Origin of the sequence: Lentzea tibetensis (assembly GCF_007845675.1) — a bacterium.
Taxonomy (GTDB): domain Bacteria; phylum Actinomycetota; class Actinomycetes; order Mycobacteriales; family Pseudonocardiaceae; genus Lentzea; species Lentzea tibetensis.
This window is the reverse complement of sequence record NZ_VOBR01000040.1, coordinates 1-57,671: the sequence shown is the minus strand read 5'-3', so window position 1 is coordinate 57,671 and position 57,671 is coordinate 1. Positions and strand designations below refer to the sequence as shown.

Below are 57,671 nucleotides of genomic sequence, written 5' to 3'. Positions count from 1 at the left end.
AGCCGACGACGCCTGCGCCCACACCGCGGCGGGGCCGCCAAGGCTGTCCGAGGCTCGTGGCGGCAACGATGGTCAGGATCGCGCCGATCAGTTGGTTGGCGGCGAGCGGCAGCAGGCCGGCGTCAGCCGAGATCTGGGCGAGTGCGATGAAGAGGACCCCGAAGCCGACGCCCGCGATGGCACCGTCGACGAGCGCTCCCCGCGCCCGCGCCGGGCGATCCGACGTGGTCTCGCGCGAGACCAACCAGATCCCCGGAAGTGCGGCGAGCACGCCGACCCACACCAGCCAACCAGGACGCTCACCGAGGACCACACCTACCAGCACGGGCAGGACCGCGGCCCCGACCGCCGAGATCGGCGCCACGAGACCCATCCGCCCGCGGGCGAGCCCGCGGAACAGGAAGATGCTGCCGGTCGCCGAGCCGACTCCCGCCAAGAGTGCCCAGCTGAAGTCCGATGTGGCCGGGCTACCCGGCAGCATCAGCCCGGCCACGAGCATGACGAGCGCGCCAGTGGCCTGCCCGACCAGAACGACCTGCCACGAGGAGTACCGACGCGAGCCGACACCGCCGATGAAGTCCGCTGCGCCGTACGCGAAAGCCGACGAGAGCGCCAGCAGGATTCCGATGTTCACGGCATCGAGCCTGGGGCTGATGCGGTCCAGTCTGAAGGTCCACTCGCGGACCTGTGGAGCGGACCATTTGGTGTACTGATGGCATGACGGTGGAATGGGCGCGCGGTGGCCCCGACCTCCTGGTGACGCTGGACCGCGGCGCTGGTCCGCTCGGGATTCAGATCCAGGACCAGTTGCGGGCGGCGATCCGCGATCAACGGCTCGGCGCCGGGGAGCGCTTGCCGTCGACTCGACGCCTGGCCGAGCGGCTCGGCGTCTCCCGCGGCACGGTCGTCGACGTCTACGAGCAGCTGCTGGCCGAGGGGTACGTCGAGTCCGCGGTCGGCTCCGGGACACGGGTGGCGACCCTGCCGGTTGGTGGGCCGGTCCGGCAGGCGACCGGCGTCGCTGCGCCCTCGTACTCGGCCTCGCCGTCCCGACCGGTCGAGGCCGACTTCGAGTACGGCATCCCCGATCTCGGCTCGGTGCCGTTGAGCGACTGGAGTTGGGCGGTGTCGGAGGCGACGCGGACCCTGCCGACCGCCGAGTTGGGCGACGAGGACCCGGCCGGTTGGCGGCGCCTGCGAGAGGTTGTCACCGCCTACCACCGTCGCGTTCGGTCGGGCTGCGCGGTCGCCGAGGACGCCGTCGTCGTTTCGGGTTTCCGGCAGGGACTGGCTTTCGCCCTCGCGACGCTGGCACAGCACGGCCTCCAGCGCATCGCGCTGGAGGATCCCGGACCCCGCGAGCACGACGTCATCGCCCGCCGCGCCGGCCTGGACCCCGTGCCGGTCCCCGTTGACGACCACGGCCTCGACGTGGACCGCCTGCGCGAAACCAGGGCACGGGCGGTGTTGTTGACACCGGCCCACCAATGTCCCACCGGTGTCGCGCTCGGCCCGTCGCGGCGACGCGACCTGGTTGCCTGGGCGGACGAGGTCGACGGGGTGATCCTCGAGGACGACTACGACGCCGAATTCCGATACGACCGTCAGCCGGTCGGGTCGCTGCAGGGCCTCGATCCTGCCCGCGTGATCGCTCTGGGATCGGTCAGCAAGACGCTCGCACCCGCGATCCGGCTGGGTTGGGTGCTCGCACCACCGCGCTTCGTGGCGGGGATCATCGAGGAGAAACGGCTCAGCAGTCGCGGCGCCCCAGGGCTGGACCAGGAAGCACTGGCGTTGCTCATGGAGTCGGGCCGGTTCGATCGCCACTTGCGGCGCGTGCGGGAGATCTACCGCGCACGCCGGGACGTGCTGGCGGCCGAGGCCGAGCTCGCCTTCGGGGCGGGCCGGTTGCACGGGCTGGCGGCCGGCTGCCACGCGCTGCTGCGCCTCCCCGACGGGACATCCGAGAGCGCCGTCGTGGCGACCGCGGCGACCATGGGCGTCCGAGTCAACGGACTCGCCCACTACCGGTTCGCGCCCGCAGGTGCGGAAACCGAGCCGCGCCCGCCCGCTCTCGTACTCGGCTTCGGCAACGTCAGCGAGCTCCAGATCCGCCGCGGCATCCGCACACTCGCCAAAGCCGTCCGACAGACGCTCCAGACGCCTTAGCTGCCCCCAGTTGAGGCAGACCATGCGCGTTCCCTGTCGTCCTGAATTGGTCGGGCGAGGTTGATGGACAGGGCGAGTACGTTCGAAGGCACCGCCGCGCTGGGTTCCCCCGCACAGCTACCTGACACAGGCCGAGATTCCATGTGGGGCGGGATGAGCGTGAGACAGTTCGGTGTCAGACTCGCAGCCGCTACTCTCTTGATCACTTCACTGGCCGCACCGCCGTCGGCGTTGGCGGCCAGCGGGATCGACGAATCCGACGGGTCCGCGCAGTCGGTGATCGTGGTGATGCGCGACCAGCACGACGAGGTTCCGGCGACACCCTCAGGTGCTCCCCGGCGCAAGGCGTTGCTCGAGGCCGATCAGCAGCCGGTGCTGGAGATCGCTCGCCGGGCGGGCGCGCAGAACCTCCAGAAATTCAGTGTGGTCAACGGTTTCGCCGCGTCGATGACACCGGTGGCACAGGAGCGGCTGGCCGCTGATCCACGGGTGTTGGCCGTGGTGCCGGACCGCGTGATCACCCGGCCCGGAACAGTCGAGCCGCGCACCCGTGGCGCCGCGGCTCCGGACCAGCGGGTGTGTCCCGCCAATCCGGCCCGGCCGTTGCTGGAGCCGGAGGCGCTGCAGCTCACGCACACCGCGTTCGAGGACCGCACGGTCCCGCAGGCGCAGAACCTCGCTACCGGCAAGGGCGTCAAGGTCGCGTTCCTGGCCGACGGCCTGGACATCGACAACCCCGATCTCGTGCGGCCGGACGGCAGCCGGGTCGTGGTGGACTACCAGGACTTCACCGGCGATGGCGTCGACGCCCCCACCGACGGCCGCGAGGCGTTCGGCGACGCCGGCGCGGTCGCCGCACAGGGCCGCCAGACCTACGACCTGGCCGACTTCGCGCATCCGGCCTCGCCGCTGCCGAAGGGCTGCACGATCCGCATCCGCGGGATCGCGCCCGGTGCGTCGCTGGTCGCGCTGAAGGTGAGCTCGGCCCAGGGCGCCACGACGTCGCAGATCGTGCAGGGCATCGAGTACGCGATCACCGTCGCCAGGGTCGACGTGATCAACGAGTCGCTGGGCAGCCACCCGGTGCCGGACAACCAGAACGACCCCATCGCACTGGCCAACCGCGCCGCGGTGGCCGCGGGCATCACAGTGGCCGCGGCCAGTGGCGACGCCGGCATCAACGGCACGGTCGGCGCACCGGCTGGCGACCCGCGGGTCATCAGTGTCGGCGCGTCGACCAGTCTGCGCACCGACGCGCAGCTGCAGCGCAACCTGCCCGGTTTCCGCGGCGGCTGGGTCAGCGACAACGTCTCGGCCATCAGCTCCGGCGGCATCACCGAACGCGCCGAGGTGATCGACCTCATGGCACCGGGTGACACCGGATGGGCGTTGTGCTCCCCCAACGTCGAGATGTTCGCCGGCTGCACCGACCGCGAGGACGAGCCGTCCCCGATCCAGGTGTTCGGTGGCACCAGCCAGTCCGCTCCGTTCGCCGCGGCCGCGGCCGCACTGGTGATCGAGGCGTACGCGGCGACGCACCGCGGGGCGAAGCCGGGTCCCGCGCTGATCAAGCAAATCCTCACCAGCACGGCCACCGACCAGAACGACCCGGCCGACCGGCAGGGCGCGGGCCTGCTCAACACGCTGCGCGCCGTGCTCGCTGCTCAGTCCATTCAGGACGGTCATGGCACGCCGCAGCCTCATGGCGACAACCTCCTGGTCGACCGCACCCAGCTCTCCGTCACCGCCCCGCAGGGCACCCAGGGCACCGTGCCCCTGCGCGTGACCAACCTCGGCGCGAACACCCAGACCGTGGCGGCACGCAACCGCGTGCTCAACCGCACCGTCTCCGACGAACGCGGTACCGTGACGCTGGACGCGCGTGCACCCGGCACGCCGACCTGGACCGACGGGTTCGGCGTGCGGCGTGCCTTCGTCACCAGAACGTTCACCGTGCCGCGCGGCGCCGCACACCTGGACGCGTCGATCGCCTTCGCGCCACCCGAACCGCGGTCGGTCACGCTGCGCCTGCTCGACCCCGACGGCCGGATCGTCGGCGACTCGTCGCCACAGGGTCCGACCGGGTTCGATCACGTCGACGCGCACAACCCCGCACCGGGCAGGTGGACGGCGATCTTCGACGCCATCGCGGCCGCCGACGGCTTCCGCGGCCCCGTCGACTTCGGGTTCCGCACCTCGGCCTACGGCACCATCGGCATGGTCACCCCGACCGCGCTCACCCTGCGACCGGGTGAGAGCGGCACGTTCCACGTCACGGCCGACCTTCCGGACCGGGCGGGCGACCTCAGCGCCGCGGTGCAACTGGACTCGGCCCAGCGACGGCTAGCTGTCCCGTTGACGCTGCGCGGCTTGATCACCACCAGCGACGGCAATGGCACCTTCAGCGGCACCCTCACCGGCGGCAACGGCAGGGAGGAAGGCCCGGCGCAAGCCACCCGCTACCGGTTCGACGTGCCGCCGGGACTGCGTGACTTCGGCATCAACGTCAAGTTGAGCGGCGATCCGAACCAGCAGGTGTTCGGCTTCCTGGAGAGCCCGGACGGCCAACTGCTCAGCCAGCAGAGCAACGTGACCGCCATCGACCCCGAGGGCAACCCGATCTTCATCCGCGAACTGCAGGAGTTCCGCCGCGATCCCGCACCCGGCAGGTGGACGTTCACCGTGTGGGTCTTCAACCCGGTGGCCGGCACGGCGATCAGCCAGAACTTCACCGGCACACTCCGGTTCAACCTCGTCGAGGCGTCCGCGACCGGCCTGCCGACCAGTCCGGGCACGGTGCTGCCCGCTGGTCAGCCCAGGCTCGCGCGGGTGACCGTGCGCAACACCGGTATCGCACCACAGCCGTTCTTCGTCGACGCCCGCTCAACCACCACCGGCGATCTGCGGCTGGTCACCGAGGACGACGAGACCGATGTGCCGATCCCGCAGGACGACGCGCTCGACTACCAGGTGCCGCCGCTGACCACCCGGCTCACCGCCACGGCGGCCAGCACCAGACCCGCGCACGTCGGGTTGTTCAGCATCACCGGCCAACCCGAGGTCCTCGGGAGGCCGAACGCCCAGAACCTCGCCACCGCAACGGTGACGGCCGTCGAGGTGCAGCCGGGACCGTGGTCGGCAGCGACCAGCCTGATCGGGCCGTTCCCGCCGGGCGGCGCCCCACCCGCCACCTCGGACTTCCGGGCCGTGGCGCGCACCCAGCTGTTCGACGACGCGGTGACGTCGTCCACCGGCAACGTGTGGCTGGCGGCGGTCCGGCCGGACCCGCCGAAGTTCACACCGCTGGTACTCGATCCCGGTGAGACCGGCACCATCGCGGTGACGATCACACCACGTGGCCCCAGGGGAACTGTCGTCTCCGGCGTGCTGTACCTCGACGACTTCAACGAGTTCTCCCAGACCGGCGACGAACTGAAAGCACTCCCCTACACCTACACCATCGGCTGATCCGGAACTGGTGGGCACGTTGGTTGCGAGCGTGCCCGCCTCATCCGCTCGGCCCGTTAGGACGCCATCCGCTCGAGCAGCGCCTGCCGCAGGCCGGTGACCGACAGGGTGGCCAGCACCCGGTTCGCCGTGCCCTCGCCCCCGGCCAGCAGTCCCAGCAGAAGATTCTCCGTACCAACACAACTGTGCTTTCGGGACACCGACTCGCGCAGACCCCGCTCGAGAACCTCCTTGACCCTCGGGGTGAAGGGCAAGCGCGGGACCATCACCCGGCCCGGCCCGAAGGACTCGTCCGCGCGCCGGCGGACTTCTGTTCGCGGGCCGCGGCCACCTTCACGCCCCACTCGTCGAGCACCGCGCCGGCCATGCCGTCCCGAACGTTGATCAAGCCGAGCAGGAGGTGCTCGGTGCCGATCCAACGGTGTCCGAGCGCGATCGCCTCGTCCTGCGCCGAGGAGATGGCATGCCTCGCCGGATCGGTGAGCCTCTCGAACAGTTCGGTCTTCTTCGCCTTGCGCTTGAACACCTCACCCCTCCTTGCCCTGCGTCTTGCGTCTGCGGGCGTGCTTCTCGTGCACCGTCTGGCGACTGACCCGCAGCGCCGTCGCGATCTCCTGCCACGACCAATTCCGGTCACGCGCGTTGTCCACGTGCAACCGTTCGAGCTCCTCCAGCAGCTGCCGCAACGCGACCACCGCCCGCAGACCCACCGCGGGATCCTCGTCAGTGATCTGTCCCGCCAGCACGGCCGGGGTGTCTTCAACGTCCACCCTGTCAGGATGTCCTGACAAGGTGACGTTGTCAAGAAACCCTGACAGGCCTCGCCATTCGAGTGAACGTGGCGGTGCGGGCCCGCAGTTCAGGTAGGCGGCGTCGAGTTCGTCGTCGGTGAGGTAGGAACCGCCTCCCGCGTGCGCGGCGATCCGGGTGTGGCGCAGCAGCCCGCGAGAGTTGCGAACGCCGCCAAGGCCACCGCCGCACGCACGCATCCGAGTCGCATCACCCATGATCACTACTACAACGAGGATGTGTCGCGGACCGGTTTCGTTGTGTCGCAACGCAAAGCGCCACCGAATGGCGCAGAGCGAGGCCGGCGGGCACCAGGCTGCCCCGCAGACCTCGCGCGGTCCTACGCCCGTGGCTGCTGGTTCCCCTGCGGGTCCCCGTGGCACTGGACACATCCCAACACCAGCCATGCCGACGGAGCTGACGCGAGCCCGACGCTGTCGGTCGAGTGGGAGAGGCCCACCACAGCGACGAGACGAACGCCGATGATCGACAGCCAGCGGAGGACGCTTCGGTTCATGCCTGGATCCGACATGGTGACCCCCATCATCGAAGGAGCCCGATCGTGTCACGCGGGCGTCCCGTTTGGCAGGAAAGCCGGCCAGGTAGTTGGCTCTGTGATCGGCAGATCTACCGGGCAGTCGGCAATCGAGCGCGACACCTCCACAGCCGCGCAGGGCGGTTCCGGCGGCGACGGCGACGGCTCGAACACCGCCGTCAGCGGCAACTCCGGGAACTCGGGAAACTCCGGGTCCACATCACGAGCCTGCACCAAAAGTTCCCAAGAAGTTGGGAACATCCTCCGGCGACGCGCGTAGTGTTCCAGGAAGTGCCCCGGACCCCGGCGTGACGTTGCCGACCGAGGGGTTGTTCCCATGGCACATCTCAACCCGAGTCCCATGACCGCACCTGAAACGGGGATCGCGGAGCCTCACGAGACAACGGTCGCCGCCATCCTGCGCGGTGTCCGGCTGGGCCTGTTCACCGCGGCTGACGCCGACCTGATGATCGACCGGGTTCGCGCGCTCGCAACCAGGTTGCCGCCCTTGATCGGGGACAGCTACCCGTCCGCGGGCAACGGGCACGCAGCGACACCCCTTCCCATGAGTCCTGATAGGACAGTGTCATGACGGCGTCCAGCAGCACGCACCCGCTGGCACGACCTGGTCCCGAACCGAAGCCGACGCCCACTCACGCCCGGTTGATGCGCAACCAGATCCTGGTCAAAGCCTTCGTGCTCATCCTGTTCGCGGCAGTACCACTCGCCTGGGGCTGGGGGCAGAGCTGGACGGACATCGCCCTGGCCGCTGGTTCGTACGTGGTGTTCTGCCTCGGGGTGACGGTCGGCTACCACCAATCCGTCCCCCATCGCGCGGGCGCCGCCAACGACCGAACAGGGCGCAACGTTGCCCCGCCCGAGGAGCAAGACCCATGACCACCGTCCTCCAGCACTTGTCAACCGACCGGATCCCAGGCGCAACCGCCGTCCGGCCGGCACTCCACCCCTGTGCGGAGCTGGTGACCGTCACAGCGCGCCCAGTCCTACCTGGAGCGATCGTGCTGGCGGTGCGCGGGGAGGTGGACTCGTCCACAAGCCAGCAACTGCAGGACGGTCTCCTCGCCCACTTGCGCCCCACCGGCCCGCCACTGGTCATCGATCTCACCGACGTGACGTTCCTGGGCGCGGCCGGCCTCACCGTCCTGGTCAACGTCAGCGAGGCAGCGGTAGCGGCGCGGGTCGGACTGTGCGTGGTCGCGTGCGCACGCTCTGTGCTGCTGCCGCTGAGGATCACCGGCTTGGACGAACTGTTCGACATCCACCCCGACATCACCCACGCCCTGCTCCGGCTGGGCGACGGCCCGGACGGATAACACCCCATGCGCAATCCCAGGGTCACCGAGATCCTTTCGGCGATCGCAAGGCCCAGCGCACCGCCCTCGTCATGACCGGCGTGGCGGTACCTCGCTCGACCGCGAACGGCTCCTCCGGCGAGGAGCACCCGCGGCTGCCCGCGGACACCAGCAGCGTCATCAACAACGTCGTCTACGTGGACGGGGAGTCCATCGCGTCCCCGGCCACCCTGGCCGACACCTTCCAACTGCTCGAGCGGCAGCCCGGCAGCATGGCCTGGATCGGTCTGTACCGGCCGGCCGAGGCGCAGCTGATGTCCGCGGCCATCCAGCTCGGGCTGCACGGGCTGGCGGTGGAGGACGCAATCACCGCCCGCCAGCGCCCGAAACTGGAACGCTACGGCGACACCCTGTTCGTGGTGCTGCGCTCGGCCAGCTACCGCGACGACACCGAACGGGTCGACTTCGGTGAGCTGCACCTGTTCGTGGGCCCCAACTTCGTGCTCACGGTGCGGCACAGCGCCACACCGGACCTGACCGCCGTGCGCCACCGGCTGGAGGCCCAGCCGCACCTGCTGCGGCTGGGCCCCGAAGCGGTGCTGTACGCCGTGCTGGACGCGGTCGTCGACGGCTGCACACCGGTGGTGTCCGGCCTGCACAACGACATCGAAGAGATCGAGACCCAGGTGTTCAGCCGCGACCCGAACGCCTCCCGGCGGATCTACGAGCTGTCCCGCGAGGTGATGGAGTTCCAGCGCGCCACCCGCCCGCTGCTCGCGATGCTCGACAGCCTGTCGGCCGGCTTCGCCAAGTACGGCATCGACGAGGAACTGCAGCGCCACCTGCGGGACGTGGCCGACCACGCCACCGTCGCGGTGGAGCAGGCCGACAGCTTCCGCGGCATGCTCGCCGACATCCTCACCGTCAACACCACCCTGGTCACCCAGGCGCAGAACGAGGAGATGCAACGCCTGGCCAAGGCCAGCAACGCGCAGAACGAGCAGATCAAGAGGATCTCCTCGTGGGCGGCGATCCTGTTCGCCCCCACCTTGATCGGCACCATCTACGGGATGAACTTCCACCACATGCCCGAGCTGAGCTGGCTGTGGGGCTACCCGTTCGCGCTGCTGCTCATGGCACTGGTCTGCACCGGCCTGTACCTGGTGTTCAGACGCCGGGGCTGGCTCTGACACCGGCTCGCGCAGTTCCGGCTTCCCTCGATTTCACCTGCCCAGCCCTCGGCCTCGGCACGAACCGGACGCCAGGTTCGCGACGGGTGGCGACGACACCGGGAATCGGCTATCGGATCGCCTGATCTGACGCGGAACGCAGAACGGCGGCCGTGGACGTGAACCACGGCCGCCGCGAGCCCTGCTGTCTGTGTTGCACCTACTTCAGGTCGTAGGCCCGAATGATCGTCTGTTCCACCGATCCGGCGACGTCACCGGTCTTCGCCTTGAACGACACCGACTTGGCGTCCTTCGGGTGGTGCAGCGTGACCGACCACCTGCCCGCGGTCCGAAACGCCTTCGTCTGCTGCCAGGTCACGCCGTCGTCGTAGGACACCTGGATCTCCGGAGTCCTGACGTCGGTGACGTACCCCGGCGTGCCGTTGCGCTGCACGCTGACGGGGATGGTGAGCGGACGACCCGCAGCCGCGCTGTTGTGCTCGTCGAGCTTCGGAGCGAACCTCAGTGCCAGCAACGGGATCGTCGCATTGGTGCGTTCCGACGTGAACGTCCAGGTCGTGTCCAGTTTCGAGGTCAGCGAGTTCTCCCGGCTGCCGGTGACGTGGAACCGGTAGGTGTCCCTGGCGTCAGGCACTTCGACGGCGGCGTACCCCGGCTTGCGACTCTCCGAGATCACCTGGTCGCCCCGGTAGAGCACCGACCTGGTCTCCTGGCCGACGACGCCGTTTCCGATGGAGTCGCCGTTCTGGCTGAACATCGGCACGCCCAGGAACAGCAAGGTGTCCGAGCGGTCCGCGTTCAGGCTGTCCATCGGGAACGACGGGCCGAACACCGCGGTGTTCCAACGTTCGGCGACGTGCTGGCCTCGTTTGAACGTGCGCGGCCGCGAGTTCTGGACGCCCAGGAGCTTCCACGACTCCACCGGGTCGAACTCGTCGAGCGTCGTTCTCCACGGCACGCCCGGCGTGTAGTACTCCCGCAACCGCAGCGGAGCCGGTCCGAAGGCACCGCCATTGCGCCGGACAAGCGACCCCGGCACACGGACGTGCGTCACCGAGTCGACACGAGCGAGTTCGGAGTCGAGCACCTTGCGCCGCAGGTTGCGGGGCACCTTGCCCTTCTCCGCCATGCGCAGGTTGTACTGGAACGGGCTGCCGTTGAAGGTGCCGCCCGCGTCCCTGCGGGCCTTCAGCACCTCCGCGGACCACTCGAACTCCGGCGCCGAGGTCGTCGACGGGTGCATGCACAGATCGGCGAAACCGGGCAAGCCGAAACCACTGCCGAAGCTGCCCCAGCTCGCCTTCGTGGTGAACTGGACCTCGGCCCCGCCATCGCTCGCGTCCTGCCGTTCGACGGCGAGGTCCGGCACGGTGCCGGTGCGGTGGTCCAGCAGGAACTCCTGCGGACCCTTCACCTCGACGTTCGGCTCGATCAGCCAGGAGATCCCGGACGACGCCGGGAAAGAGGCCATCTCCAGGAGGTAGCGCCCCTTCGGCAGCGTCCTCGTGATCGTGCCGGACTCGTCGTAGCCGTCCTGGTCGCGGCTGCTGAACTCGCTTCCCTCGTCGAGGTTCACGAGCCGGTACTGGTAGCGCGGCGTCGGCTTGCCGTCTCCATCGACGAACGAGAGCTTCACCGGGTAGCTCTCGATCTGCCTCTCGACGGTGAGCGGAATCCTGGTGCCGTCAGAAGACTTCACGACCGCGGTGTAGAAGCCGTCCGGCACGTTCACGCGCGTGTCCGCGGTGACAACAGCTTCGGCCGTGCCGCCCGCGGGCACGGTGAGCTTCGCCGGTGACACGCTGAACACGCCCGCGCCCGGCTTCTGCTCGTCGATCTTCAGATCCAGCGTCACCGGTTCGCTGCCGCTGTTGCGGTAGGTGACCTTGCGGATGATCGGCTCGTCGTCGCCGTGCGGCCACGCCGCCCGGCCGAGGCTCAGGCTGCCCGCGTTCGCCGAGACGGCGGCGGCCACGGCCTTCGCGACGTCCACGCGTCCCGCACCCTGCTCGTAGAAGGTGTTGGCAGCGTTGGGCTTGGCGGAGTTCATCAACGCCGCCTTGATGTCCTGCCCCGTCCACGCCGGGTGCTGCGCGGCCAGGATCGCGGCCGCGCCCGCGACGTGCGGTGTCGCCATCGACGTGCCGTCCATGGCGACGTGGTTCTCGTCGACCGGGGTGCCGATGGTGCCGTTGCGCGCCTTGGCCGCCACGATTCCGACGCCGGGTGCGGTGATGTCCGGCTTGATCGCGTTGTCCTTGAACCGCGGGCCGCGGCTGGAGAAGTTCGCGAGCGAGTCGTCGCGCAGCACCGCTCCTACGGTCAGGGCGGCATCGGCGGCCGCCGGCGAGGCCACCTGGCCGCCGGAGTTGCCGGCCGAGACCACGAACAGGGCGCCCGTCTGCGCTGAAATCCGGTTCAGCGCCAACGACAACGGGTCGTCGCCGGAGCTCGGCCGGCCACCGCCGAGGCTCATGTTGACGACCTTCGCCTTGGTGGCGGCCCACTCCATCCCGGCGATGATCCAGGACTCCTGGCCGCCTTGCGGGCCCAGCACTTTGCCGCTGACGAGCTTCGCGTCGGGCGCGATGCCCTGGTACCTGCCGGCACCGGTGATCGTGGACGCTACGTGCGTGCCGTGCCCGCTCAGATCGTCCGCGGTCGTGGTGTCGGTGAAGTTCTGCGCTTCGACGACCGCGCCCGCGAGGTCCGGGTGGGTGGCGTCGATGCCGGTGTCGAGCACCGCGACCGTCACCCCCGCACCGGTGAGGCCCTTCTCCCAGGCGCTCGGTGCGCCGATCTGGGCGGCGCTGCGGTCCAGCGTCGCCGTGACCTTGCCGTCGAGCCAGACCTTCGTCGTGCCCATCCCCCTGACCTGCGTCCAGAACTCGCCGTTCTTCGGTGCCTTCGCCGCGCGGGCACCGATGCTCGCCAGCGACGGCCCACTCGCCACGCCGAGGTCGCTCTGGACGATCAGCGGAATCGTGTCGCGACTGGTGTCGTCGTAGCCGGACCTGGCGAGCAGCGACACGTTGAACAGCCGCTCGTCGAGTGCCCCGGACGCGACCTGCTGCTCGGCATCCGCGGGCACGACGTGCAGGTCGCCGCCCACTTCGGTGTACCGGTGAAAACCCATGCGCTCACGGCCTGTGCCGGGCCTGGTCCGCACCTCGCCACCGACCACCGAGACCTGGTCGCCGGTGATCAACGTGACCGCGGTCGTGAGACCGTCGGCCCGAACCTCGTTCCGCTCCCCCGTCGCCGTGGCGGGCACGGCTGCTGTGGACATGACCGCGGCAGCCGCCAGCCCGGCGGCGAACATTCGTTTGTTCAACGCGAATCCCCCGTGTTGTGCGCCCCGATGCGGAGCGCTTCCCCTGCATCGAGGACGCCACCGGGGAGTGGAGGTTGCGCCTGGTTCTCAGGAACCTTTCAGCTTCAGTCGATCCGGTGGGCGTCCTCGCCGCCATTCCGTCTCCTCGACGAATCGGCTCGCCGGTGCATACACCGCGTCCGCACGGGTACTGCCTGGATACGTTCCCGCACCGAGGAGGATGCAGTGGCTGCTCGCAAGCCAGGCAAGCTCGTGAAGGCAGCGCTGGAGAAGGCGGTGGACAAGGTCACCGAACTGGTGAACCCGCCGATCCCCGGCGCCCCGGCCAGTGAACCGCCGTCTCTCGACGAGCCGACCGACCCGCGCGGGCCGCTGCCGCCGAAACCGGACCAGACCGGGCCGGAGACGGTGTCGCCGACCGGCGCTCCCACCGGCGCCCCGCAGGTGGCCAACGGGCAGCAGGGCGACTTCCTCACCACGTCGGCCGGCGCGCGGCTGTACGACACGGACCACTCGCTGAAGGCCGGGGAGCGCGGTCCGACGCTGTTGCAGGACCACCACCTGCGCGAGAAGGTCATGCACTTCGACCACGAGCGCATTCCGGAGCGAGTTGTGCACGCACGCGGGTACGGCGCACACGGCGTGTTCGTGGGCTACGGCACGGCGGCGAACGTCTGCATGTCGGCTTTTCTGGGTGACGGCGTCGAGACGCCGGTATTCGTGCGGTTCTCGACCGTTCTGGGCTCGCGAGGATCAGCGGACACCGTTCGCGACACCCGCGGGTTCGCGACGAAGTTCTACACCCAGGAGGGCAACTTCGACCTGGTCGGCAACAACATCCCGGTCTTCTTCATCCAGGACGGGATCAAGTTCCCGGACGTCATCCACGCGGGCAAGCCGCACCCGGACCGGGAGATCCCGCAGGCGCAGAGCGCGCACGACACCTTCTGGGACTTCGTGTCCACCCACACCGAAGCCACCCACCACGTCATGTGGAACATGTCCGACCGCGGGATCCCCCGGTCCTACCGCACGATGGAGGGCTTCGGCGTCCACACGTTCCGCCTGGTCAACGCCGAGGGAGAGACCGCACTCGCGAAGTTCCACTGGAAGCCGAAGCTCGGCGTCCACTCACTGGTGTGGGAGGAGGCGCAGATGATCAGCGGTATCGACCCCGACTTCCACCGGCGCGACCTGGCCGACGCCATCGAGTCCGGCGCGTACCCGCAGTGGGAGCTCGGCCTGCAGGTCCTTCCCGACACGCCTCGGCAGACGTTCGAGGGCATCGACCTGCTCGACCCGACGAAGATCGTGCCGGAGGAGCTCGCGCCGGTGCAGCCGGTCGGGATCCTCACGCTCAACCGCAACCCGCTGAACTACTTCGCGGAGACCGAGCAGGTCGCGTTCCACCTCGGAAACCTGGTGCCCGGCATCGACGTCACCGACGACCCGCTGCTGCAGTCGCGGCTGTTCTCCTACCTGGACACCCAGCTGACGAGGCTGGCGGGACCGAACTTCAACCAGATCCCGATCAACCGCCCGCACGCGCCGGTCAACGACATGCTCCGCGACGGGTTCCACCAGCACGCGGTGCACGCCGGCGTCGCCCCCTACCGGCCGAACAGCCTCGACGGCGGCAACCCGTTCGAGGCAGGAGTCGAGGAACGGCCGTTCGTCGAGGTGGCGCAGCCGTTGCCGAAGGCCGTGAAGATCCGGCAGTCGCCCACGTCGTTCGCGGACCACTACACCCAGCCGAGGCTGTTCTGGCTGAGTCTGTCGCCGATCGAGAAGGAGCACGTCGTGCGCGCCTTCACCTTCGAGCTCGGCAAGTGCTACGAGCAGACCATCAAGGAACGCGAACTGCTGGTGCTGGCCAACGTCGACCCGACGCTGTGCGCCGAGGTGGCCAAGGGACTCGGACTGCCGGTGCCGGCCCCCACCACGCGGCCGAAGAAGGTCACGCCGAGTCCTGTCCTGTCGCAGATCGGGCAGACGTGGCCGACCGACGGGCGCGTCATCGGGATCGTGGTCGATCCGGCCGATCTCGATGGCGTGCGCACGGTCCGCGAGGTCGTCCTGGCCGGCGGGATGGTGCCGCTGCTGATCGCCCCGACGGGCGGGCCGCTCACCGCGGACGGCGGACTGGTCGCGCAGCGCACGTTCCTCACGGCGCGGTCGGTCGAGTTCGACGCCCTGTTGCTCGCGGGCAGCCCACCGCCCGGTGCGGACGCGGCGCCTGCCAGGGACGCGAAGGCCGGTGCGCCGGGTGACACCGTCGACCCGCGCGTCATCCTGATGATCCAGGAGTGCTTCCGCCACGCCAAGGCCATCGGCGCCTGGGGCAACGGACGCACCGCCATCGAGGTCGCCGGGTACGCCGCAGAGCCGGGAATCGTGATCGACGACGACCCGTCGGACGTGCTCAAGGCAGTGACGATGCTGCTCGAAGCACACCGGGTGTGGGAACGCTTCCCCGCGACGATCTCCTGAGGAGTCCGGTCGTGACCGACGCGCTCACCGAGGAGGAGCTCGCGTTCCTCGGCTCGATGTTCGACCTCGCCCGCGCCGGCGACACGGATCAGCTGATCGAGGCCGTCGACGCGGGGATACCGGTGAACCTCACCAACGGGTCAGGCGACTCGCTGCTCATCCTGGCCGCCTACCACGACCACCCGGAGACGGTCCGGGCGTTGCTGGAGCGAGGCGCGGACACAGGGCGAGTCAACGACCGGGGACAGACAGCGCTCGGGGCAGCGGTCTTCCGCCGCTCCGAGCGCATCGTCGGCCTGTTGCTGAACGCGGGAGCGGACCCAGCTCTCGGGCCGCGGTCCGCGCTCGACGTGGCCCGCTTCTTCGACTTGCCGGAGATGCTGGCGCTGCTGACCCCGAGCGCTACCGAGGTTCCTCACGGCGGGTCTGGGTCTCGCGGCGTACTTGGTGGGTCTGCTCCGTGATCGCCCCGATCCGGTCGGCCGGGCCGGCACGGCAGGCAGAGGTCTGACGCGGCTCGACCGGGGTCCGCCCTGTCGACGTCGCCATGTCGTACCGCCACTGCGGCCGCGGTGGCAGCGCGGCCAGGAGCAGGCTGATCCAGGCCTGCCGGGCGAGTTCGGCGACGGCGCGCGGGCGCGTGCCGCATGCTGGTTCCCGTGGAGCTCAGCACCGAACAACTCTCGTCGCTGCGTGACCTCGTCCGCACCGGAGTGCTCGACGAGGACCAGGAACGCGCCGTCGTGGCCGCGCTGCACCGGCCCGCTGCCGCCACCAGACCGGAACGCCTGATCGAGGTCATCGGGTACGTCGGCGGAGGACTGCTGCTCGGCGGTGCCGCGCTGCTCGTCTCGACGTCGTGGGACGACCTCAGCCGGGGCAGCCGGATCGGGCTGCTGACCGCGGCGACACTGGTGCTGCTCGTCGGCGGGCTGCTGATCGCGGGCGGGCCCACCGCGGTGCGCGTCATCTCCGGTGTGCGGCGGCGCATCGTCGGGACGCTGTTCGCGCTGGCGTCCGGCACGACCGCGTTCCTCGGCGGGGCGACGGTCGACCGCGACGAGCTGTTCGTCGGCAGTCTCGCCGGGCTCGTCGTCGCGGCGGCCACCTACCTGCTGCTGCCCACCGCACCGGGACTGCTGGCGACCGGGTTGTTCAGCGCGCTGGTCGTCGGCGACGCGGCGGGCGAGCAGGCGGACGGGACGTCGCTCACCGTCGGGCTCGCCCTCTTCGTGCTCGGCACGGCGTGGATCGGGATCACGCTGTCCGGACTCGTCCCGCAGCGGCAGCTGGGCCTCGCTGTCGGGGCGACCATCGCGCTCATCGGCGCTCAGCTGCCCATCACGGACAACGACACCGCGGCGTGGGCGTACGGGCTCACGGCCATCGCGGCCGTCGGCAGCTTCGCCACCTACCTGCGGGAACACTCGCTCGTGCTGCTCGTCGCCGGAGTGGTCGCCACGACGCTCGTCGTGCCGGAGGCGGTGTGGGACTGGACGGACGGGACGGTCAGCGGTGGCGGCCTGGTGCTCGTCGCCGGCGTCGTGCTGCTCGCCGCCAGCGGGCTCGGCATGCGGCTGCGGAAAGCCGAGAACTGAACCCGTTGGGCTGACCGGCCGTACGCCTGGGTATGCCGGGTAAGCGCACGACCAGGACGACAGCCGCCGCCGTCGCCATCGCCGCGACGGCCCTGATGCCGTCGCAGGCCTCAGCGCAGCCGAGCTCTGATGCGCTGAACACCTACAACGACCTCTCCCGCCAGGCCGAGAAGCTCCACGAGGACCACCTCAAGGCGCAGGAGGACCTCAAGGCCAAGCAGGGCGACCTCGACAAGGCCAACGCGGACCTGCAGAGAGCCGGGCAGGTCGCGGACAAGGCGAAGGCCGACGAGGACCTGTTCCGCGGCCGCGTCGACCTGCTGACCGAGGCGTCCTTCGAGGGCGCCCGGTTCACGCAGCTGTCCGCGCTGCTGGTGAGCGAGTCGCAGCAGGACTTCCTCAACCGGATGTCCGCGATGTCGATGATCGCCCAGGACAACAGCGAGGCGATGGGCAAGCTGTCCGCCGCGCTGGACGCCGCCCGCAAGGCGCAGGCGTTCGCGCAGGACGCCCAGAAGCGCGCGGGCGAGGCCACCGACGGTGCCGCCAAGCTGGTCAACGACATCGCGGCCAAGAAGTCCGCGATGGACCAGCAGGTCAGCGCCGCGCGCAACCAGTACCAGTCGCTGACCTCGCCGCAGAAGGCGCAGCTGGCCAACCCCGGCGACACCTCGCCCGTCCAGGTCCCGGCGGGCGCCGCCGGTGCGGCGCTGGAGTTCGCGCTCGCGCAACGCGGTGACACCTACGTGTTCGGCGCCAACGGCCCCGACGCGTGGGACTGCTCCAGCCTCATGCAGAAGGCCTACGCCGCGGCCGGGGTGTCGATCCCGCGCGTGACCTACGACCAGGCGAAGCTCGGCCGCGCGGTAACCCGTGCGCAGGTCGCCCCCGGTGACCTGATCATCTACTACTCGGGCCAGTCGCACGTGGCGATGGCCGTGGACAACGTCCGCGCCGTCCACGCGTCGACCGAGGGCGTGCCGGTGCTGATCGCCAACATCGACTCCATCGGACCGATCAGCGTGATCCGCCGCGTGGTGGGGTGATCGACGATGACATCGGTCACGTGGTCACGCACGCATCACGTTTTCGCGCCGACCACGCCTGACCAGCGAGGGCCCCGCTTCCGGCCCCCAGACCGCCGTCGTACCATCCGTGACCAACACATCTGATCAGCTGCCGGACGGTGAACGCGGAGGACCCGGTGGTGGACGTACACACCACCGTTCCGTAACCTGTCCGAGACCTTCGGGCCGGTAGTTAGCTCCAACGGGGCACCCGCCAAGGTCGCCGTCTCACGCGCTGTAGTACTGCGCGGGCGGCTGTTAGGACGAAGGAGGAATGCGCGACGTGTTGTCGCACCCCTCACGCCGCACCGTGCGTGGAGCTCTGCTGGCGACTGCTGTGGTCGTGGTGTCGAGCCTTCCCGGTGGCCAGGCAAGTGCTCAACCCCCCGCGAACGCCTCCGACGCGCTCAAGAAGTACGAAGAGCTGTCCCACGAGGCGGAGAAGCTCAACGAGCAGCACCTGAAGGCCCAGGAGGACCTGAAGGCCAAGCAGGGCGAGCTCGACAAGGCGAACGGTGACCTGAACACGGCCAAGCAGGACGAGGACGCGTTCCGCGGCCACGTCGACCTGCTGACCGAGGCGTCCTTCGAGGGCGCCCGCTTCAACCAGCTCTCCGCTCTGCTCGTCAGCGACTCCCAGCAGGACTTCCTCAACCGGATGTCCGCGCTCGGCGTGCTGGCTGCCGACAACTCCGAGGCCATGGGCAAGCTCAGCGCTGCCGTGAACAAGGCCGACGAGGCGTCCGGCAAGGCCAAGGAGGCCACCGACGCGGCGCAGAAGCTTCTCGGTGAGATCGACGAGAAGAAGAAGGCGCTCGACACCCAGGTCAACGACGCGCGCACCCAGTACAACCAGCTCAGCGCGGCCGACAGGGCCAAGCTCGGCGCCGGTGGCGACATGTCCAAGATCCTGGTTCCGCCGGGCACCGCGGGCAAGGCGCTGGAGTTCGCGCTCGCGCAGCGCGGCGACGCCTATGTCTACGGCGCCAACGGCCCGGACCAGTGGGACTGCTCCAGCCTCATGCAGAAGGCCTACGCCGCGGCCGGCGTCAGCATCCCGCGCACCAGTGGCGCACAGGCTGGTGTCGGGCGGTCGGTGTCGCGTGCCGAGGTCAAGGCGGGCGACCTGATCATCTACTACTCGTCCCAGTCGCACGTCGCGATGGCCGTGGACAACGTCCGCGCCGTCCACGCGTCGACCGAGGGCAAGCCGGTGCTGATCGCCGACATCAACTCCATCGGCCCGATCAGCGTGATCCGCAGGATCGAGTGATCCGCAGGATCGAAGGCTGACAAGGCGCAGCAAGCGAAAGGGCCCCGTCCCACGTGGACGGGGCCCTTTCGCGTTCCTCCGGTCAGGAAGCCATCTTCGAGACCTCGATGTAGTCCGGCACCTGCGCCTTGAGAGCGCCGTTGGGCTGGAAGCGGTAGTACAGCAACGCGGTGTGGCACGCGGAGTTGCCGTTCCACCCGTGGTCGCAGGTGATCTGCGGGCCGAGGAAGCTGTCCATGTCCTTGACCGACCGCAGTGCCTCCGTGACGTTCGCGGCCGTGATGGTGCCGTTCATCGTGGACAGCACACGGGACAGCGTCATGGTGTCCGCGAACGAGACCACCGCGCCCGGCACGGGCTCGTTGTGGCCCGCCGCCTTCATCGCGTCCTCGTAGATCTTGATCTCCTGCTGGTTCGCGGGCGGCGCGGACAGCGGGTCGGTCGGGTTCCAGTGGTCCTGCGACAGCTCGACGCCGATCGACTGCTTGCCGACGGCCTTCGGCAGGCCGGTGCAGGACGCGGCCAGGATGCGGCCGTTGTAGTCCACCTCGCGCAACGCGCGCACCATCGACGCGCACTGTTCTTCAGTGGCCGCAATGCTTCCGCTCGCCTCGGGCGCCTCACGCAGCACCTGTTCGGCGAGGACGGTCCAGTTCGGAGCCGCGGCGTCGTAGTAGATGCTCTTGTACTTGATGCCGAATCTCTGGGCGGCGGGCCGCAGGACGCCGTCGGTGAACGCGTGGCTCGTCGGCGCCTCGGGGAGCAGCCACGTCACGGACTTCACGTCCTGGTCGGCGTAGTACTTCAACGCGGCGGTGCCGTAAGCGAGTGAGGCGGCGCCGAAGAAGAACGAGTTGGTGTCCATGATCTGGCCCGGCGCGAGGTGGACGTGCCCGACGACCGGGATGCCCGCCGCGGTGTACACCGGGATGGCGGCGTCGGCACCGATGTCCACGCCCTCCACCGAGACGACGACCTTCTCGCGCACGAACATCTCGGCGCACTGGACGGACTGCTCGGGTGACCCGTCGGTGGCGCAGCGGACGACGTCGAACGGACGTCCTTTGACACCACCGTTCTTGTTGAGGTACTCGACGGCGACCTCGGAACCGACCTTCATCTCCGGTGCGGCGAAAGCACCCTGCTCGTTGTTGATGAACCCGATCTTGATGGCCTCCCCGCTGGCTGCGTTGTCCGGTTCCGAGCCGCACCCCGCTAAGGCGGACGCGGCGACTAGAACGGCGGTGGCGATCCTGGCTCGCATGCTGGTGACTCCAAATGTCGGCATCGGCGGTGATGCGAGGGCCGATGATCACCAGTTGAGATGCCACCGTTAAGTAGGGTTCACCCGACAACTATGCACTTCAGTCAGCACTGAAGTTATTGAGGTGGTCAACTGCTTGTTGCTCGCCCCAGCGGAAGCCGATTCCACGGCACAGTTCCAGGCTCGCCGAGTACGCCTCGACCGGCGAGCGACCGGCCAGCTCGTGCACTTTCCCCAGGTCGAGGAGCAGACTCGCCTCGGTCTGACGATCACCGAGCTCGCGCGCCAGCACCAGCGCGGCCTCGACCGACGCCTGCGCGAGGCCGGCCTCTCCCCCGTCCCGCTGGGCGTTGGCGATGTTCGCCAGCGCGTGCAGCTCGCCCGAGCGATCACCCACCTGGCGGAACGTGCTGAGCGCCCGTTCGTAGCAGTCGACAGCGCCGGTCAGGTCGCCACCGGTCGCGCGCACCAGGCCGAGATTGGTCAGCACCTTCGCCGCACCGGGCTCGTCGTCCAGGTCGACCCGCAGCGCGAGCGACGCCTCCAGACAGACCAGTGCGGCGGCCAGATCACGCCGGTGCCAGTGCACGATGCCGAGGTTGTTCAGCATGAACGCCTCCAGCGACCGGTCGCCCAGCTCCCTGCTGAGCGCCAGCGCGGACGTCCAGTGCTCCATCGCCTCGTCGACGCGCCTGCCGCGTTCGCACGCCGCGCCGAGCTCCTTCAGCGCCAGGACCTCCGCGCGCACGTCGCCCGACGCGCGCGCCGCGGACAACGCGATCTCGTTGAGTGCAGCCCATTCCACGACCTCGGAGCGGCGCCGGAAGTACCACGACAGCGCCTGCGCGAACGCGATGGCCGTCGCCGGTTCGGCCTGCCGCACGGCCGCGAGCAGGTTCAGCCGCTCGACCTCGAGCCACGCGTCGTCCGGTCCGTCGTCCAGTTCGGACAGCAGGTGCTCGTGCAGGCGCCGCAACGCCTTCGTGCGCTCCACAGAGGACTCTTCGGCGCGGCAGCGCTCGCGGGCGAACAGCCGCAGCAGGTCGTGCAGGTGGTAGCGGCCCGGCTCCGGTTCCTCGACGAGGTGCGCGTCGGCCAGCTCGACCAGCACGTCCTCGACGTCCGGGTCGTCGACCAGCGCGACGGCCGACGCGACCGAGAAGTCCGAGCCGTTCACCAGGCCGAGCAGCCGGAACGTCCGCGCCGCCAAGGAGTTCTCCAGCTCGGCGTAGCTCACCGCGAACGCCGTGCGCACCGCTAGGTCGCCGAGCCGCAGCTCGTCCAGCCGCCGCCGCTCGTCCGCGAGCCGCCCGACCAGCGCCCGCAGGGTCCACTGCGGCCGGGCGACGAGCCGCGCACCGGTGATCCGCAACGCCAGCGGCAGGCCGCCGCACCAGCGCACGAGCTGCGTGGCCGCGGCGCGGTCCGCCTCCACCCTCGGCCGCCCGGCGACACCGGCCAGCAGGTGCAGCGCCTCCCGCATCGGCAGCGCGCCGAGCCGCAGGAACGACGCACCCGCGAGGTCGGCGAGCGGACGCCGTGAGGTCACCAGCACCGCCGAGCCCTGCCCGGTCGGCACCAGCGCGCGCACCTGTTCCGCGCTGGACACGTTGTCCAGCACCACGAGCAGCCGCCGGTCGGCGGTGAGCGAGCGGAACTCGGCCGCGGTGTCACCGGGCGCCTGCTCGTCCGCGACACCCAGCGCGCGCAGGAACCGGCCGATCGGGTCACCCTCGGCGAGGTCGGCGTAGAGCTGGCCGTCCGGGTAGTCCCGCGCCACCGAGTGCGCCATCCGCACGGCCAGAGCCGACTTGCCGATGCCCGCCTGCCCGGTGATCACGCACACCGCCACCCGGTCGGCCCTGAGCTGATCGGACAACGCGGACATCTCGGCGGTCCGGCCCGCGAACGTCACGACGTCCGGCGGCAGCTGGCGAACCGGTTCCCCCACAACGGGTTTCGCCCGCAGAATCGCCGCCTGCAACCGGCGCAGCGACGCACCGGGCTCGACGCCGAGCTCGTCGTCGAAAAGCCTGCGGCACTCCTGATAAGCGGCCAGTGCCTCCGCTGATCGACCGGCTCGGTGCAATGCGATCATCTGCTGTTCGCGCAGCCGTTCGTTCAACGGATGATCGCGCACCCATTCCCCGAGATCGGCGACGACCTCGACGTGCCTGCCGCGTTCCAGCTCGACGTCCGCGCATTCCACGCGTGCCGCGAGACGCGACTCGTCGAGCTGCGCGACGACTCCCCGCAACAATCCCGACGCGGCGAGATCAGCCAATGCCGGCCCGCGCCACAACGAAAGGGCGGCGCGATAACGCTCGGGTGTGCGTTCTCGCCGGGCGACGTCCAGCAGCTCGGAGAACCTGACGAGATCGAGCTCCTCCGGCCGCACCGACATCAGATAGCCGGGCGGACTGGACAGCAGCCGCCTGCCCACGATCTTGCGCAGCTGGTACACGTAGACCTGGAGGTTCTTCAACGCGGTCTTCGGCGGCGCGTCGTCCCACAGGACGCTGATCAGCCGGTCGACCGACAGCACCCGCCCCGCCTGCGCCAGCAGCAACGCGAGCACCGCGCGCTGCTTCGGGGGTCCGACGGACAGGCGTGAGCCGTCGTCGGCGTAGACCTCGACGGGCCCGAGCAGGCGGAACTCCACAGGGTCAGATCGTAACTACCGGACGCATACCGGACACATGCCAATCCAGGTGACGTTTGGCGCCATGACGAAAACGCATAAGACGGCTGGGGCACTCGCACTGCTCGCCCTCGTGGCGACCGTGTCCCCCGTTCAGGCGCAGGAGCAGTTCACCGAGCAGCCGTCACAGGCCCAGGCGGTGAAGTCGGCGGCGGGCTACGACGTGGTCGTCGGCGGCGTGAAGCGGGCGACGATCCAGGTCAGCGACCCGGCCTACGCGCTCAGAACATCGGCGTCGAAGGGCGGTGAGCTCGCCGCCGTCATCACCGACTTCGACGGCACCAAGGGCTCGGCACTGCTGACCGTCGACCGTTCGGGCAGGTCGCGCCAGGTCGCGACCGGCGAGATCACCTCGGCCCAGTTCTCCGGCAAGGGCGCGCTGGCGCACCTGAGCAAGGGCGAGGTGCACGTCGACGGCAAGCCGGTCGGCCACGTCGCCGGCCGCGCGCCGGAGATCATCGGCTGGACGAGCGACGGCGGCGGTCTGCTCGTCGTGCAGCACCCCGACGTGCAGAACGACTCCGCCTACGTCGAGACGCTGAGCCGGTTCGACCTGGCCACTGGCGCGACGACCAAGCTCATCGCGAGCGACGACGAGAACCTCTACCGGAACTTCAAGGTCGTCGACATCAAGGGCGAGCGGCATGTGAGTTTCGTCAAGGCGAACGAGATCTACCGCTGCAGCGCGCCCAACGCGCTCGGGCTGGCCACCGAGACGGGCAGGGTGACCAAGCTGATCGGTGAGACCAACAACCACTACCGCTCAGCGGTGTGGAACGAGGACGGCACCAAGGTCGCCTACGAGCTCATGGGCTGCGTCACGGACAAGAAGAACGGCCCGGAGCAGCTCGACGCCGTGCACGGCGTGTACGTGCGGGACCTCGCCGCCAAGACCGACCGCAAGGTCGTCACCGGCCTGTCCTTCAACTACCTGCTGAGCAGCATCAACGGCGACGAGGTCACCATCGGCTCGGCCGCCAACGGCTACCTGAAGACGACCGGGTCGACCAAGGCGGCCCAGCTGGACGCCGCCGCGGCGCCGGCCGGCGAGGTCACCACGCAGGCGCGGCTCAACCGCGCCGAGTACATCCACCAGCTGTGGGACACCCGCAACGAGTTCAACGGCAACTCCTCGTGCGGCCCGACGAGCGCGGTGATCGACCTGGTGACCTACCAGCTGCCCAACCAGTACGGCGTGCAGGTCAGCCAGCCGTTCAGCCACTTCTCCAAGTGGGGGCTGTACATCACCGACCAGTTCACCAACCGCGGCACCACGTTCAACCGCACCATGACCGACTGGGCGGGCCAGGGTGCCTGGAAGGGCGCGCACGGCTGGATCACCGGCCTCTACTGCGGCGGCACCCACCCGTGCGCCTCGTGGGCCGGCGAGACGGACTTCCTCGCCAAGAACGGCGCGGCGGTCATGCAGGGCAACTTCACGCCCGCCCAGGTCAGGGCGTACCTCGACCAGGGCAAGTTCGTCATCATGAGCGGCCGCTGGGGCAACACCGCGGGCCACCTGTCGGTGGTCATCGGCTACCTCGACAACGGCAAGTTCTACGTGCACGACACCTACGGCGCGGGCACGGACGGCAGCTACGACGGTGCCAACCAGGTCTACGACTGGTCCTACATCAACCCGGCCCAGATGTGGGCCGCCTGACCTGACCCGGACATGGATCGAGGGCCTTCACGCGCATCCGTGAAGGCCCTCGTCAGCATGTTTCGCTCAGGAGGCGAGAACCTCCACGAGCACCTTTCCGTTGTCGTCCGCGACCCGGAAGACGGCGATGTCGTGCCACCGCATCGCAACGCTTCCGATCGGGTGGAACGCCTTCTTCTCACCCGCGACCGTCTCCGGCGCGAAGAAGCTGGCGATCTGGGCGACGCGCCCGGTCCGCGACACGGCGACCAAGGATCCCTTGGCGGGAGCCGCCATACCGCTGATCTCGAGCTTGATCGAGGTACCCCACGGTTCGTCCGTGGCCTCGATGCTCGCCGTGACGCCGGTCGCCTGGTTGTTGCCCGACACCTTCTTGCTCTCGTCGGTCGAGTTGTTGGCGACCCTCGTCTGCGACGTCTCCGTCGACGACGTCGTCGAACCCGGTTGCGCCGTGTTCGCCGAGTCGTTGTCACCTCTGACGACGAGCGTCGTGACGACCGCGGTCACCGCGATGATGCCCGCGGCTGCTGCCGCGACACCCTGTGCCACGAACCAGCGGCGACGACGTCGTCGTGCCGCGACCTGGTCCAGCATCACGCGGACCGACTTGCCGTCGGGCCGTTCGGGGGCGGTCCCCCTGAGCATGCCGCCCGCGTCCGCCTCGTCGATCAGGTCCGGCACCACCGCGAAGTCGCGCAGGTCGAGAGCACACCGGCGACACTCGGTCAGGTGGTTCTCGAACGCATCGACCTCCTCGGCATCGAGGATGCCGAGCACGTAGGCCGCTACGTCGAGGTGGTCAGGTGCCGTGGTCACCGCTCTCCCCGATCGTGCAGCGCGCGCCTGAGCGCACGCAGCGCGTAGTACACCCTTGACTTGACCGTGCCGGGAGGCACACCGAGTGCCGCCGCGGCCTCACCAACGGTGCGATCCCGCAGGTACGTCTCGAGAATAGCCTCCCGATGTTCCTCGGACAGCCCGTTCATGGCTTCCGCCACCACGATCGCCGCCAGCGTCCTGTCTTCCTCGTTTGCCTGAGGAGACTCGTCCGAAGGAGTCAACTCGAACTCCTGCGGACGGACGCTTCGCTTGCGCCGATCGTCGATGACCAACCGCCGCGCCACTGTGAACAACCATGATCTCAGCAGTACGGGGTCGCGCTCCAGTTTCTCGGCATTGCGCCATGCCCTGACCAGCGTTTCCTGCACGATGTCCTCGGCCCATTGACGATCATGGCCGGTCAACCGCATGCAGTGGCCGAGCAGTGCACTGCCGAACTCTTCGTACAGCCGGCGAATCAACTCCTCTTCGAGGCTCCCCGGTCTTGGTGTGTCTGCTAACTCGCGTTGACGTCTATGCCGCGCCACGGGGGACATCCTTGCCCCATCAACCGTCTCAAGTCGAGAGGCAAATATTCGTCACGTTGTTCGTGAACCGTGACCGGATGGTGTCCGTACTCCTCGGTACCCCAACAGCGAAAGGACAGCCAAGATGCGACGTGCCCTGGCCCTCCTCGCGGTTCCGGCACTGGCGCTGGCCGTGTCCGCGTGCAGCGCGGGTGCGGCAGCGATTCCGAAACAAGCAGCTCAGGGGAATGAAGCGAAGGCTTCCGACCCGAAGGCGATGATCGCCATCTCGGAGTCTCCACAGCTCGGCTGGTACCTGACCAACGGCGACGGACGCACGATGTACCGGTTCGACGCCGACAGCTCCAAGCCGCCGAAGACCACTTGCGAAGGTGAGTGCGCGAGGAAGTGGCCGCCCGTTCCCGCCGACGTCATGCCCATGACGGCCGGTGTGGACCCGCTCGTTCTCGGAGTGGTGACCAGGGCGGACGGCTCCAAGCAGCTGACCATCGGTGGTTTTCCGCAGTACACGTTCGCCGAGGACAAGGCGCCCGGTGACGTGAAGGGACAGGGCAGCGGCGGCAAGTGGTACGCCACCGCACCGACCGGGGCGAAGGCCGCTCCCGGACAGGGCATGCCCGGTGTTCCCGGCACGAGCCAGACCCCGCAACAACAGCAGACGAAGCCCAAGCAGCAACAGGGTTCGACGCCGACGGCTCCCCCGTCCGGCGGCGCCGGCTACTGAATCCCCCGACTCCCCTCCTACTGACGGACGAACACTGACGACGATGATGATCAAAAGAGCCCTAGTCACCGTCCTGGCCCTGTTCTTCCTCCTGCTGAGCGGCTCCGCATCCGCTCTGGCGCAACCGGCGGAGAACAACCCCACCGTCGACACCCCATCCGGACCGCTCACGCAGAACGACCGCGACCTGATCATCAAGGTCAAGCAGGCCGGTCTGTGGGAGATGCCGATGGGCGAGCTCGCTCAGACCAACGCCGAAAGCGACCGCGTGAAGGTCGTCGGCAAGCAGCTGATGCTCGACCACATGAAGCTCGACACGGCCTCCAACGAGCTCGCGGCCAAGTTCGGCATCCCGATCCCGGACATGCCGACACCGGCGCAGCAGACCTGGATGACCGAGCTGCAGGGTCTGAAGGGCGCCGAGTTCGACCGCAAGTTCGCGGACCGTCTCCGTGCCGCACACGGCCAGGTGTTCACCTTCATCGCGCTGGTGCGGACCCAGACGGCCAACGACGAGATCCGGCCGTTCGCGCAGATCGGCAACGCGGTCGTGATGAAGCACATGACCCTGCTGGAGAGCACGGGACTCGTCAGTGACGAGGGCCGCGCCCAGCCGGTGCCCGCGGGCGGCACGCTCGGCATCGTCAACGCATCACTCGACACGTCGCAGGGCGCACCGAACATGGTCGTCGTCCTGGTCGTGGCCGCCGCGGGCATCGTGACCACGCTCGCGCTCCTCCGAGTTCTCCGCCCGCGAAAGCCGGTGCGGTGATCCGTTAGACCCCTTCGACGCAGCAAGCGAGGAGGTGACGCCTAGCAGCCAAGGCACTCCAACGCGGACCTGTTCCCACCCGTCCGGTCTTACGTGTCCACTCCTGCACGGCAGGGCCGGACGGGTTCCGCGACAACCGCAGACGAGACAGCAGAGCAGTACTTTCCGGAGGATCGATTGTTCAGCCAGATTCCGCTCCTGGTGGCTCAGGCGTCTGACTTCGACTCAGGTGTCAAGAAGATGGCCCAGATCTCCGCCAGGCTGGCTTACGTTCTCATGTGCGCGACCCTGTCCTGGGGCGTGCTGATCGCTACCGGGTGGGCCCAGCGGCTCACCGGCAGGGAAGGTCTGAAGAACGGGCACATGGTGCTCGCCACGCTCGCCATCGCGTTCGGGGCGTTGCACGCCTTCGCCTTCACCTTGTTGCGCAGCGACCCACCCGACTACTCGCCCTTCAACCTGATCCGGCTGATCGTCCCGTTGATCGACGGCGGCCTCGTCCGGCACAGCATGGGCATCATCGGACTCGAGCTGATGGCGGCGATCGCCATCACCGCGTCGGTCCGGCACAAAGTCTTCTACCGCAAGTGGTTGCGCCTCCACCAGGTCGCTTATGCCGCGGTCGCCCTCACCGTGGTGCACTCCTGGCTCGGCGCCATCGCCAACGGCAACCTCTCACTCCTGTGGCTGGGCGGACTGACCGTCCTCGTCCCGACGGCGACGCTCGCGATCGCCAGGTTCATGCCACCGGAGGTCCTCGCCAAGATCGGCATGTTGGAAGCGGAGCCCGCCGCCGTCGGCGAGGGCGACGCGATGGACGTCAGCGTGAACAACGAGAAGTGCCACCGGTACGGCACCTGCCAGGCCGAGGCACCGGACGTCTTCCAGCTCATCGAGGACAACCGGCTCACGTACAACCGGCGCCCGGACGAAGAGCACTTCGCACAGGCCCGCGCGGCAGCGCGTGCGTGTCCGATGCGTGCGATCGAGATCAGGGAGCGTGTGAAGTAATGACCGAACGCATCGTCATCGTGGGCGGTGGGCTTGGTGGAGTCCGGGCCGCTGAACGGTTGCGGGAGATGGGTTTCGACGGACAGGTGACCATCCTGTCGGCCGAGCGCCACCTCCCCTACCACCGGCCTGCGCTGTCCAAGCAGGTCATCACCGGCGAATGGCACCCCGACGACGCACGCCTGTCGTTCGACGCCGACCTCGACGCCGAATGGCGGCTGGGCACCCCCGCGCTGAGCCTCGAACCGGACCGGCAGACCGTGTGGCTGCCGGGCGGCGAGCAGATGAAGTACGACGGCATGATCATCGCCACCGGCGTCGACGCCAGGACGATGAACGGCGCACCGCGCCACGACCCGCGGGTGCACGTGCTGCGCACGCTGGACGACGCCGTCGCCATCAAGAACAGCATCCGGGACAGCCAGGGCCTCGTCGCCGTCATCGGCGGTGGCTTCATCGGCTGCGAGATCGCCTGCTCGGTGCGCCACCTCGGCCGCGACGTCGCGCTCATCGCGCGTTCCCCGCAGCTGCTCGGTGGTGTGGTCGGCGACGACATCGGCAAGACCATCACCGACGCGCACCGGCACCACGGCGTGCGGCTCGCGACCGGTGTCGGCATCCGGCACTGGGTGCGCCAGCCGGGCGGCATCGGCATCCACCTGTCCGACGGCCAGGTCTTCTTCGCCTCGTGCGTCGTGCTAGCGGTCGGCGCGTCGCCTGCCGTGGAGTGGCTGCGCGGCAGCGGTTTGATCATCGAGGACGGCATCCTGTGCGATGCCACCAACCACGTCGTCGGCGCGGAGAACATCGTCGCCTGCGGTGACGTCGCGCGCTGGCCGAACATGCGCTTCAACGGCGCACTGCGGCGCGTCGAGCACTGGCTCAACGCCGTCGAGGGCGGCCGCGCGGCCGCCGAGAACCTGCTGATCGGCAAGTCGGCCGCCAAGCCGTACACGCCGGTTCCCCGGTTCTGGACCGAGATGTACGGCATGCGCGTGCAGGGCGCGGGACTTCCCGTGCTCGGCAAGGACACGACCGACGTGAACGGCCTCACCGGCTTCATCGCCGACGGCAAGCTCGTCGGGCTGGTCGGGCTCGAAGCGCCCGGCCGGATCATCGTCAACACGCCGGAGCTCTTCCGGCAGAACACCGTCGAACTGGACCGTCCCGCGTGGACGAAGCCGGAGCAGGCTCCCGCCGAGCCCGCACCGGCACCCGCCCCCGCACCGGAGCCGGCTCCCGTTCGCGAACAGGTTCCCACCACCGCACTGTCTGTTCCCCCGTCGGTCTCTTCCTCGATGTCTCCGCCGTCCCAACGGCGCAGGCACACGCGGTCGCGACCGGAGACCGTGCGGTCTGGTGGAGGGCGCGCGAGGCCTTAACGGGCCTCGGACGGCAAGGGCAGCGGGCCCGGACTCCCGTCAGCCGCTGTCGTGGTGAGGTGGCGGACCTCGTACCACGCGGCGGTGGGACTCCGGCCCCGCGCCGTCCGGACAACTTCATCGCGCGCCTCCCCCGGTGCTGCGGCTCGGCGGGCTCCCGGGCCGCCGCATCGGGCTTTGCTCCAGGGCTGCCACCTCGGTTCTCCGAGGTGGCAGCCCTGTTTCGTTCACAGTGTGAAATGTTCGGGGTTTTGGGCGATGTGGTGAATCGTTGACCATGCGGTGCGACAGCATCCACCGTGATGGGGGTCTCAATGCTTCTGCGCATGGTCAGAATCCTGTTACCGCTGGCGCTCGCGCTCGGCGGACTCGTGGTCGTCACCGCTCCCGCCCAAGCCGACGGCTGCTTCACCTGGAACCGCACGCTCTCCCAGGGCGCGACCGGCGAGGACGTGCGCCAGCTGCAGATCAGGGTGTCCGGCTACCCCGGATACGGCGCCGTGATCGGCATCGACGGGTCCTACGGCCCGGCGACCAAGGCCGCGGTGACGCGGTTCCAGCAGGCGTACGGGCTCGCGGCCGACGGCGTCGCGGGAACGGCCACCTTCAGCAAGCTCTACGCGTTGCAGGACGACGACTGCACGCCGGTGAACTTCACCTACGCCGAGCTCAACCACTGCAACTCCACCTGGGCGGGCGGCAAGGTCTCGGCCGCGCAGGCGAAGGCGAACGCGCTGGTGTCCATGTGGAAGCTCCAGGCGATGCGGCACGCGCTCGGCGACCAGGCGATCAGGGTGACCAGCGGGTTCCGCAGCGTCGCGTGCAACAACTCGGCGGGCGGTGCCGCGGACTCGCGGCACCTCTACGGCGACGCGGTCGACCTCGGTGCCGGTCCCCATTCGCTGTGCAAGCTCGCGCAGCAGGCGCGCAACCACGGTTTCAACGGCATCCTCGGGCCGGGCTACCCCGGTCACAGCGACCACACGCACGTCGACCACCGCGGCAGCCGGTTCTGGTCGGCCAGTTCCTGCGGAATCTGAATGCGATGAATGTCGTTGTGGCCACCTCGACCCACGTGACGTTGGTTAAGGTGGCCATAACGACACCCCGTTCGTGCCACGGCTGAGCCGATTCATGAGATCCTGGGTGGAGTAGACCTGCTTTGGGAGGCTTGTTCGTGGCGATCGGCCCTGCTGTCGTCGAGCGCTGGCTCGAACTGTCCACTCAGGAGCTGCGCGTGCAGATCAAGCAGTTGGTCGCCGCACGGCTACCCGGTGATCACGCGGTGTGGCAGGCGGTTCGACGTCATCCAGCTCTGGTGGCGCGCATCAGGAGCATCCTTTCCGGACTCACCGCGGAAGCGGGCGGCTCCAAGGACGAGGCCATGCAGAAGGTGTGGATCACGACCGCGCGCACGGCACTTGACCAGCAGCAACCCGCACCGGAGAAGAAGGCGCCCAAGCTGGCCGCCAAGAAGCCGGTGGTCAAGGAGATGCCCGAGGAGGAGCCCGTGCCGGTGCTCGTCGAGCCGCCGAAGCCGACGAACGGCGCGCCGCGGCCGGTCATCCCCGCCATGGTCTTCCAGGAACCGAGCTAGTGGTCGTCTTCGGCGCCGTTCTCGCCGCACTGGGGCTCACGACGCTCCTGGCGCGGGACGCCGCCGTGGCGGGTATGAGCCCCGCGCTCGTCGGCTGGGTGCTGCTCGGACTGGGCGCGGTGTCCGCGGCGATCGGGCTGTACCGCAACCGGCGGCGGAAGCTGCGCGGCGAGCCGCACCCGATCGGCAACCCGATCCAGCGGATCAAGGCGCTCCCCCGGCTCATCCGCGCCATGCGCAACGGCCAGTACAGCGAGCTGCCCAAGAGCAGGCTGGCGCTGTGGGCGATCTCGCTCGTCTACCTCGTCTCGCCGATCGACTTCATCCCCGAGCTGCTGCCGATCATCGGCGTCACCGACGACGCGGGCGTGCTCGTCTGGCTGCTCACCACCGCGTCCGGCGCGTCAGGCCGGTACCTGCTGTGGGAGAAGAAGCATCGCGACACGCCCGGTGAACCCTCGTGAGGCTTCCTCATCCACGATCTCGGCGAGTCCGGGCGTGAGCTCGGTCAGCTCAACAAAACCGAGGCGCGCGTAGTAAGGCGCGTTCCACGGCACGTCCCGGAACGTCGTCAGCGTCAGCCTGCGGTCCCCGAGCGCCGCGATCAGCTGCGCGCCGATGCCCTGCCGCGCCCACTTCGGATCCACGCTGATCTGGTGGATGTGCAGCGCGTCGTCCACCGGGGACACGGCGGCGAACGCGACCGGCACGTCGTCGTCGTTCACCGCGACGAGGACGTCGCATTCGGCCATCGCCGCCAGCGGCATCGGGTCGTCGTCCGCGATCTCCGGCATGCCGACGGAGCGGAACGGCTCACCCGAAGCGACCTCGATCTGCTGCAGGTGGCGGAACTCGGCGGGAAAGGCGTGGCGGATCTTCACAAATCGATATCGTGGCGCGCTCACACGAGGAATACCACTGAGTTAATGTCCACCGCGATGAGAACGAAGACCGTGCGGGTGTTGCTCGTCGAAGACGACGAGGGTGATGCGGTGCTGGTCGAGTCGCTGCTCGACGAAGCCGCAGCGCCGGTGATCCTGTCCCGTGCGCGGACGGTGCAGGAGGCCGCCGCGCTGCTGCCGGACGCGGAGTGCGTGCTGCTCGACCTCGGGCTGCCCGACGCGACCGGCCTCGACAGCCTGCGCAGGCTGCTCGGCGAGCCGGACCCGCCCGCGATCCTCGTGCTCACCGGGCTCACCGACGAACGCCTCGGCATCGACGCCGTCACCTCGGGCGCCGAGGACTACCTCGTCAAGGGACAGGTCGACGGCGAGCTGCTGCTGCGCAGCATCCGCTACGCCGTCGAGCGCAAGCGGGCCGAGGACGCGCAGCGCCAGCTGCGCGAGGCCAAGCTGCTGGCGGCGGAGAAGACGCGGCTCGAACGCGGCCTGCTGCCCCCTCCCCTGCTGCAGCACGGCGACCTCGAGCTCGCCGTGCGCTACCAGCCGGGCGGGATGCGGATGCTGCTCGGCGGCGACTTCTACGACGTGGTCGCAGACGACGACGGCACGGTCCACGTGGTGATCGGCGACGTGTGCGGGCACGGTCCGGACGAGGCGGCGCTCGGCGTCGCGCTGCGCATCGCCTGGCGCGCGCTCGTGCTGGCCGGCCAGCCCGCCGAGAAGGTGCTGCAGACGTTGCACAAGGTCCTGGTGGCCGAGCGTCACGCGGAGGGCCTGTTCACCACGGCCTGCATGGTCACGATCTCATCGGACCGCCGCACGGCGCGCTACTACCTCGCCGGGCACCCCGAACCGCTGCTGGTGCTCGGCCCGAAGATCGTCGAGCTGCCGAAGACGAAGATCGGCGTGCCGCTGGGCGTGCTGCCCGGTTACACGTGGCAGGGACACGACGTCGACCTGCCGCCCGGCTGGTCGTTGCTGTGCTACACGGACGGCCTCATCGAGGGCCGCGTCCCCGACGACGTCGAACGCCTCGGAGTGGAACGGCTGTGCGAGCTCATCAACAGACAGGCGCAGCGCGGTCCGGACTGGCTGGACCCGCTGATCGCCGAGGTCAAAGAGCTCAACGGAGGGGAACTGGACGACGACATGGCCGTGCTCCTGCTGCAGGACCGCCCGTGAGGGGCCGCTGGCCCGCCAAGAGACTGCTCGTCGCGACCGTCGCCGTCCTGCTGCTGATGACGACCGCGGCTGTGACGCTGGTGGTCGTGTCGCTGGGCACGCTGGCCGACAGCCGAGTGCGCGCGATCGACCAGATCGAGCCGGCGAGCAGGCACGCGCAGGACCTGACCCGCGCGCTGCTCGACCAGGAGACCGGTGTCCGCGGCTTCGCGCTGACCGGTCAGCAGGACTTCCTGCAGCCCTACTTCGACGGCCAGAAGCAGCAGGAGGCGTCCACCTCGGGCGTCCGCTCGCTGATCGGCGACTCCGGCGGCGCGCTCACCCGCATCACCGAGTACTCGGCGCGGTGGCGTGCCGAGTACGCCGAGCCCGCGATCGAGCGCATCCGCAGCACCGGTCCCGGACTCGTGCAGGCGGGCGACCAGGACCAGGCCAAGGTGGCGTTCGACCGGATCCGCTCCGAGCTCACCGCGCTGACCGAGGACCTGAGCCGGACCTCGCAGCAGGCCAAGTCGGACCTCGACGACTCGGCGCAGACCGTGCTGCTGCTGTCCATCGTGATGGGCGCGTTCCTGGTGCTGCTCATCGGAGGCGTCGCGCTGGTGCTGCACCGGATCCTGGTGACCCCGCTGGCGCAGCTCGCCGAGGAGGTGCGCCAGGTCGCGTCCGGCGAGTTCCACCACGAGATCGACGTGCGCGGCCCGCACGAGGTGGTCCGGCTCGCCACCGACGTCAACGGCATGCGCCGCCGCATCGTGCAGGAGCTGTCCAAGCTCGACGAGCAGTCGGCCGAGCTCCAGCGGTCGAACGCCGAGCTGGAGCAGTTCGCCTACGTCGCGTCGCACGACCTCCAGGAGCCGCTGCGCAAGGTCGCGAGCTTCTGCCAGCTGCTGCAGCGCCGGTACGGCGGCCAGCTCGACGAGCGGGCCGACCAGTACATCGAGTTCGCTGTGGACGGTGCGAAACGCATGCAGGGCCTCATCAACGACCTGCTCGCGTTCTCCCGCGTCGGCCGCATCACCCGTGAGCACACCATCGTGGACACCGGCGTACTCGTGTCGCAGGTGCTCGACAGCTACTCGGAGCGCATCGAGGAGACCGGTGCCACCATCACGGTCGGCGAGCTGCCGTCCGTGCGCGGCGAGGCGTCGTTGCTCAGCGCGGTGTTCCAGAACCTGGTGAGCAACGCGCTCAAGTTCCGCGGCGAGCGGCCGGAGATCTTCATCGACGCTGCTCGCACCGACGACTACTGGACCTTCACGTTCCGCGACAACGGCATCGGTATCGACTCCGAGTACGCTGAACGGATCTTCGTCATCTTCCAGCGGTTGCACCCGAAGGACGCCTATCCGGGTACCGGCATCGGACTCGCCATGTGCCGGAAGATCATCGAGTACCACGGCGGCACGATCCGGTTGAAGACCGACGACGAGCACCACACGACCTTCGAGTTCACCTTGCCGGTGGTCGAGGAGACCGAGGAGACCGATGACTGATCCCGCCCTGAACGTGATCGACGTCCTGCTGGTGGAGGACGACCCCGGCGACGCGCTGATGACCAAGGAGGCCTTCGAGCACCACAAGATCCGCAACGCGCTGCACGTGGTGCGCGACGGGGTCGAGGCGCTCGAGTTCCTGCGGCGCCAGGGTGAGCACTCGAACGCGCCGAGGCCGGGCCTGATCCTGCTGGACCTCAACCTGCCCCGCAAGGACGGCCGCGAGGTGCTGGCCGAGATCAAGGAGGACGCGGAGCTGCGGTCGATCCCGGTCGTCGTGCTCACGACGTCCGAGGCGGAGGAAGACATCCTGCGCAGCTACAGCCTGCACGCCAACGCCTACGTCACCAAGCCCGTGGACTTCGAGCGGTTCATCGAGGTGGTCAGGCAGATCGACGACTTCTTCGTCACCGTGGTGAAGCTGCCGCGCTGACCTCCCTGGCGATCACGGCGCAGCTGTCGCAGATCCGCGCTTCCGGGCCGGCGAACACTGCGGTGGTCTTGCCGCAGAACGAGCACTCACCGGTGGCTCCACCGGATGCTCTCGCCGCGCAGCCGTCGCAGATGAACACGTTCGGCCCGGTGACGAGCCACGTGACGTCGTCCTTGCCCTTGCCGCAGAAGGAACATGAGGGTCCGGCCCTCCGCACGGCGTCCACGATCTGGTGCACGCGCTGGTGGCTCAGCGCGAGCGCCTCGGCGATCTCGCGCATCGAGCCACCTGCGGCGTGCAGCCTGCGGACGGCGTGGTGGTACTCGGCCTTCGCCAGCTCCGCCCGGTCCTGCGCGGCAGCCCAGCGGGTGGAGGCGTCGCGGGCCTGCCGCAGCAGGGAGTCGTCGAGCGTCATGCGTCTAGGGTAGCTAGACAGTGGTGCTCAGTCCACACTCCGCACGATCAGCGGGTTGACGTCGTCTGGTTCCTGGCTGACCCACTTCTGGGGCTCACGGGGCTCCGGAACCACCGGCGCCCACACACCTGTACCGCCCGGCCTCACCTTTTCCTTGCGTGTCATGCCACTTGGCTACCCGCTCAGGCCTCGTTCAACCGGATGCCCCGCAGCAGGGTGGTGATCGCGGCCATGATCCGCTCGGTCGCCTCGTCCAGCACCTCGCGGCTCAGCTCCCGGTCGTAGAGGTCCGAGAGGTCGACGGCCGCACCCGCGACGACGTGCACGGTCTTGCGCGGCAGCAGCCTGGGCAGCACCTTGCGGTGCGGCAGCAGGTCCCGCGTACCCCACTGGGCGACCGGGATGACCGGGACGCGGCTCAGCAGCGCCATCCGCGCCACCCCGGACTTGGCCTTCATCGGCCAGCCGCCGGGGTCGCGCGTGAACGTGCCCTCGGGGAAGACGCCGACGCACTCACCGGACAGCAACGACTGCACGGCCGGGTCCACCGCGCCCGCCGCCCGGCCGGTCTCGCGTTCGACCGGGATGTGCTTGCCGGACCGCATGATCCAGCCGACCACCGGCATCCGCCACAGGCTCGCCTTCGCCAGGAACCGGGGCACCCGGCCGGACGCGAGGGTGAACACGGTCGTCGACACGGTGTCCGCGTTCGACAGGTGGTTCGCGGCGAGGATGACCCCGCCGTTGGACGGCACGTGCTGCCTGCCCGCCATGCGCATCCGCACGAACACCACCACGACCGGCCACAGCACGTCGATCGCGAGGGAGAACCAGAACCCACGCCCCCGGCGCGGCAACCGCGGCGTGAGCGCCGCCAACTCGAACATCGTCACAGGTGGTATTCGAGCACGCCGTCCCGCTCGGTCGCCCTCAACTCGCCGCGCTGGACCAGCACGTCGAGGTGCGCCGCCGTCTCACCGACCGCGAGGACCTGGTTGAACAGGTCCAGCTCGTCGAACCTGCGGTGCCTGCGCGTCCACCCGACGTTGCACGCCGTCTCATATGCCGTGCCCCTGACGGCGGCCAGCATCGACGTCAGCCGCTCCTCGTGGTGCAGCAGCAGCTCGTCGACCCGCGTGTGCACGCTGCCGCCGACCGACCCGTGCGCGGGCAGCAGCATCATGTCCGGCAGCGCGCGGGTGACGCGCAGCGAGTTCATGTAGTCCAGGAGCGGCATCTCGGGCCGCATCGGCTCGAACCCGATCGACGGCGTGATGTGCGGCAGCACGTGGTCGCCCGCGAACATCAGGCCCGCCGCCTGGTCCGCGAACACCACGTGGCCCCTGGTGTGACCCGGCGTCGGGATCACCCGCAGCACGCGCTTCTCCAGCTCCACCTCGGTCTCGCCCAGCCACTCGTCGGGCAGCGCGTAGTCGCGCAGCAGCTGCGCCTCGTCGATGCCCTCCATGGCGCCGGCCCAGGCGCGCGCCAGGTGCGGTGCGCCCCAGACGTACAGCTCGGCGATCTGGGTGTCGGCCTGGCCTGCGAGGATCCGCTCGAGCGACGGCTGCTCACCGATGCCGAGCGCGATGCGGCTCCCGTAGATGCGGCGCAGGTGCACCGCGAGCGTGTAGTGGTCGCGGTGCACGTGCGTCACCAGGAACCGCGTCACGTCCTCGAAACCGCGGTTGAGCTGGTTCAACGACTTCTCGAGCAGTTGCTGAGCCTCGGCGAGCGCCCATCCGGAGTCGATGAGGACGATGCCGTCGCCGTCCTCGATCGCGTACACGTTGACCGCGTGCAGTCCGTCGTTCGGCAGCGGCATCGGGATGCGGTGCACACCGGGGGCGACTTCCTCGACACACGGTTCGGTCCAGTCCTGCATTCCGCCACCCCGTCGTTAGCGTCAGCAACTATCTACCGGACGGTAACACGGGGGTCGGGGTGCTTCTCCAGATACCTTTTGACGAACGGACAGGTCACGGTCACCTTGTCGTTCTCGAGGTCGTGCAGCGCGAACTCGGCCAGCTTGCTGCCGATGCCCCGCCCTTCGCGCAGGGACTCCGTGTGGACCAGGAGGACGGACTCGCCAACCCTGCGGTAGTCCAGGAAGCCGACCAGCTCGTCGTCCTCGTGGGCCTCGTAGCGGCTTTCGGCCTCGTTGTTGGTGATCCTCATGAACCCCATCATGCTCCGATCGGACGTTTGCAGAGCCCTAGACCAGAGCGGCACCGAGCCGGGCGATCGCGGCCTTCTCCGCATCGTGCAAAGCGGACAACTGGGCACTCATCTCGGGGAACGAGCTCATCTCCCCCAGCTCGTGCCACATCTCGGCGATCTCCCGCCAGCGCGGGGCGAGCGGCGCGTGCCCCGCCTGTTCCAGGAAGTCCGCGAACAACGGCCGCAGGTTGCCGCCGGTGATGCCGAAGCGGCCGTCGACCCCCTCGCGGACGCCCTGCAACGCACCTTCCAGCCCGCGTCCGTCGGCGAACACCTGCGGCCAGCCCTTCGGAGCCTTGGTGTCCGTCATCATCCGCGCCCACTTGCGCCACGCGGGCAGCGAGAACGAGTCCGACTTGGCGGACAGGTGCTCGACGACGTCCCGCAGTCCTTCGAGGACCGCGGCCCCGACGTCCGGTTCAGCGCCTTCACCGGTGATCACCAGCGACATGTTCTTCCAGCTGCCCACGCGGGCGCACGCGCGGTCGAGGTCCTCGCGCGCGACCGTCAGCGGGGCGAGGTTGCGGTCGTCCAGGTAGACCCGGTCGCCGTTGGCCGCGTACGCGACGACGGGGTGACCGCCGTGCCCGTCGAGCCAGTCCGGGAGGTCCCAGTAGCCGATGTGGTAGCGGTCCGGCCACACCATGACCGCGTGGCCCGCGGCGAGCTGGTCCGTCAGGTACGCCTGCGCCGCCTTGGGCGCCGACCGGTGCCAGCGCGCCTCGACGCCGAGCCGCGCGAGGACCTTCTCGGTGCGGCGGCCGACGTACTGCCAGCTGTTGTCGAACCCGAGGGTCAGCGTGGCACTGGCCTCGCGCTTGAACTCCCACAGGATGTAGCCGGCGCCGATCCCGCCGCCGATGCCGAACACCAGCGCCTCGGTGAGCCCGGTGACGCCGCGCTCCTCCAGCATGGCGTGCAGTCCGGCCGCGTCCGGGTCGGTGCCGCCGCGCAACGTCCAGCCCGCGGCGGGCGCGGCTCCCTCGACGTGCGCGAGTGCGGTGGTGTAGCGCTCACCGGTCTTGGCCATGCGGGCGCGGACCTGGGTCTTGAGCTGCTTCCGAGACGTCATCGCCTGTCACTTCCGGCCGTCGCTGCGACACCTCGGGCCCACGCACCTCGATGTCGCGACAGCCTGGTGCTCCGGCATGACGACGTTGACGCGTTCCGAGGCACTCGAAGTCCCCTTTGCCTCCGCGACGCCGGGTGGCGTGGGCACCCGGTCAGGAGGTTGGGCGTGGAATTCGCCTGTAATGATTCTAACCATGGCCCCCGACGTTTACCTGCTGATCCTCGGCGATCACCTGCCGAACCCGTGCACGGGTGAAGAGGTGTCCGAGGCGGACCGGTTGCGGGCGATGGTCGAGCAGGCCGTCGTGGCCGAGGAGGCCGGGTTCACCGGGGTGGCGATCGGCGAGCACCACTTCACCCGCTACATCGTGTCCGCGCCCGAGCTGCTGCTCGCGGCGGTCGCGGCGCGGACCACCACGCTGCGGCTGTCGACCGGCGTGACGCTGCTGGCGCACCGCGACCCGGTGCTGGTCGCCGAGGCGCTGGCCACGCTGGACGTGCTCAGCAGGGGCCGGGCCGAGCTGATCGTGGCGCGCGGTGTCGACCAGCAGACCGACGCGGCCTTCGGCGTGCGGCCGGACGAGCTGCGCGCCCGGTTCGAGGAACACCTGCGCCTGCTCCTGAAGCTGCTGGAGGAGCCGCGGGTCAGCTGGGACGGCCGGTTCCGCGGCCAGCTGACGAACGTGACCACGACACCCCGCCCGGTGCAGACGCCACACCCGACGGTGTGGGTGGGCAGCGGCAGCGCCGTCTCCGCGGACCTGTGCGCCGAGCTGCAGCTGCCGCTGATGCTGCCCAGCACGCTGCGCGACCCGATGGTCTACCGCGACGTCGTCGCCCGGTACCGGGAGCTGCACCCGCACGGCCGCGTCGGTGTGCCCAGCCACGTGTTCGTCGCGTCCGAACAGGCCCGCGAACGCTGGCGGCCGCACCTCGGCGAGTACGCGCGGTTCGCGGACCCGTGGCGCGGCGACGGGTACATCGACCTGGACCAGATCATGGAGGGCGCGGCGATCTGCGGTTCGCCCGGCGAGGTCGCCGACCGGCTCAACGCGCTGGCCGCCGAGCTGACCATCGACACGCACCTCGTGATGGTCGACATCGGCGGCATGCCGCACGAGTCCGTCGTGGACACGATCCGCCTGTTCGGCACCGAAGTCCTACCCCGACTTAACGGGCACGCAGCCGAGGGGTAACACGCGCCGCGAACCATGTGCGGTGTGAGGCACAGTGGAATCACCGTCGTGGGCATCCCGGCGCGCAACGAGGCGACCACCGTCGCCTCCGTGGCACGCGCCGCAGACGAGGGTCTGCGGCAGGCGTTCCCCAACCGCACCAACGTGATCGTGCTCGCCGACAACGGCAGCACCGACGGCACGGCGGACCGGTTCCTCGACGCGGACCTCCACGCGCACCAGATCGTCGTGCGGTCCACCGCGGCCGGCACCGGCAAGGGCACCAACGTGTTCGCCATCGCGGACAAGGCCCGCGAGCTGGGCGCGGACCGGGTCCTGCTGCTGGACGCCGACGTGAGGTCGACCGAGCCGCAGTGGATCGAACGACTGGCCACCGCGGTGGACGACGACTCCCCCGTGCTCGCGCTGCCGACCTACCGGCGCAACAGGTTCGAGGCCAACACCACCAACCACCTGGCCAGCCCACTGCTCGCCGCGATCTTCGGCGTGCACGTGCAGCAGCCCATCGGCGGCGAGTTCGCGTTCAACGCGGCGTTCCTGGAGCGGATGACCCGCTGGCCGCGTCCGGCGAGCGCGTACCTGTACGGCATCGACATCTGGCTGACCGCCAACGCCCTGCGCGAGCACCTGCGGGTGGCCGAGGTCCCGCTGGGGCGCAAGGTGCACAACTCGCCGTTCCCCAAGATCCTGCACCTGCCGCAGCAGGTGCTGGACTCGCTGTTCCACGTCGTGTCGCAGCTCGACCGGGTGCGCCCGGCGTTCCGCGCGGCACCGGTGAAGCGGGAGGCCGTCGACGGCGAGTTCGTCCGGCAGGACCCCGACGTCATCGCCAGGGTCACCACCACCACGAACCACTACCTCAAGGCCTACCAGCCGGACATCCAGCGACTGCTGCCGTCCGCGCGGATCCTCGGCCCGGCGCCCTGGGGCCTGTGGGTCGGCGCGGACGACTGGCCGCACCTGCTCGCCGACGCGGTGGAAGCGCTCGCGGACGGCTGCTTCGAGGCGGCCCGCGACCACCTGGTGGCGTTGTACGTCAACCGGGTGCTGACGTTCTGGGACGAGATCGACGGGCTCAGCGGTCCGGAGATCGACGAGCTGCTCGACCGGCAGGCCGCCGACACCGTCCGCGCGGTCAAGTACCGGTCCATCACGTTCGACCACCAGTGCAACACGGGCGGCTTCGACGCCGGCCTGTGGGCCGCACTCGACGAGCACGCCGCCTAGGGCCCGATGCGACCTAGAGGCCCAGCTCCTCCGCGATCCGCGCCGCCACCTCGTAGGTCGACCCGACGGGCGCGGTGGCGTACCCGGTCGTCTGCGAAGTCCACTCCTTGCCGTACGCGCACCAGTCGATGTTCGGCGGCTTCCCGCTCTCCACGGTCCCGGCCAGCTCGGCGAAGAAGCGCTCCCACCGAGGCTGGTAGAACCCGCCGATCATGCCCTCCCAGTCGCGGTTGGCGTAGTCGCGCAACACGCCGCACGCCCGCTCCGACCAGATGGTGATGATGCCGCGCGCGTCGCGTTCCAGCACCGCCTTCTCCGCGTCGGTGCTCCCCCACGCGCGTGCCGACGTGAGCCACGTGCCGAGCAGCCAGTCGCGCTGGGTGCCGAGCAGTTCGTCGGTGCGCGTCATGTAGGCCAGGTACTCGTCGGTCGTCGTGTCGAGCGCGGCGAGGTCCTTCGCGCCGTAGGCGTCGGCGATCTCGGTGAGCTTGGCCCGGCCGCGGTCGGCGAGCACCTGCCGAGCCACGTCGACCAGGTCGTACTTGTAGGTCTCCAGCTGGCGGACCGAGGCGGGCGCCTTCAGCAGCTGCCGCAGGGCGGGCTCGAACTCCTCCGCCGGGTAGCGCGGCTCCTTCGGACCCCAGTTCGACGCGGACGTCATCTTCAGCGACGGCAGCGCGACGAACGGGCTCTCATGCGGGCCCTCGCCGTTCTCGTGGTTCGTGGCGCGGAACGAGTACGCGGTCTTCAGCAGCGTCTGCCACGCGTCACGCAGGTTCGGGTCGTCCACGCCGTAGCGCCGCTTCGCGTAGTCCGCGATCCACGACCTCAGGTCGACGGGTTCCTCGCGCCACACCATCTCGCCGAACAGGTCCTGCACCACCGGGTTGAGGTGGGTGCCCTCCAGCACCATCGCGGTGCCGACGAGGTTGCCGCGGGTGCCGCTGCCCGCCTTGCGGACCTCCGGCAGCGTCCGGCCCGGCTCGTGGAGGTTGCCGAACGTGCCGAGCCTGCCGCCGAAGTTCTGGATCGTCCCCCACGCCCACGGCGCGCCCCAGAACTTGTCCTTGCGCTTCCACGACGGGCCGTCGTCGGCGTCCAGGTCGAGCACCAGCACGCGCTTGCGGTCGATCGCGTCGATCAGCTCCCGCATCGGGTTGTCCTGCCACGCCTGGAGCACCCAGATCGCGTTGCGGTGCGCGTCCCTCAGCGCGACCTGCACCGCGCGGCCCGCGTCGCCGAGGTCGACGCCGCCCAGCTCGCCACCCTCGTGCAGCAGGTCGTTCGAGTAGTGCGTGGTGTCGCCGAAGCGGGCGCTCTGCGCCGCGTAGAACCTCGCCGCGACCTTGCCGTACAGCTCGTCGGTCGGGTCGAGCCAGTACGGCCGGGGGTGGCCCGAGTAGCCGCCCTGCGGCACCAGGTGCGCGTCCGGGTTGCGCTCGGCGAACACCTGGTCCGGCACGTGGCCGATGAACGCCGGGAACACCGGCGTGATGCCGAGGTCGCGCATCCGGTCCGCGATCCGCCTGCCCAGCTCGGCGCGGCGTGCGATGAGCTCCTTGCTGACGGGACCTGCGTGCACGCCGCCGCCGGGGTCGTAGCCGGACGTCGAGCCGTACCACTGCCACGGCTGCAGCGATGGCTGCGCGATCCACGCCCGCACCTCGGACTCGGACATCCCGAACGACTGGAAGGTGTCGTACCAGACGGCCTCCTGGCCGACGAGCACGAGCGCGCGGTTCACGCCGCTCGCCGCGAGGTAGTCGATCTCGCGCTCCCACTCGGTCCACGTCCAGTACGGCATCGTGTAGCCGAACACGGTGAAGTTGTAGGCGTAGCGGTCCGTCAGCGTGGTGCGCCTGCTGATGGGCTTGCCCGGCGCGGGCAGCGCGTCCGGCAACGAGATCCGGTCGCCGTTCGTCGAAATGTGGTTGCCCGCCACGTACTTGAGCCACCAGTGGAACCCGGAGACGAGCGCGACGTCGCTCGAACCGGACAGCACCACGTGCCCGGTCGTGCCGCCGATGGTGAACGAGTCGGCGAGACCGTCCTGCGCCGGGACCCGCCGCAGCTCGAACTGCGCCGCGCGCCGCTCGTCACCACCGAGCAGGCGCGCGATCGCGGCGCGCGCGGTGGGCGAGTCCGTCGGCTGCGGCTCAGGCCTGCGTTCCGACCGGAGCACGTCGACCACGACGAGCCCGATGAGGAGCAGGACAACCGCGAGCACGGCAAGGGTTCTGCGCACGCCTACTCCACTTCGGACGGAATACCGATGATCTCACCTTGAGACGCCTACACCGATCAGCGGTTTCACCGACACCTCAGAGAGTTAGCGTTTTGTTGCCGCCATGACCACAGGAGTTGGCTCATGAAACGCAAGTTGATCCCTGCCCTGCTTGCTGCGCTGACAACGTTGTCCTTCACCGTCCCGGCCCAGGCAGCCGACCTCGAGACGACCATCGTGTCCCCGGACATGTCCCGAGCCCTGCAACGCGACCTGGGCGTCACCCAGGCTGAGATGAACCTCCGGCTGGCGCAAGAGGCCAGTGCGGCGAACACCGAGACCGCGGCCCGCAAAGCGCTCGGCGAGAGCTTCGCAGGCGCGTGGTTCGACCCCGCGGTGGGCAGACTCGTCGTCCGCACCACCGGCAAGAAACTGGACTTACCGGGCGCTGACGTCCGCACGGCGTCGCGGAGCCTGAAGGCGCTCGACGCGGTCAAGGCCGGCATCGACCGGCTCGGCACCGCACCGAAGGGCGTCACCGGCTGGTACGTCGACGTGCGATCCAACGACGTCGTGGTGACCGTGCTCGAGAACGCCAAGGACACCAACGCTTTCGTCGCCCAGGCGAAGGCGCTCGACCCGGCCGTCCGCGTCGTGGAGACCACCGAGCAGCCGCGGACGTTCGCGGACGTGGTCGGCGCCTGGCCGTACTACATCAACAACGCCGCTCGCTGCTCGATCGGTTTCGCCGTGCGCAACGGGTTCGTCACCGCCGGCCACTGCGGCGGTCCGGGCGCCCGGACGACCAGTCACAACAACGAGTTGCTCGGCTACGTCAACCAGTCCATCTTCCCCGGACGGGACATGGGCTTCGTCGCGACCGTCGGTGGCGTGAACCTGCACCCGCTGATGTACGGCTACGACGGCCTTTACTACTACGTCTACGGATCCAACGAGATGCCGGTCGGCGCGAGCATCTGCCGGTCCGGCTCCACCACCGGCATGCGCTGCGGCGTCGTGCAGGGCAAGAACCAGACGGTGAACTACCCGCAGGGCCAGGTGTTCGGGCTCACCGGGACCAACGTCTGCGCCGAGGGTGGCGACTCCGGCGGCTCGTGGCTGTCCGCGAACCAGGCTCAGGGCGTCACGTCCGGCGGTTACGGGAACTGCACGTCCGGTGGCGCCACGTGGTTCCAGCCGGTCAACCCGATCCTCGGGCAGTGGGGACTGTCCCTGGTGACCGCCTGACCTCTTCATGCCGGATCGGGAACTCAGGGTAGGCATCCGGGAGGTTCCCGACGCACTCGCTTCGTTTCCCGCGTTAGATGTGGCGGGAAACGAAGCGAGAGGGGCAAGCAGGTGGGAACATCCATTCCCGATACAACACGGGGAGTCGCGGCCAGAGCCGTCGACGTGTGGAAGTCGTACGGTTCCGGTGACGCCGCCGTCACCGCGCTCGCGGGGGTGAGCGTCGAGTTCGAGCGGGAGCACTTCACCGCGATCATGGGACCGTCCGGGTCGGGCAAGTCGACCCTGATGCACTGCCTGGCCGGCCTCGACGACGTCACCGACGGCGAGGTGTGGATCGGCGACACCAAGGTGACCGGCCTGAACGACAAGGGCCTCACCGAGCTCCGCCGCGACCAGGTCGGGTTCGTGTTCCAGCAGTTCAACCTCCTGCCGACGCTGACGGCCGAGGAGAACATCACGCTGCCGCTCGCCATCGGCGGCCGCAAGGTGGACCGGGCGTGGTTCGACACCGTCATCGACACGGTCGGCCTGCGCGACCGGTTGACGCACCGCCCGACGCAGCTGTCCGGTGGCCAGCAGCAACGCGTGGCGTGCGCTCGCGCGCTCGTGTCGCGGCCCGAGGTCGTGTTCGCCGACGAGCCGACCGGCAACCTGGACTCGAAGTCCGGCGCCGAGGTGCTGGGGTTCCTGCAGAAGTCCGCGCGGGAGTTCGGCCAGACGATCGTCATGGTCACGCACGACCCGAACGCCGCGTCCTACGCGGACCGCGTCATATTCCTGGCCGACGGCAAGATCGTGAACGAGATCCTCGACCCGACCGCGGACGCCGTTCTCGAGACGATGAAGCACCTCGACACCGCGGTCGGAGTGTCCTGATGCTGCGCGCGACGCTGAAGAGCCTGCTGTCGCGGAAGATCCGCCTCGTGCTGTCCGCGCTCGCGGTGGTGCTCGGCGTGATGTTCGTGGCCGGCTCTTTCGTCCTCACCGACACGCTCGACAGGTCGTTCTCGAACCTGTTCTCGAACATCTACTCCGGCACGGACGTGTCGGTGACCGCCAAGGCCAAGGCGAACGCGGCCGGCACGGTGCCCGCGTCCGTCGTGGACGAGGTGCGCGGCGTGGACGGCGTGGCCAAGGCGCAGGGCCAGGTCAACGGGTCGGCGCGGCCGATCGGCAAGAACGGCAAGGTGATGACCACCGCGGGTGCGCCGCGTCTCGGTGCGTCCTGGGTGGACGGTGACTCGCAGCTCGAGATGCGCGACGGCACCGGACCCAAGGCGGACAACGAGGTCGCGATCGGCGCCTTCCTCGCGTCCACCGGTGGGTTCAAAGTCGGTGACGACATCGAGCTCATCACCTTGCAGCCCAAGCAGAAGTTCAAAGTCGTCGGCATCTACGGCTTCCCGGGAGGCCGGGACTCGTTGGGTGGCGAGCTGATCACCAGCTTCACCGAGCCGGTGGCGCAGCAGCTGATGCTCGGCGAGAAGGGCGTCTACACCGACATCAACGTCACCGCCGCGGGCGGCGTCGCGCAGGACCAGCTGCGCGACCGGGTGTCGGCGAAGCTGGGCTCCGACTACGAGGCGAAGACGGGCGCGCAGCTGGCGAAGGACCAGGCGGACCAGATCGCCGAAGGCCTGAAGTTCTTCAACTACATCCTGCTGGCGTTCGCCGGGATCGCGCTGTTCGTCGGCATCTTCATCATCCTCAACACGTTCTCCATCATCGTCGCGCAGCGGACGCGGGAGCTGGCGCTGCTGCGGTCGATGGGTGCGAGTCGCGGCCAGGTCATGGGCTCGGTCGTGCTGGAGGCGTTCGTCATCGGCCTCATCGCGTCCGTCGTCGGGCTCGGGGCCGGGTACGGCGTGGGCGCGCTGCTGGCGAACTTCTTCGCCACGTTCGGCGGCGGCAGCCTGCAGCTCGCGAGCGTGCAGCTGCCGCTGTCCGCGGTCATCTCGTCGTTCTCCGTCGGCCTCGTCGTCACGATGGTGGCGGCGGTCATGCCCGCGCTGCGGGCGTCGCGGATCGCGCCGGTCGCGGCGATGCGCGAGGCGGCCACGCCGGACCGTCCGCTGACTCGGCCGACCGTGGCCGGTGCGGTGATCCTCGCGGCGGGCGGCGCGGCGATGGCGTTCGGCTTCACGAACCAGTCGCTGGCGCTGATCTTCGGTGGCGTGATGGCCGCGTTCGTCGGTGTCGCTCTGCTGACCCCGTTGGTCAGCAAGCCGATGGTGTCGCTGATCGGGCGCCTGTTGTCGTGGTCGATGCCGGGCGTGCTCGGCAGGCGCAACTCGGCGCGCAACCCGCGTCGCACGGCCATCACGGCGGCCGCGCTGATGGTCGGCATCGCGCTGATCACCGGGGTGAGCGTGGTGCTCACGTCCGCGACCGCGTCGATCACGAAGCTGTCGGACACCCAGATCAAGTCCGACCTGATCATCGCGGGCGAGCAGGCGAACGACGGCGGGTCCGCGACGTTCACCACGGACGTGCTGGACAGGATGAAGTCGACGTCCGGCGTGAAGTCCGTGGTCGGCTGGGCCAACGACGGCGCGCTCATCAACGACGAGCAGTACTGGGTCGCGGCGGTCACGGACGTCGACGCGATGCGCGAGCAGTTCGGCCTGCAGACCAAGTCGGGCACGATCGCGCCGCTGCGCGAGGACCAGGTCGGCGTGTCCGAGGAGCGGGCGACCGAGAAGAACCTGTCGGTCAGCAGCACGATGAAGGTCCAGCTCAGCCGCGGCGAGCCCAAGACCTACACGGTCGCGTTCATCTGGGCGAAGACGCCGGTGATGCAGGGCGTGGTGCTGCCGTCGGACGCGATCAAGAACCTGCGGATCCCGCAGCTGGGCAACGCGTTCGTCCAGGTCGTGCCGGGTCAGTCGGTCGTGGACGTGCAGAAGCGCATCGAGCCGCTCTTCGCGGACAACCCGGAGATCTCGGTGCAGGACCGCAGCGCGTTCACCAAGCAGCAGACCTCGCAGTTCGACACGGTCCTGCTGATGATCCAGATCCTGCTGGCGCTGGCGATCCTCATCGCGGTGCTGGGCGTGATCAACACGCTCGCGCTGTCGGTGATCGAGCGGACGCGTGAGCTGGGCCTGCTGCGGGCGATCGGCATGAAGCGCGCGCAGGTGATGCGGATGATCACCGTCGAGTCGATCGTGATCTCGGTGTTCGGCGCGGTGCTCGGCCTCGCGGTCGGGTCGGCGCTGGGTGTCGCGACCGTGGCCGCCCTGAAGGACCAGGGCATCACGGAGTTCGCGTTCCCGTGGCTGCAGATGGGCCAGTACCTGGTCGTCGCGGCCGTGGTCGGGGTGATCGCGGCGATCCTGCCCGCGATCCGCGCCGCGCGACTGAACGTCCTGGACGCGATCGCGTACGAGTGAAAGCCGTCGGGGGCGCCCTCACCGGGGTGCCCCCGACGACCCGCTCAGTTGACGCGGTAGAGCTCCATGCGGTCGCAGCCCTGGAGCGTGGCCGGGTCCTCCTCCGGCAGCAGCTCCATGGAGTTGACGGCCTTGCCGATCTCCTCGGTCTTCTCGAACGAGGTGCCGAGGCCGACGACGACGAGCGACCGCTTCACGGCGTCCACCAGGGTGTATCCCCGCACGTACCCGTCGAAGCCGCGGAGCAGCGGCTTGATGCGGTGCTCGTGCGCGTACTTCCCGGCGTCCCAGCGAGCCTGGCTCACCGGTCCGTCGAAGTGCAGCAGCACGCACGTGACGGGGGCGTCGTCGACCGACGGCCCGGTCCAGGAGTCCTCGACCTCGTAGACCTGGTCGCTCGCCTCCTTGGCGTCCTGCTCGGTTTCCCAGAAGGCGAGTACCGCCTTGGTTCCCGTACCCACCTGCTCGAGGCGGTGGGCACCGTCCGGAATCTGCGCGATGTCTGCGATGGTTGCGTACATGCCGAGAATGCTCTGGTTTTCGCGGCACCTGGACGTCAGTGCGACCACGTAAGTCCACTACGTACTACCCAGCCCGCGACCTGGGTGCGGTTCTCCAGCCCCAGCTTGAGCAGCAGGTTCCGCACGTGCGTCTCGACCGTGCGCTCGGAGAGCACGAGGCGTTCGGCGATGGTCCTGTTCGCGAGGCCGTCGGCGACGAACAGCGCGATCTCCTTCTCGCGCGCGGTGAGCGGGATCGCCGTCCGCGCCTCGATCTGGGCCACGAGCGGCTTCATGCCGAGGCGGCGGGCGAGGTGCAGTGCCGACTCCAACAGCTCATCGGGCCGTTGGCTGATCTTGGCCAGCTCGAACTGGGCGAGCGCGAGGTAGGGCAGGGCACCGATGCGCTTCTCCATCGCGATCGCGTCCGTGAGGTGCCGCTCCGCGACGTCGTGCCTGCCGAGCGCGGCCGCGACCACGCCGAGCGTGCGGTTGATCGCACCGTCGCAGCCCGGCGCCTGGTTCGCGTAGTACGCGCCGAGCGGCAGCAGCATGTCGTAGAGGACCGCCGCGTTCTCCAGGTCCCCCAGCAGCACCGCGGTCTGCGCGGTGAACACCCCGGTCGACGGCCAGCGCAGCTCGTCCGGCATGCCGGGGATCATCGGGAGCAGCCGCTCGTACAGGATCAGCGCGCCGTCGCGGTCGCCGGTCGAGGCGCGGATCTGCGCCGTCGCCGAGAGGAAGATCGGGTGGTCCACGGCGAGCGTCAGGATCCAGTCCGGGATCGGGTACTCGTCGAGCCTGCCGGTGAACCGGGTGAGCTGCTGCATGAACGAGTAGTAGAGGCCGACCGTCGAGACGTCCTCGAGCGTCTTGGCGATCTCGAAGCACTCGGCCATCAGCCGTTCCGACTCCGCGAAGCGACCGATGAGCTCCGCGCGCGACGCCTTGGCGCGCAGCACGTGCCAGCGGGCCAGCGGCCAGCGCATGCGGTCTGCGAGCCCGGCCACCTCGGTGATCTCGACGTCGACCTGGTCGATCGCGCCCAGCCGGTACGCCGCGTCGATGCGCCAGGTGTGGCCCCACAGCGCGGCCTCCGGCCTGCCGGTGGCGACCATGCGGGTGCCCAGCGCGAGCTGTTCCGGGACGTCCGCGAGCAGCTGCCTGGCCTGCATGGCGAGCATGAGCGCCTCGGTGTCGCCCGACCGTTCGGCCATGGCCAGCGCTCGCGCGCTCAGCGGCGTGATGTGCGCGCGGCCGCGTTGCTCCGCGAGCACGGTCGCGTGCTGCGCCAGCACCTTGGCGTGCCGCGCGCTGTCCTCGTCCCCCAGCCGCTCGCGGGCGCGGGCGCACAGGTTCGCGATCGGTCCGACCGCGTCACCCTGCACGCCGCGCACGACGACCGCGGCGCGCGCGATGGCGTCCGTGTCGCCGAGGTCGGCGGCTTGGGCGCAGTGGTCGAGCGCCTTCTTCGCCAGGCCTTCCTGGTACGCCTGGTCGGCGATGGCGAGGTGCAGCTCGGCGCGGTCGGCGTCGGTCTCGGCGAGCGGCAGTGCGCGTTCGAACCAGCCGACGTCCTGGCACGCGCGGAGAGCTTCCTGCCGGCCGCCGCCGCGCAGCAGGTGCCGGGCGCGGTCGGTGCCGCTGGTCTTCGCCGCGAGGTCCCGGTGGGTGTCGATCCGCTGCCGCCTGGGCAGCGCGTCGTAGACGGCTTCGCGCAGCAGCGCGTGCGACCAGCGGACGCTGTGCGGTGCGTCGGGATCGTCGGCGAGCAGGCCGGCGGCGATCGCCTCGTCGAGCCCTTCGGCGTCGACGAGGCCGAGGTCGACGTCTTCACCGACGACGGATGCGCGTTCGAGGAGGTTCCGGCACGGCGTGCTGAGCGGGGCGAGCCGCGCCTGCACGAGGTGCGCCAGCTCGGCGTCACCGGCGTCCGTTGTGGACAGCAGCCGCAGGTACAGGGGGTTGCCACCGCTGCGGCGCAGGAGTTCCTCGGCCTTCGCGGGTCCGGCGTACTCGGCGACATCGGTGAGGCTGAGCGGGCCGAGCCGGATGACGTCGGCGTTCGGGAGGTCGATGACCTCGCGGCTGGTGGCGATGATCGTCGGACTGTCCTCGGCGGACAGGTGCCGCAGCAGCCTGGTCGACGCCTCGTCGGCCCAGTGCAGGTCCTCGAGGACGATGGTGGTCTCGGTGCGGCGCAGCTCGTCCGCGCACCGGGCGATCGCGCGGAACCGGGCGGAGGCCCGTGACTCGCCGGGCAGCGGGTCGACGTCGAGCAGCTCGCGGCTCAGTCCCGCGCCGTCGAGCACGCGCAGCCACGGCCAGAAGTCCGGCGCTCCCTCGTCCGCGACGGCCCTGCCGACGATGCCGGGCACCTGCCCGACCAGCGTCGACTTGCCGATCCCCGCCTCGCCGACGACGAGCACGACCCGGTTGCGGGCCGCCCGCAACGTCTCGAGCTCCCGCGTTCTGCCCACAAACCGCTCGCGCACGCCTCACAGTCTGCGCCCGAACGTCCCATTCATGGGCCGGGAACGCACGACACGCGTGCGTTCCCGGTCATGGCCGTCAGGAGTGCGGGCAGGTGTCGCGGTACTCGTTGATGCGGGTGTCGGGGCGTGGCGCCGGGCAGAGGAACTGCTCGTAGCGGGTGTCGTTGTCGATGAACCGCTTCAGCCACGCGACGCTGAACTTGCCGACGGTGACGTTCGGGCCCTCGCTGCTCGGCGCCGAGTGGCCTGCGTTGTTGAGCTCCAGGTACGCCTTGTCCGGCGCGCCGGTGATCGAGGTGTAGAACGGTTCGGCGTGCTGGTTGACCGGCGCGACCGTGTCGTTCTCCGCGCCGACGATCAGCGTCGGGACGCCGTCGCTCGACCAGTTCTTGGTGTTGTGCCACGGTGCGAGGGGGATCGCCGCCTGCAGCGACGGCCTGCTGACCGAGGCGCGCAACGCGCCACCGCCGCCCATCGAGTGCCCCATCACGCCGAGGCGGGTCTTGTCGATCCGGGTGCGGACCGCGTGGGTGTTGGTGAGGTAGTCGAGCGCCGCGAGCAGCTGCCTGGCGCGGCTGTCCGGGTCGTCCCAGCCGGACAGGGTGTTGATGGTGACGACCACGAACCCGTGCGAGGCGAGCCGGGGGCCGTACCAGGCGACACTGCTCTGCGTCGCCGAGAAGCCGGGGGAGATCGCCACGGCGCCGAAGGTGCCCTGGCTGGTGTCGGTCGGGTAGTAGACGGTGCCGCCGCCGAAGGAGCTGGTCCTGGCGATGGCGGCCGACGTGGTCGCGAACGGGCCGCGTGCGGCTTCGAGCACAGCGGTCGTGGGAGCCGGACCGCGTTCGTAGGGGTTGGCTGCCGCGTTGGCCGGGAGCGGGGCCAACGCCAGGGCAAGGGCGAGTACAAGCGCCTTCTTGTGCACCACGATGTACACCTCTATTGGTTGCAGGGGAACCAAGTTCGGCGGCAAGGCGAAACTAGCGCGTTTCGATACCATCGGGAAGCTAAGTTTCTTGAACATGACGGGACCGTTGGACGACATCCGTGTGATCGACTTCTCGACCGTGGTGATGGGGCCGTACGCGACCCAGATACTCGGCGACCTCGGCGCCGACGTCATCAAGGTCGAGCCGCCGACCGGCGACACGCTGCGCGTCCCTCCCCCGTACCGGAACGCCGGCATGAGCTCGCTGACGCTCGGGCTGAACCGGAACAAGCGCTCGGTCGCGCTCGACCTGAAGGACCCGCGCGGCCTCGAGGTGATGCTCAAGCTCATCGCCGGCGCGGACGTGCTGGTCACGAACATGCGGCCGCAGGCGTTGACGCGACTGGGCCTGTCGTACTCCCAGCTCGACGCGCCGCGGCTCGTGTACTGCTCGGCGCAGGGGTTCAGCGGCGCGTTGCGCGACCGCGCCGCGTACGACGAGATCGTGCAGGGCGCGTCCGGCACGGTCGACCTGATGCGCCGCGCCACCGGCTCCCCCGACTACGTGCCGACCGTGCTCGCGGACAAGGTCAGCTCGCTGACCATCGCGTACTCCGTGCTGGCGGCGTTGATGCACCGGTCTCGCAGCGGGCGCGGCCAGCACGTCGAGGTGCCGATGACGGACACGATGCTGTCGTTCAACCTGGTCGAGCACCTGGGCGGCGCGACGTTCTCGCCGGAGCACGGCCCGATCGGCTTCCCGCGCTCGCTGGCGCCCAACCACCGCGCGGTGCGCACGAAGGACGGCCTGGCGTGCATCGCCATGTACGGCCCGCTCAACGTCGCGGACTTCTTCGACGTCGCCGGCCGCCCCGACCTGGCCGCTGATCCGCGGTTCCTCTCCAGCGACGTGCTGTACGAGCACTTCGAGGAGTTCTACGACGCCGTCGAGAAGCTGACCGTCGAGCGCACCACCGACGAGTGGGAGGCGCTGTGCTCCTCGCGCAGCATTCCGTTCGGCCGGGTCGTGTCGCTGGAGGAGGCGGCATCTCAACTGGACACCGCGGAGCATCCGACCGAGGGCACGATCCGGGTCGTGCCACCGCCCGTCCAGTTCTCCGAAACCCCTGCGTCCGTTCGGAGGCACGCCCCGACCGTCGGCGAGCACAACGCGGAGGTGCTGGCCGAGCTCGGTTACACAGAGCAGCAGATCGGTCAACTGTCGACCGACGGGGTCACCGCAGTAGCGGTACCCGACTGATTGGTCTAGACATCAGGCTCTGCTCCGTGACCACGAGGCGAGAGTTCCTGGTACTGGGCGCGACGACCGCCCTGGCGTCACTGCTCCCGGAGGCGAGCGCCACGGCCCAGCCGTACGCCTCCTACTGGCATCCCCAGACCCTGCTCAGCTGGGATCCCAGCACCGATCGCGACGCGCGCTACAACCGTGCGTCGGTGCCGCTGGCTCGCCGCGCGGTGCCGCTGCGCCCGGCCAACGCGCACGCCCACGCGGGTGAGGCCCGCGTGCAGGCGCTCGTCGCGTACGCGCCGACAAGCGGCAACCCCGCGCAGGGCGCGCTGGACGTGAACTACTACGCCACGAACTACTGGCAGTACATCGACGAGCTGGTGTTCTGGGGCGGCTCGGCGTCCGAGGGCCTGATCCTCGCGCCGAACCCGACCGTCACCGACGCGGCGCACCGCAACGGCGTGCGCGTGATCGGCAACGTCTTCCTCCCGCCCGTCGCGTACGGCGGCCGGATCGAGTGGGTCCGCGAGTTCGTGCAGCGCTCCGGCAACCGCTTCCCCGTGGCCGACAAGATGATCGAGGTCGCGAAGCACCACGGCTTCGACGGCTGGTTCGTGAACCAGGAGACCTCGGGTGGCGACACCGCGCTCGCCGCGCAGATGCGCGACTTCCTGACCTATCTCCGGGCGAGCGGCTTGCGGGTCATCTGGTACGACGCGATGACTCGCTCCGGGAGCGTCAGCTGGCAGAACGCGTTGACCGCGCAGAACCAGATGTTCTTCGAGCAGAGCCACGAGATGTTCCTGAACTTCTGGTGGAGCTCGGGCGGCCTCACGAACTCCGCGGCATTGGCCCGCTCGATGGGCCGCAGCCCGTACGACCTGGCCGCCGGCGTCGACGTGGAGGCCAACGGCTACAACACGAGCGTCGGCTGGGGTTCGGTGTTCCCGGAGAACAAGCCGCACACGACGTCACTCGGCTTCTACCGTCCGGAATGGACCTTCAAGTCGTCGTCCGGAGTGGCCGATTTCTACACGCGCGACAGCAGGTTCTGGATCGGCCCCAACGGCGACCCGGCCAACACGGACTCGACGGCGTCGTGGAAGGGCATCGCGCACTACGTCACCGAGCTGACCCCGGTCACCACGCTGCCGTTCGTCACGAACTTCAACACCGGCCACGGCAGGAAGTTCGCGGTGGACGGCCAGGTGCTGTCACCGTCGGCGTGGAACAACCTGAGCCTGCAGGACGTGCTGCCGACGTGGCGCTGGACCGTCACGTCGACCGGCACGAAGGTCACCCCGTCACTCGACTTCGACACGCCCTACGACGGCGGCACCTCGTTGCGCATCACCGGAACCCCCAGTGCCGCCAACGACATCCGGCTGTACGCGACATCGTTGCGCCTCGGCCACTACAGCCAGCTGGAGCTCGTGTTCCGCACCGGCCTGGTGGGCCCGTCGCGCCTGCAGGTGGTCGTGAAGTACGGCACGCAGCAACAGATCCTCGACGTGGGCACGTCGACCGGCGGCTGGCAGCGCAAGCTGTTCTCGCTGTCGGAGTTCTTCGGCCGCGAGCTGACCGAGATCTCCCTGCGCGTCCTGCCCGGCGGCGTCGTCAACACCTACGTGGGCCGCATCGGCGTGCACGAGACCGCACCCCGGCCGCTGGCCCCCGCGTCGGCCGTGCGGGTCGAGCAGGTGAGCCAGACCAACGCCTCGACCGCGTCCGTCCGCCTGACCTGGACCCACGCCGTGATCCGCCCGCGCCAGTACCGCGTGTACCGCCGCAACGCGGACAACTCCCGCACGTTCCTCGGCGGCACTCCCAACGACGCGTACTTCGTGCCCGCGGTTGCCAAGACCGCCGGTGAGAGCGTGACCTTGGAAGTAGTCGCGATCAGCGAGGCGTTCGTACCGGCAGGCCCGGCCACGGTCACCGTGACGTGAGGGTGCGCTTGCTGGGCCCGGTCACCGCCGACGTGGACCTGGGCCCCGTCAAGCAACAGGCGGTGCTGGCGATGCTCGCACTGCGCCTGAACCAGCCCGTCCCCAGAGACGAGATCATCGACGGCGTGTGGGGCGAGGCCGTCCCGCCAACGGCCGCGAACCTGGTCGCCACCTACGTGGCCCGCCTGCGCCGCCTCCTCGAACCCGGCCGCGCACGCCGCACCGCGGGCACCGTGCTCGTCTCCACTCCGGCGGGCTACTCACTGCGCCTGCCGTCCTCATCGGTCGACGTCTCCGTGTTCGAGGACCGGTTGGCGCGGTGTGACTTCACCGGCGCGCTGGCACTGTGGCGGGGCACCCCGCTCGAGGGCGTGCCGGGCCCGTTCGCGGCAGCCCAGCGCCGCCGCCTGACCGACCTGCACCTGACCGCGCTGGAACAGCGCGTGAGCGCCGGCCTGTCCCGCGACGAGGACTGGACGTCCGAACTGACCCGCCTGGTGGCCGCTCACCCGTATCGAGAACGCTTGCGCGCGTTGCTGATGACCGCCCTGCACCAGCGCGGCCAATGGGCCGAGGCCTTGGCTGTCTTCGAAGACGCCAAGTGCACCCTGGCCACCGACCTGGGCGTCTCGCCAGGCCCCGAACTGCACCGCGCATACCGCCGCACACTGGCCGCACCAGACTTGGCCCGCCACTACGTGGCCCCGGTACAAGACGCCGACCGCGTACTGCGCCCAGGCCGAGACCCCGGCCGGCGTTTCGGCAGCTACCACGAGGCGATGACCTGGCTGGAACACCGCCGCCACGCCATAGTCGACGCAGGCGTGGCCTCCGACGACCCGACCGTCGCCGCCTCCTTGGCAACCTCACTGCGCGCCTTCATGCACCGCCGCGGCTACTGGGACGACCTGCGCAAACTAGCCGCCGCAGCAGCAGCCCGAGACGACGACCACGCCTCCGCCCAGGGCCTGCTGGAACTGGGCGGCGTCGACTACCTGCGCGGCCGTCTGGTGCAGGCCGACGCACAGGTGAGCCACAGCCTGACCCTGTTCCGCATGCTGGGCGACACCTCAGGCACCGCCCGCGCCTTGAACAACCTCAGCATGATCCGCGCCGACCGAGGCATGCACGCGTCCGCCACCGAACTGGCCGATGCGCACATGGGCCTCTGCGTCTCGCTGGCCGACCGCAGCGTCGCCTTGGACAACCTCGCGCTGATCGCCGTGCGCCGGGGCCGGTTCGACGACGCCGTCCGCCTGTGCACCGAGAGCTTGGACATCCACCGGTCGGTCGGGTCTTCGGTGCTGGCGAGCTTCGCTCTGCACCTGCTCGGAGTCGCCCACGCCGGGCTCGGCGACCGCGCGCGCGGCGAGGCTTGCCTGCGGCGGAGCATCCGGCTGGCTCGGCTCGGCGGGAACCGGTACCGCGAGAAAGTCGCGTCGGCCAGCCTCGCACAACTCCGCAGGGCCGACTCGGCGCCGCTCGACGAGATCCACCTGGGCTTGGCACCGCCGCGTGAGGCGGCGGGGTCCGCGATGCCTCGATAGGCGCCTGGTTGCGGGGTGCTGCCCACTGGGGCTGGGCCTCGCCGCCCGTTGGGGTTCGCTTGGCTGCCGGTTCTCGTCGGGGCTCGGGTCTTTGCTTGGCTGCCGGTTTCGTGTGGGCTGGGTTCTGATGCTTGCTGTGCTTCGGTGTTTCGCTGTCGTGGGTTGGGTCGCGCCTTCGGCGCAGCGATTGGGCCTTGACAGTGAGGATGTGTGTGGTGGTCCTTGCTGGGTGGGTCTGACTCGTGGCTTGACTGACCTGGTGTCTTTCCCAAGATCTGTCGTCCGGC

Annotated in this window: 48 protein-coding genes (1 of these 48 running past the window's edge); 29 read left to right on the top strand and 19 right to left on the bottom strand. The window is 69.4% G+C overall.

Translation table 11 applies throughout. From position 1 onward, the window contains the following. A protein-coding gene (locus FKR81_RS38955; protein WP_222598553.1) for a DMT family transporter crosses the window boundary here: on the bottom strand, nt 1-634 show its 5' portion. The gene continues 218 nt to the left of window position 1, outside the view; only the first 634 of its 852 coding nucleotides appear in the window; the start codon lies at nt 632-634; its stop codon lies beyond the left edge, outside the window. Between the two features lie 83 nt (nt 635-717). On the opposite strand from FKR81_RS38955, the gene pdxR reads away from it, so the two are divergent. Together pdxR and FKR81_RS38945 are read left to right on the top strand one after the other, a co-directional pair. Beyond that, complete coding sequence (gene pdxR, locus FKR81_RS38950) at nt 718-2,169, top strand: MocR-like pyridoxine biosynthesis transcription factor PdxR (protein ID WP_146359775.1); 1,452 nt, start codon at nt 718-720, stop codon at nt 2,167-2,169. A gap of 198 nt (nt 2,170-2,367) precedes the next feature. Continuing rightward, nucleotides 2,368-5,637 (top strand): S8 family serine peptidase, encoded by a 3,270-nt coding sequence (locus FKR81_RS38945; RefSeq protein ID WP_186763442.1) that lies wholly within the window; start codon nt 2,368-2,370, stop codon nt 5,635-5,637. Nucleotides 5,638-5,693: 56 nt separating this feature from the next. Here FKR81_RS38945 and FKR81_RS38940 read toward each other — a convergent pair whose 3' ends face one another. The 3 genes from FKR81_RS38940 to FKR81_RS38930 are packed head-to-tail and all read right to left on the bottom strand — an operon-like array spanning nt 5,694 to nt 6,407. Further along, on the bottom strand, nt 5,694-5,891 hold the full coding sequence (locus FKR81_RS38940) for a Clp protease N-terminal domain-containing protein (protein ID WP_186763441.1): 198 nt from the start codon (nt 5,889-5,891) through the stop codon (nt 5,694-5,696). Between the two features lie 11 nt (nt 5,892-5,902). After that, nucleotides 5,903-6,163, bottom strand: coding sequence for a Clp protease N-terminal domain-containing protein (locus FKR81_RS38935; protein WP_186763440.1), 261 nt, complete (start codon nt 6,161-6,163; stop codon nt 5,903-5,905). Between the two features lies 1 nt (nt 6,164). Continuing rightward, entirely contained in the window at nt 6,165-6,407 is a 243-nt protein-coding gene (locus FKR81_RS38930; RefSeq protein WP_146359762.1) for a hypothetical protein, read from the bottom strand. Nucleotides 6,408-7,549: 1,142 nt separating this feature from the next. On the opposite strand from FKR81_RS38930, the gene FKR81_RS44085 reads away from it, so the two are divergent. The 3 genes from FKR81_RS44085 (at nt 7,550) to FKR81_RS38915 (ending at nt 9,464) form a co-directional block, all read left to right on the top strand. After that, on the top strand, nt 7,550-7,858 hold the full coding sequence (locus tag FKR81_RS44085) for a hypothetical protein (RefSeq protein WP_186763439.1): 309 nt from the start codon (nt 7,550-7,552) through the stop codon (nt 7,856-7,858). After that, the gene (locus FKR81_RS38920) at nt 7,855-8,295 is read left to right on the top strand and encodes an STAS domain-containing protein (RefSeq protein ID WP_146359759.1); all 441 of its coding nucleotides are present in this window, start codon (nt 7,855-7,857) and stop codon (nt 8,293-8,295) included. The genes FKR81_RS44085 and FKR81_RS38920 overlap by 4 nt, the downstream gene beginning before the upstream one ends. Nucleotides 8,296-8,366: 71 nt before the next feature. Next, nucleotides 8,367-9,464 carry a magnesium and cobalt transport protein CorA gene (locus FKR81_RS38915; RefSeq protein ID WP_146359756.1) on the top strand — a complete coding sequence of 366 codons (1,098 nt, stop codon included), beginning with the start codon at nt 8,367-8,369 and terminating at the stop codon, nt 9,462-9,464. A 199-nt stretch (nt 9,465-9,663) separates the two neighbouring features. Here FKR81_RS38915 and FKR81_RS38910 read toward each other — a convergent pair whose 3' ends face one another. Next, on the bottom strand, nt 9,664-12,798 hold the full coding sequence (locus FKR81_RS38910) for a S8 family serine peptidase (protein ID WP_146359753.1): 3,135 nt from the start codon (nt 12,796-12,798) through the stop codon (nt 9,664-9,666). A gap of 225 nt (nt 12,799-13,023) precedes the next feature. Here FKR81_RS38910 and FKR81_RS38905 point away from each other — a divergent pair, with 225 nt between their 5' ends. The 5 genes from FKR81_RS38905 to FKR81_RS38885 all read left to right on the top strand — a co-directional run bounded on the left by FKR81_RS38905 (nt 13,024) and on the right by FKR81_RS38885 (nt 19,226). Next, nucleotides 13,024-15,288, top strand: a complete 2,265-nt coding sequence (locus tag FKR81_RS38905) for a catalase (RefSeq protein ID WP_146359750.1) — start codon at nt 13,024-13,026, stop codon at nt 15,286-15,288. Between the two features lie 11 nt (nt 15,289-15,299). Further along, on the top strand, nt 15,300-15,752 hold the full coding sequence (locus FKR81_RS38900) for an ankyrin repeat domain-containing protein (protein WP_146359747.1): 453 nt from the start codon (nt 15,300-15,302) through the stop codon (nt 15,750-15,752). A gap of 195 nt (nt 15,753-15,947) precedes the next feature. After that, nucleotides 15,948-16,886 carry a DUF2157 domain-containing protein gene (locus tag FKR81_RS38895; RefSeq protein ID WP_186763436.1) on the top strand — a complete coding sequence of 313 codons (939 nt, stop codon included), beginning with the start codon at nt 15,948-15,950 and terminating at the stop codon, nt 16,884-16,886. 32 nt (nt 16,887-16,918) lie between these two features. Next, the gene (locus tag FKR81_RS38890) at nt 16,919-17,932 is read left to right on the top strand and encodes a C40 family peptidase (protein ID WP_146359741.1); all 1,014 of its coding nucleotides are present in this window, start codon (nt 16,919-16,921) and stop codon (nt 17,930-17,932) included. Between the two features lie 295 nt (nt 17,933-18,227). Then, on the top strand, nt 18,228-19,226 hold the full coding sequence (locus FKR81_RS38885; RefSeq protein WP_186763435.1) for a C40 family peptidase: 999 nt from the start codon (nt 18,228-18,230) through the stop codon (nt 19,224-19,226). Between the two features lie 82 nt (nt 19,227-19,308). Here the strand turns inward: FKR81_RS38885 and FKR81_RS38880 are convergent, their stop codons facing one another. Beyond that, entirely contained in the window at nt 19,309-20,490 is a 1,182-nt protein-coding gene (locus FKR81_RS38880) for an ABC transporter substrate-binding protein (RefSeq protein WP_186763434.1), read from the bottom strand. A 100-nt stretch (nt 20,491-20,590) separates the two neighbouring features. Beyond that, a complete protein-coding gene (locus FKR81_RS38875; RefSeq protein WP_146359735.1) occupies nt 20,591-23,152 on the bottom strand; it encodes an AfsR/SARP family transcriptional regulator in 2,562 nt (853 codons plus the stop codon). 64 nt (nt 23,153-23,216) lie between these two features. On the opposite strand from FKR81_RS38875, the gene FKR81_RS38870 reads away from it, so the two are divergent. Next, nucleotides 23,217-24,854, top strand: a complete 1,638-nt coding sequence (locus FKR81_RS38870) for a cysteine peptidase family C39 domain-containing protein (protein WP_186763433.1) — start codon at nt 23,217-23,219, stop codon at nt 24,852-24,854. A gap of 66 nt (nt 24,855-24,920) precedes the next feature. Here FKR81_RS38870 and FKR81_RS38865 read toward each other — a convergent pair whose 3' ends face one another. Together FKR81_RS38865 and FKR81_RS38860 are read right to left on the bottom strand one after the other, a co-directional pair. Next, nucleotides 24,921-25,670, bottom strand: a complete 750-nt coding sequence (locus tag FKR81_RS38865) for a zf-HC2 domain-containing protein (RefSeq protein ID WP_146359729.1) — start codon at nt 25,668-25,670, stop codon at nt 24,921-24,923. After that, nucleotides 25,667-26,230, bottom strand: a complete 564-nt coding sequence (locus tag FKR81_RS38860) for a sigma-70 family RNA polymerase sigma factor (protein WP_146359726.1) — start codon at nt 26,228-26,230, stop codon at nt 25,667-25,669. The genes FKR81_RS38865 and FKR81_RS38860 overlap by 4 nt, the downstream gene beginning before the upstream one ends. A gap of 115 nt (nt 26,231-26,345) precedes the next feature. Here FKR81_RS38860 and FKR81_RS38855 point away from each other — a divergent pair, with 115 nt between their 5' ends. The 7 genes from FKR81_RS38855 (at nt 26,346) to FKR81_RS38825 (ending at nt 32,171) form a co-directional block, all read left to right on the top strand. Beyond that, nucleotides 26,346-26,945, top strand: coding sequence for a hypothetical protein (locus FKR81_RS38855; RefSeq protein WP_146359723.1), 600 nt, complete (start codon nt 26,346-26,348; stop codon nt 26,943-26,945). A 43-nt stretch (nt 26,946-26,988) separates the two neighbouring features. Further along, nucleotides 26,989-27,717, top strand: a complete 729-nt coding sequence (locus FKR81_RS38850) for a DUF4142 domain-containing protein (protein ID WP_146359720.1) — start codon at nt 26,989-26,991, stop codon at nt 27,715-27,717. Between the two features lie 240 nt (nt 27,718-27,957). Next, complete coding sequence (locus tag FKR81_RS38845; protein WP_186763432.1) at nt 27,958-28,728, top strand: ferric reductase-like transmembrane domain-containing protein; 771 nt, start codon at nt 27,958-27,960, stop codon at nt 28,726-28,728. Continuing rightward, nucleotides 28,728-30,110, top strand: a complete 1,383-nt coding sequence (locus FKR81_RS38840; protein ID WP_146359714.1) for an NAD(P)/FAD-dependent oxidoreductase — start codon at nt 28,728-28,730, stop codon at nt 30,108-30,110. Before FKR81_RS38845 ends, FKR81_RS38840 begins: the two co-directional genes overlap by 1 nt. A gap of 326 nt (nt 30,111-30,436) precedes the next feature. Beyond that, nucleotides 30,437-31,150, top strand: coding sequence for a D-Ala-D-Ala carboxypeptidase family metallohydrolase (locus FKR81_RS38835; RefSeq protein ID WP_235922164.1), 714 nt, complete (start codon nt 30,437-30,439; stop codon nt 31,148-31,150). 137 nt (nt 31,151-31,287) lie between these two features. Continuing rightward, entirely contained in the window at nt 31,288-31,707 is a 420-nt protein-coding gene (locus FKR81_RS38830) for a hypothetical protein (RefSeq protein ID WP_146359708.1), read from the top strand. Beyond that, a complete protein-coding gene (locus FKR81_RS38825; protein ID WP_146359704.1) occupies nt 31,707-32,171 on the top strand; it encodes a YkvA family protein in 465 nt (154 codons plus the stop codon). The genes FKR81_RS38830 and FKR81_RS38825 overlap by 1 nt, the downstream gene beginning before the upstream one ends. Here the strand turns inward: FKR81_RS38825 and FKR81_RS38820 are convergent. After that, nucleotides 32,112-32,588 carry a GNAT family N-acetyltransferase gene (locus FKR81_RS38820; protein ID WP_146359702.1) on the bottom strand — a complete coding sequence of 159 codons (477 nt, stop codon included), beginning with the start codon at nt 32,586-32,588 and terminating at the stop codon, nt 32,112-32,114. The genes FKR81_RS38825 and FKR81_RS38820 overlap by 60 nt on opposite strands. A gap of 57 nt (nt 32,589-32,645) precedes the next feature. Here FKR81_RS38820 and FKR81_RS38815 point away from each other — a divergent pair, with 57 nt between their 5' ends. From FKR81_RS38815 to FKR81_RS38805, 3 genes are read left to right on the top strand one after another with little or no spacing between them, the layout of a single operon-like run. Further along, entirely contained in the window at nt 32,646-33,791 is a 1,146-nt protein-coding gene (locus tag FKR81_RS38815) for a PP2C family protein-serine/threonine phosphatase (RefSeq protein WP_146359699.1), read from the top strand. After that, the gene (locus FKR81_RS38810) at nt 33,788-35,287 is read left to right on the top strand and encodes a sensor histidine kinase (RefSeq protein ID WP_235922163.1); all 1,500 of its coding nucleotides are present in this window, start codon (nt 33,788-33,790) and stop codon (nt 35,285-35,287) included. The genes FKR81_RS38815 and FKR81_RS38810 overlap by 4 nt, the downstream gene beginning before the upstream one ends. Continuing rightward, the gene (locus FKR81_RS38805; protein WP_146359696.1) at nt 35,280-35,720 is read left to right on the top strand and encodes a response regulator; all 441 of its coding nucleotides are present in this window, start codon (nt 35,280-35,282) and stop codon (nt 35,718-35,720) included. The genes FKR81_RS38810 and FKR81_RS38805 overlap by 8 nt, the downstream gene beginning before the upstream one ends. Here the strand turns inward: FKR81_RS38805 and FKR81_RS38800 are convergent. From FKR81_RS38800 to FKR81_RS38780, 5 genes are all read right to left on the bottom strand, one after another. Next, on the bottom strand, nt 35,695-36,135 hold the full coding sequence (locus tag FKR81_RS38800; RefSeq protein WP_222598552.1) for a ClpX C4-type zinc finger protein: 441 nt from the start codon (nt 36,133-36,135) through the stop codon (nt 35,695-35,697). The genes FKR81_RS38805 and FKR81_RS38800 overlap by 26 nt on opposite strands. Before the next feature lie 182 nt (nt 36,136-36,317). Beyond that, nucleotides 36,318-37,022: a lysophospholipid acyltransferase family protein gene (locus tag FKR81_RS38795; RefSeq protein WP_186763430.1), complete on the bottom strand. Its 705-nt coding sequence runs from the start codon at nt 37,020-37,022 to the stop codon at nt 36,318-36,320. Between the two features lie 2 nt (nt 37,023-37,024). Beyond that, nucleotides 37,025-38,020 (bottom strand): MBL fold metallo-hydrolase, encoded by a 996-nt coding sequence (locus tag FKR81_RS38790; protein WP_146359693.1) that lies wholly within the window; start codon nt 38,018-38,020, stop codon nt 37,025-37,027. A 32-nt stretch (nt 38,021-38,052) separates the two neighbouring features. After that, on the bottom strand, nt 38,053-38,313 hold the full coding sequence (locus tag FKR81_RS38785) for a GNAT family N-acetyltransferase (protein WP_222598551.1): 261 nt from the start codon (nt 38,311-38,313) through the stop codon (nt 38,053-38,055). A gap of 37 nt (nt 38,314-38,350) precedes the next feature. Then, nucleotides 38,351-39,427 carry a BtrH N-terminal domain-containing protein gene (locus tag FKR81_RS38780; RefSeq protein ID WP_146359802.1) on the bottom strand — a complete coding sequence of 359 codons (1,077 nt, stop codon included), beginning with the start codon at nt 39,425-39,427 and terminating at the stop codon, nt 38,351-38,353. A 193-nt stretch (nt 39,428-39,620) separates the two neighbouring features. Between FKR81_RS38780 and FKR81_RS38775 the strand changes: the two genes are divergently transcribed. Beyond that, nucleotides 39,621-40,622, top strand: a complete 1,002-nt coding sequence (locus FKR81_RS38775) for an LLM class flavin-dependent oxidoreductase (protein ID WP_186763429.1) — start codon at nt 39,621-39,623, stop codon at nt 40,620-40,622. Between the two features lie 24 nt (nt 40,623-40,646). Further along, complete coding sequence (locus tag FKR81_RS38770) at nt 40,647-41,849, top strand: glycosyltransferase family 2 protein (RefSeq protein WP_235922162.1); 1,203 nt, start codon at nt 40,647-40,649, stop codon at nt 41,847-41,849. A 13-nt stretch (nt 41,850-41,862) separates the two neighbouring features. Here FKR81_RS38770 and FKR81_RS38765 read toward each other — a convergent pair whose 3' ends face one another. Next, nucleotides 41,863-44,094 (bottom strand): alpha-N-acetylglucosaminidase, encoded by a 2,232-nt coding sequence (locus FKR81_RS38765; RefSeq protein ID WP_146359684.1) that lies wholly within the window; start codon nt 44,092-44,094, stop codon nt 41,863-41,865. Between the two features lie 123 nt (nt 44,095-44,217). On the opposite strand from FKR81_RS38765, the gene FKR81_RS38760 reads away from it, so the two are divergent. From FKR81_RS38760 to FKR81_RS38750, 3 genes are all read left to right on the top strand, one after another. After that, a complete protein-coding gene (locus FKR81_RS38760; RefSeq protein WP_146359681.1) occupies nt 44,218-45,321 on the top strand; it encodes a S1 family peptidase in 1,104 nt (367 codons plus the stop codon). Nucleotides 45,322-45,486: 165 nt separating this feature from the next. Next, complete coding sequence (locus FKR81_RS38755) at nt 45,487-46,200, top strand: ABC transporter ATP-binding protein (protein WP_328593191.1); 714 nt, start codon at nt 45,487-45,489, stop codon at nt 46,198-46,200. Then, nucleotides 46,200-48,716 carry an ABC transporter permease gene (locus FKR81_RS38750; protein ID WP_146359678.1) on the top strand — a complete coding sequence of 839 codons (2,517 nt, stop codon included), beginning with the start codon at nt 46,200-46,202 and terminating at the stop codon, nt 48,714-48,716. The genes FKR81_RS38755 and FKR81_RS38750 overlap by 1 nt, the downstream gene beginning before the upstream one ends. A gap of 44 nt (nt 48,717-48,760) precedes the next feature. On the opposite strand, the gene FKR81_RS38745 is transcribed toward FKR81_RS38750, so the two are convergent. From FKR81_RS38745 to FKR81_RS38735, 3 genes are all read right to left on the bottom strand, one after another. Next, nucleotides 48,761-49,237, bottom strand: coding sequence for a hypothetical protein (locus FKR81_RS38745; RefSeq protein WP_146359675.1), 477 nt, complete (start codon nt 49,235-49,237; stop codon nt 48,761-48,763). A 35-nt stretch (nt 49,238-49,272) separates the two neighbouring features. After that, nucleotides 49,273-51,711, bottom strand: a complete 2,439-nt coding sequence (locus FKR81_RS38740; protein ID WP_146359672.1) for an AAA family ATPase — start codon at nt 51,709-51,711, stop codon at nt 49,273-49,275. Nucleotides 51,712-51,787: 76 nt separating this feature from the next. Continuing rightward, complete coding sequence (locus tag FKR81_RS38735) at nt 51,788-52,639, bottom strand: alpha/beta hydrolase family protein (protein ID WP_235922161.1); 852 nt, start codon at nt 52,637-52,639, stop codon at nt 51,788-51,790. A gap of 94 nt (nt 52,640-52,733) precedes the next feature. Between FKR81_RS38735 and FKR81_RS38730 the strand changes: the two genes are divergently transcribed. From FKR81_RS38730 to FKR81_RS38720, 3 genes are read left to right on the top strand one after another with little or no spacing between them, the layout of a single operon-like run. Beyond that, nucleotides 52,734-53,900 (top strand): CaiB/BaiF CoA transferase family protein, encoded by a 1,167-nt coding sequence (locus FKR81_RS38730; RefSeq protein WP_146359669.1) that lies wholly within the window; start codon nt 52,734-52,736, stop codon nt 53,898-53,900. A gap of 26 nt (nt 53,901-53,926) precedes the next feature. Next, entirely contained in the window at nt 53,927-55,837 is a 1,911-nt protein-coding gene (locus FKR81_RS38725; RefSeq protein WP_186763428.1) for an endo-beta-N-acetylglucosaminidase, read from the top strand. Continuing rightward, nucleotides 55,834-57,384, top strand: coding sequence for a BTAD domain-containing putative transcriptional regulator (locus FKR81_RS38720; RefSeq protein ID WP_146359663.1), 1,551 nt, complete (start codon nt 55,834-55,836; stop codon nt 57,382-57,384). The genes FKR81_RS38725 and FKR81_RS38720 overlap by 4 nt, the downstream gene beginning before the upstream one ends. Nucleotides 57,385-57,671: the final 287 nt, after the last annotated feature.

Coding starts and splice junctions, on each gene's coding strand:
- pdxR (WP_146359775.1), top strand. CDS start 718: ATGACGGTGGAATGGGCGCGCGGTGGCCCCGACCTCCTGGTGACGCTG.
- FKR81_RS44085 (WP_186763439.1), top strand. CDS start 7,550: ATGACGGCGTCCAGCAGCACGCACCCGCTGGCACGACCTGGTCCCGAA.
- FKR81_RS38920 (WP_146359759.1), top strand. CDS start 7,855: ATGACCACCGTCCTCCAGCACTTGTCAACCGACCGGATCCCAGGCGCA.
- FKR81_RS38915 (WP_146359756.1), top strand. CDS start 8,367: ATGACCGGCGTGGCGGTACCTCGCTCGACCGCGAACGGCTCCTCCGGC.
- FKR81_RS38890 (WP_146359741.1), top strand. CDS start 16,919: ATGCCGGGTAAGCGCACGACCAGGACGACAGCCGCCGCCGTCGCCATC.
- FKR81_RS38885 (WP_186763435.1), top strand. CDS start 18,228: ATGCGCGACGTGTTGTCGCACCCCTCACGCCGCACCGTGCGTGGAGCT.
- FKR81_RS38880 (WP_186763434.1), bottom strand. CDS start 20,490: ATGCGAGCCAGGATCGCCACCGCCGTTCTAGTCGCCGCGTCCGCCTTA.
- FKR81_RS38870 (WP_186763433.1), top strand. CDS start 23,217: ATGACGAAAACGCATAAGACGGCTGGGGCACTCGCACTGCTCGCCCTC.
- FKR81_RS38860 (WP_146359726.1), bottom strand. CDS start 26,230: ATGTCCCCCGTGGCGCGGCATAGACGTCAACGCGAGTTAGCAGACACA.
- FKR81_RS38855 (WP_146359723.1), top strand. CDS start 26,346: ATGCGACGTGCCCTGGCCCTCCTCGCGGTTCCGGCACTGGCGCTGGCC.
- FKR81_RS38850 (WP_146359720.1), top strand. CDS start 26,989: ATGATGATCAAAAGAGCCCTAGTCACCGTCCTGGCCCTGTTCTTCCTC.
- FKR81_RS38845 (WP_186763432.1), top strand. CDS start 27,958: ATGGCCCAGATCTCCGCCAGGCTGGCTTACGTTCTCATGTGCGCGACC.
- FKR81_RS38840 (WP_146359714.1), top strand. CDS start 28,728: ATGACCGAACGCATCGTCATCGTGGGCGGTGGGCTTGGTGGAGTCCGG.
- FKR81_RS38835 (WP_235922164.1), top strand. CDS start 30,437: ATGGTCAGAATCCTGTTACCGCTGGCGCTCGCGCTCGGCGGACTCGTG.
- FKR81_RS38815 (WP_146359699.1), top strand. CDS start 32,646: ATGAGAACGAAGACCGTGCGGGTGTTGCTCGTCGAAGACGACGAGGGT.
- FKR81_RS38805 (WP_146359696.1), top strand. CDS start 35,280: ATGACTGATCCCGCCCTGAACGTGATCGACGTCCTGCTGGTGGAGGAC.
- FKR81_RS38800 (WP_222598552.1), bottom strand. CDS start 36,135: ATGACGCTCGACGACTCCCTGCTGCGGCAGGCCCGCGACGCCTCCACC.
- FKR81_RS38795 (WP_186763430.1), bottom strand. CDS start 37,022: ATGTTCGAGTTGGCGGCGCTCACGCCGCGGTTGCCGCGCCGGGGGCGT.
- FKR81_RS38790 (WP_146359693.1), bottom strand. CDS start 38,020: ATGCAGGACTGGACCGAACCGTGTGTCGAGGAAGTCGCCCCCGGTGTG.
- FKR81_RS38785 (WP_222598551.1), bottom strand. CDS start 38,313: ATGAGGATCACCAACAACGAGGCCGAAAGCCGCTACGAGGCCCACGAG.
- FKR81_RS38780 (WP_146359802.1), bottom strand. CDS start 39,427: ATGACGTCTCGGAAGCAGCTCAAGACCCAGGTCCGCGCCCGCATGGCC.
- FKR81_RS38775 (WP_186763429.1), top strand. CDS start 39,621: ATGGCCCCCGACGTTTACCTGCTGATCCTCGGCGATCACCTGCCGAAC.
- FKR81_RS38760 (WP_146359681.1), top strand. CDS start 44,218: ATGAAACGCAAGTTGATCCCTGCCCTGCTTGCTGCGCTGACAACGTTG.
- FKR81_RS38750 (WP_146359678.1), top strand. CDS start 46,200: ATGCTGCGCGCGACGCTGAAGAGCCTGCTGTCGCGGAAGATCCGCCTC.
- FKR81_RS38745 (WP_146359675.1), bottom strand. CDS start 49,237: ATGTACGCAACCATCGCAGACATCGCGCAGATTCCGGACGGTGCCCAC.
- FKR81_RS38730 (WP_146359669.1), top strand. CDS start 52,734: ATGACGGGACCGTTGGACGACATCCGTGTGATCGACTTCTCGACCGTG.